The organism is Desulfoplanes sp. PS50, from assembly GCF_053851535.1.
Window position 1 is genome coordinate 1 of sequence record NZ_JBSPZA010000017.1, and the last position, 57,470, is coordinate 57,470.

General features: G+C 55.8%; 55 protein-coding genes, 3 tRNA genes and 1 other RNA gene (1 of these 59 running past the window's edge). 47 read left to right on the forward strand and 12 right to left on the reverse strand.

What is annotated here, in order from left to right; genetic code table 11:
- Positions 1-141: 141 nt before the first annotated feature.
- Entirely contained in the window at positions 142-1,986 is a 1,845-nt protein-coding gene (locus ACTVJH_RS08815) for a type I restriction enzyme subunit R domain-containing protein (protein ID WP_455989500.1), read from the forward strand.
- 77 nt (positions 1,987-2,063) lie between these two features.
- Entirely contained in the window at positions 2,064-2,981 is a 918-nt protein-coding gene (locus tag ACTVJH_RS08820; protein WP_455989502.1) for a restriction endonuclease, read from the forward strand.
- Positions 2,982-3,264: 283 nt separating this feature from the next.
- Here the strand turns inward: ACTVJH_RS08820 and ACTVJH_RS08825 are convergent, their stop codons facing one another.
- From ACTVJH_RS08825 to ACTVJH_RS08835, 3 genes are all read right to left on the reverse strand, one after another.
- Positions 3,265-4,101, reverse strand: coding sequence for a nitroreductase family protein (locus tag ACTVJH_RS08825; RefSeq protein ID WP_455989504.1), 837 nt, complete (start codon positions 4,099-4,101; stop codon positions 3,265-3,267).
- A gap of 102 nt (positions 4,102-4,203) precedes the next feature.
- Positions 4,204-4,704 carry an FKBP-type peptidyl-prolyl cis-trans isomerase gene (locus ACTVJH_RS08830; RefSeq protein WP_455989506.1) on the reverse strand — a complete coding sequence of 167 codons (501 nt, stop codon included), beginning with the start codon at positions 4,702-4,704 and terminating at the stop codon, positions 4,204-4,206.
- 670 nt (positions 4,705-5,374) lie between these two features.
- Positions 5,375-6,661, reverse strand: a complete 1,287-nt coding sequence (locus ACTVJH_RS08835) for a 4Fe-4S dicluster domain-containing protein (RefSeq protein WP_455989508.1) — start codon at positions 6,659-6,661, stop codon at positions 5,375-5,377.
- Between the two features lie 110 nt (positions 6,662-6,771).
- On the opposite strand from ACTVJH_RS08835, the gene ACTVJH_RS08840 reads away from it, so the two are divergent.
- Positions 6,772-7,293 (forward strand): hypothetical protein, encoded by a 522-nt coding sequence (locus tag ACTVJH_RS08840; protein WP_455989510.1) that lies wholly within the window; start codon positions 6,772-6,774, stop codon positions 7,291-7,293.
- 107 nt (positions 7,294-7,400) lie between these two features.
- On the opposite strand, the gene ACTVJH_RS08845 is transcribed toward ACTVJH_RS08840, so the two are convergent.
- The gene (locus tag ACTVJH_RS08845; RefSeq protein WP_455989512.1) at positions 7,401-7,682 is read right to left on the reverse strand and encodes a peptidylprolyl isomerase; all 282 of its coding nucleotides are present in this window, start codon (positions 7,680-7,682) and stop codon (positions 7,401-7,403) included.
- Positions 7,683-7,686: 4 nt separating this feature from the next.
- Positions 7,687-9,231: a DEAD/DEAH box helicase gene (locus tag ACTVJH_RS08850; RefSeq protein WP_455989514.1), complete on the reverse strand. Its 1,545-nt coding sequence runs from the start codon at positions 9,229-9,231 to the stop codon at positions 7,687-7,689.
- Between the two features lie 85 nt (positions 9,232-9,316).
- On the opposite strand from ACTVJH_RS08850, the gene ACTVJH_RS08855 reads away from it, so the two are divergent.
- Positions 9,317-10,225 (forward strand): DMT family transporter, encoded by a 909-nt coding sequence (locus ACTVJH_RS08855; protein WP_455989516.1) that lies wholly within the window; start codon positions 9,317-9,319, stop codon positions 10,223-10,225.
- A gap of 24 nt (positions 10,226-10,249) precedes the next feature.
- On the opposite strand, the gene gpmI is transcribed toward ACTVJH_RS08855, so the two are convergent.
- Positions 10,250-11,800 carry a 2,3-bisphosphoglycerate-independent phosphoglycerate mutase gene (gene gpmI, locus ACTVJH_RS08860; RefSeq protein ID WP_455989518.1) on the reverse strand — a complete coding sequence of 517 codons (1,551 nt, stop codon included), beginning with the start codon at positions 11,798-11,800 and terminating at the stop codon, positions 10,250-10,252.
- A complete protein-coding gene (rsfS, locus tag ACTVJH_RS08865; RefSeq protein WP_455989520.1) occupies positions 11,793-12,170 on the reverse strand; it encodes a ribosome silencing factor in 378 nt (125 codons plus the stop codon). Before rsfS ends, gpmI begins: the two co-directional genes overlap by 8 nt.
- 733 nt (positions 12,171-12,903) lie before the next feature.
- Here rsfS and ACTVJH_RS08870 point away from each other — a divergent pair.
- The 22 genes from ACTVJH_RS08870 to ACTVJH_RS08975 all read left to right on the forward strand — a co-directional run bounded on the left by ACTVJH_RS08870 (position 12,904) and on the right by ACTVJH_RS08975 (position 31,538).
- Positions 12,904-14,202, forward strand: coding sequence for a phenylacetate--CoA ligase family protein (locus ACTVJH_RS08870; RefSeq protein WP_455989644.1), 1,299 nt, complete (start codon positions 12,904-12,906; stop codon positions 14,200-14,202).
- Between the two features lie 62 nt (positions 14,203-14,264).
- Positions 14,265-14,696, forward strand: a complete 432-nt coding sequence (locus tag ACTVJH_RS08875; RefSeq protein WP_455989522.1) for an ACT domain-containing protein — start codon at positions 14,265-14,267, stop codon at positions 14,694-14,696.
- A 249-nt stretch (positions 14,697-14,945) separates the two neighbouring features.
- The gene (locus tag ACTVJH_RS08880) at positions 14,946-16,115 is read left to right on the forward strand and encodes an ABC transporter substrate-binding protein (RefSeq protein ID WP_455989524.1); all 1,170 of its coding nucleotides are present in this window, start codon (positions 14,946-14,948) and stop codon (positions 16,113-16,115) included.
- Between the two features lie 206 nt (positions 16,116-16,321).
- Positions 16,322-17,185 carry a branched-chain amino acid ABC transporter permease gene (locus ACTVJH_RS08885; protein WP_455989526.1) on the forward strand — a complete coding sequence of 288 codons (864 nt, stop codon included), beginning with the start codon at positions 16,322-16,324 and terminating at the stop codon, positions 17,183-17,185.
- Positions 17,186-17,513: 328 nt separating this feature from the next.
- Entirely contained in the window at positions 17,514-18,038 is a 525-nt protein-coding gene (locus tag ACTVJH_RS08890; protein ID WP_455989528.1) for a DUF721 domain-containing protein, read from the forward strand.
- Between the two features lie 17 nt (positions 18,039-18,055).
- A complete protein-coding gene (locus tag ACTVJH_RS08895; protein ID WP_455989530.1) occupies positions 18,056-18,409 on the forward strand; it encodes a hypothetical protein in 354 nt (117 codons plus the stop codon).
- Between the two features lie 70 nt (positions 18,410-18,479).
- Positions 18,480-18,553, forward strand: a tRNA-Gln gene (locus ACTVJH_RS08900).
- Between the two features lie 6 nt (positions 18,554-18,559).
- A tRNA-Glu gene (locus ACTVJH_RS08905) sits at positions 18,560-18,637 on the forward strand.
- 259 nt (positions 18,638-18,896) lie between these two features.
- Positions 18,897-19,709 carry a phosphate ABC transporter substrate-binding protein gene (locus tag ACTVJH_RS08910; RefSeq protein ID WP_455989532.1) on the forward strand — a complete coding sequence of 271 codons (813 nt, stop codon included), beginning with the start codon at positions 18,897-18,899 and terminating at the stop codon, positions 19,707-19,709.
- Between the two features lie 92 nt (positions 19,710-19,801).
- On the forward strand, positions 19,802-20,695 hold the full coding sequence (pstC, locus tag ACTVJH_RS08915; RefSeq protein ID WP_455989534.1) for a phosphate ABC transporter permease subunit PstC: 894 nt from the start codon (positions 19,802-19,804) through the stop codon (positions 20,693-20,695).
- 17 nt (positions 20,696-20,712) lie between these two features.
- Positions 20,713-21,573 (forward strand): phosphate ABC transporter permease PstA, encoded by an 861-nt coding sequence (gene pstA / locus ACTVJH_RS08920; RefSeq protein ID WP_455989536.1) that lies wholly within the window; start codon positions 20,713-20,715, stop codon positions 21,571-21,573.
- Between the two features lie 33 nt (positions 21,574-21,606).
- A complete protein-coding gene (locus ACTVJH_RS08925; RefSeq protein ID WP_455989538.1) occupies positions 21,607-22,278 on the forward strand; it encodes a response regulator transcription factor in 672 nt (223 codons plus the stop codon).
- Between the two features lie 165 nt (positions 22,279-22,443).
- A complete protein-coding gene (locus ACTVJH_RS08930) occupies positions 22,444-24,231 on the forward strand; it encodes a HAMP domain-containing sensor histidine kinase (RefSeq protein ID WP_455989540.1) in 1,788 nt (595 codons plus the stop codon).
- An 84-nt stretch (positions 24,232-24,315) separates the two neighbouring features.
- A complete protein-coding gene (gene pstB, locus ACTVJH_RS08935) occupies positions 24,316-25,077 on the forward strand; it encodes a phosphate ABC transporter ATP-binding protein PstB (protein WP_455989542.1) in 762 nt (253 codons plus the stop codon).
- A gap of 132 nt (positions 25,078-25,209) precedes the next feature.
- Positions 25,210-25,899, forward strand: a complete 690-nt coding sequence (gene phoU, locus ACTVJH_RS08940; protein WP_455989544.1) for a phosphate signaling complex protein PhoU — start codon at positions 25,210-25,212, stop codon at positions 25,897-25,899.
- 528 nt (positions 25,900-26,427) lie between these two features.
- The gene (map, locus tag ACTVJH_RS08945) at positions 26,428-27,315 is read left to right on the forward strand and encodes a type I methionyl aminopeptidase (RefSeq protein ID WP_455989546.1); all 888 of its coding nucleotides are present in this window, start codon (positions 26,428-26,430) and stop codon (positions 27,313-27,315) included.
- Between the two features lie 10 nt (positions 27,316-27,325).
- Positions 27,326-28,234, forward strand: a complete 909-nt coding sequence (locus ACTVJH_RS08950; RefSeq protein WP_455989548.1) for a zinc dependent phospholipase C family protein — start codon at positions 27,326-27,328, stop codon at positions 28,232-28,234.
- A 21-nt stretch (positions 28,235-28,255) separates the two neighbouring features.
- Entirely contained in the window at positions 28,256-29,131 is an 876-nt protein-coding gene (locus ACTVJH_RS08955; protein ID WP_455989550.1) for a pyridoxamine kinase, read from the forward strand.
- A 13-nt stretch (positions 29,132-29,144) separates the two neighbouring features.
- The gene (locus ACTVJH_RS08960) at positions 29,145-29,912 is read left to right on the forward strand and encodes an HAD-IIA family hydrolase (protein WP_455989646.1); all 768 of its coding nucleotides are present in this window, start codon (positions 29,145-29,147) and stop codon (positions 29,910-29,912) included.
- Positions 29,913-30,127: 215 nt separating this feature from the next.
- Entirely contained in the window at positions 30,128-30,667 is a 540-nt protein-coding gene (locus tag ACTVJH_RS08965) for a bacterioferritin (RefSeq protein WP_455989552.1), read from the forward strand.
- Positions 30,668-30,924: 257 nt separating this feature from the next.
- Positions 30,925-31,239: a quaternary ammonium compound efflux SMR transporter SugE gene (sugE, locus tag ACTVJH_RS08970; RefSeq protein WP_455989554.1), complete on the forward strand. Its 315-nt coding sequence runs from the start codon at positions 30,925-30,927 to the stop codon at positions 31,237-31,239.
- Between the two features lie 11 nt (positions 31,240-31,250).
- The gene (locus ACTVJH_RS08975) at positions 31,251-31,538 is read left to right on the forward strand and encodes a helix-hairpin-helix domain-containing protein (protein ID WP_455989556.1); all 288 of its coding nucleotides are present in this window, start codon (positions 31,251-31,253) and stop codon (positions 31,536-31,538) included.
- A 302-nt stretch (positions 31,539-31,840) separates the two neighbouring features.
- On the opposite strand, the gene ACTVJH_RS08980 is transcribed toward ACTVJH_RS08975, so the two are convergent.
- The 3 genes from ACTVJH_RS08980 to ugpB all read right to left on the reverse strand — a co-directional run bounded on the left by ACTVJH_RS08980 (position 31,841) and on the right by ugpB (position 35,072).
- Entirely contained in the window at positions 31,841-32,761 is a 921-nt protein-coding gene (locus tag ACTVJH_RS08980) for an ABC transporter permease subunit (protein ID WP_455989558.1), read from the reverse strand.
- Positions 32,762-32,764: 3 nt separating this feature from the next.
- Positions 32,765-33,655, reverse strand: coding sequence for a sn-glycerol-3-phosphate ABC transporter permease UgpA (ugpA, locus tag ACTVJH_RS08985; protein ID WP_455989560.1), 891 nt, complete (start codon positions 33,653-33,655; stop codon positions 32,765-32,767).
- A gap of 88 nt (positions 33,656-33,743) precedes the next feature.
- A complete protein-coding gene (ugpB, locus tag ACTVJH_RS08990) occupies positions 33,744-35,072 on the reverse strand; it encodes a sn-glycerol-3-phosphate ABC transporter substrate-binding protein UgpB (RefSeq protein ID WP_455989562.1) in 1,329 nt (442 codons plus the stop codon).
- A gap of 294 nt (positions 35,073-35,366) precedes the next feature.
- Here ugpB and glpD point away from each other — a divergent pair, with 294 nt between their 5' ends.
- From glpD to ACTVJH_RS09050, 12 genes are all read left to right on the forward strand, one after another.
- Positions 35,367-36,875 (forward strand): glycerol-3-phosphate dehydrogenase, encoded by a 1,509-nt coding sequence (gene glpD / locus ACTVJH_RS08995; RefSeq protein ID WP_455989564.1) that lies wholly within the window; start codon positions 35,367-35,369, stop codon positions 36,873-36,875.
- A 96-nt stretch (positions 36,876-36,971) separates the two neighbouring features.
- On the forward strand, positions 36,972-38,078 hold the full coding sequence (locus ACTVJH_RS09000; RefSeq protein WP_455989566.1) for an ABC transporter ATP-binding protein: 1,107 nt from the start codon (positions 36,972-36,974) through the stop codon (positions 38,076-38,078).
- Between the two features lie 459 nt (positions 38,079-38,537).
- Positions 38,538-39,710, forward strand: a complete 1,173-nt coding sequence (locus tag ACTVJH_RS09005; RefSeq protein WP_455989568.1) for a molybdopterin-binding protein — start codon at positions 38,538-38,540, stop codon at positions 39,708-39,710.
- 140 nt (positions 39,711-39,850) lie between these two features.
- The gene (locus ACTVJH_RS09010; protein WP_455989570.1) at positions 39,851-40,762 is read left to right on the forward strand and encodes an HAD family hydrolase; all 912 of its coding nucleotides are present in this window, start codon (positions 39,851-39,853) and stop codon (positions 40,760-40,762) included.
- Between the two features lie 63 nt (positions 40,763-40,825).
- The gene (locus tag ACTVJH_RS09015) at positions 40,826-41,188 is read left to right on the forward strand and encodes a diacylglycerol kinase (protein WP_455989572.1); all 363 of its coding nucleotides are present in this window, start codon (positions 40,826-40,828) and stop codon (positions 41,186-41,188) included.
- Positions 41,189-41,418: 230 nt separating this feature from the next.
- Positions 41,419-41,556: a hypothetical protein gene (locus ACTVJH_RS09020; protein WP_455989574.1), complete on the forward strand. Its 138-nt coding sequence runs from the start codon at positions 41,419-41,421 to the stop codon at positions 41,554-41,556.
- Positions 41,557-41,565: 9 nt separating this feature from the next.
- Entirely contained in the window at positions 41,566-42,879 is a 1,314-nt protein-coding gene (gene hisD / locus ACTVJH_RS09025) for a histidinol dehydrogenase (protein WP_455989576.1), read from the forward strand.
- A 258-nt stretch (positions 42,880-43,137) separates the two neighbouring features.
- Complete coding sequence (locus ACTVJH_RS09030) at positions 43,138-44,040, forward strand: phosphoribosylaminoimidazolesuccinocarboxamide synthase (RefSeq protein ID WP_455989578.1); 903 nt, start codon at positions 43,138-43,140, stop codon at positions 44,038-44,040.
- A 144-nt stretch (positions 44,041-44,184) separates the two neighbouring features.
- Positions 44,185-44,949: an enoyl-ACP reductase FabI gene (locus ACTVJH_RS09035; protein ID WP_455989580.1), complete on the forward strand. Its 765-nt coding sequence runs from the start codon at positions 44,185-44,187 to the stop codon at positions 44,947-44,949.
- Between the two features lie 282 nt (positions 44,950-45,231).
- Positions 45,232-45,324, forward strand: a tRNA-Ser gene (locus ACTVJH_RS09040).
- A 42-nt stretch (positions 45,325-45,366) separates the two neighbouring features.
- Positions 45,367-45,462: signal recognition particle sRNA small type (gene ffs / locus ACTVJH_RS09045), an RNA gene on the forward strand.
- Positions 45,463-45,700: 238 nt separating this feature from the next.
- Positions 45,701-46,582 carry a Tim44 domain-containing protein gene (locus tag ACTVJH_RS09050; RefSeq protein ID WP_455989582.1) on the forward strand — a complete coding sequence of 294 codons (882 nt, stop codon included), beginning with the start codon at positions 45,701-45,703 and terminating at the stop codon, positions 46,580-46,582.
- Positions 46,583-46,933: 351 nt separating this feature from the next.
- Here ACTVJH_RS09050 and ACTVJH_RS09055 read toward each other — a convergent pair whose 3' ends face one another.
- Both ACTVJH_RS09055 and ACTVJH_RS09060 read right to left on the reverse strand, forming a co-directional pair.
- Positions 46,934-47,161 carry a hypothetical protein gene (locus ACTVJH_RS09055; RefSeq protein ID WP_455989584.1) on the reverse strand — a complete coding sequence of 76 codons (228 nt, stop codon included), beginning with the start codon at positions 47,159-47,161 and terminating at the stop codon, positions 46,934-46,936.
- 37 nt (positions 47,162-47,198) lie between these two features.
- Entirely contained in the window at positions 47,199-47,813 is a 615-nt protein-coding gene (locus tag ACTVJH_RS09060) for a DUF445 domain-containing protein (protein WP_455989586.1), read from the reverse strand.
- Between the two features lie 358 nt (positions 47,814-48,171).
- Between ACTVJH_RS09060 and lysS the strand changes: the two genes are divergently transcribed.
- From lysS to ACTVJH_RS09105, 9 genes are all read left to right on the forward strand, one after another.
- The gene (gene lysS, locus ACTVJH_RS09065) at positions 48,172-49,689 is read left to right on the forward strand and encodes a lysine--tRNA ligase (protein ID WP_455989588.1); all 1,518 of its coding nucleotides are present in this window, start codon (positions 48,172-48,174) and stop codon (positions 49,687-49,689) included.
- Positions 49,690-49,737: 48 nt separating this feature from the next.
- The gene (locus tag ACTVJH_RS09070; RefSeq protein WP_455989590.1) at positions 49,738-50,967 is read left to right on the forward strand and encodes a lipoprotein-releasing ABC transporter permease subunit; all 1,230 of its coding nucleotides are present in this window, start codon (positions 49,738-49,740) and stop codon (positions 50,965-50,967) included.
- Positions 50,960-51,640 (forward strand): ABC transporter ATP-binding protein, encoded by a 681-nt coding sequence (locus ACTVJH_RS09075; protein ID WP_455989592.1) that lies wholly within the window; start codon positions 50,960-50,962, stop codon positions 51,638-51,640. The genes ACTVJH_RS09070 and ACTVJH_RS09075 overlap by 8 nt, the downstream gene beginning before the upstream one ends.
- Complete coding sequence (bamA, locus tag ACTVJH_RS09080) at positions 51,630-54,317, forward strand: outer membrane protein assembly factor BamA (RefSeq protein ID WP_455989594.1); 2,688 nt, start codon at positions 51,630-51,632, stop codon at positions 54,315-54,317. Before ACTVJH_RS09075 ends, bamA begins: the two co-directional genes overlap by 11 nt.
- 63 nt (positions 54,318-54,380) lie before the next feature.
- The gene (locus tag ACTVJH_RS09085) at positions 54,381-54,914 is read left to right on the forward strand and encodes an OmpH family outer membrane protein (RefSeq protein ID WP_455989596.1); all 534 of its coding nucleotides are present in this window, start codon (positions 54,381-54,383) and stop codon (positions 54,912-54,914) included.
- Positions 54,914-55,951 (forward strand): UDP-3-O-(3-hydroxymyristoyl)glucosamine N-acyltransferase, encoded by a 1,038-nt coding sequence (lpxD, locus tag ACTVJH_RS09090; protein WP_455989598.1) that lies wholly within the window; start codon positions 54,914-54,916, stop codon positions 55,949-55,951. Before ACTVJH_RS09085 ends, lpxD begins: the two co-directional genes overlap by 1 nt.
- Before the next feature lie 50 nt (positions 55,952-56,001).
- Positions 56,002-56,466: a 3-hydroxyacyl-ACP dehydratase FabZ gene (fabZ, locus tag ACTVJH_RS09095; protein WP_455989600.1), complete on the forward strand. Its 465-nt coding sequence runs from the start codon at positions 56,002-56,004 to the stop codon at positions 56,464-56,466.
- The gene (gene lpxA, locus ACTVJH_RS09100; RefSeq protein WP_455989602.1) at positions 56,466-57,251 is read left to right on the forward strand and encodes an acyl-ACP--UDP-N-acetylglucosamine O-acyltransferase; all 786 of its coding nucleotides are present in this window, start codon (positions 56,466-56,468) and stop codon (positions 57,249-57,251) included. Before fabZ ends, lpxA begins: the two co-directional genes overlap by 1 nt.
- An 83-nt stretch (positions 57,252-57,334) precedes the next feature.
- Positions 57,335-57,470 carry the start of an LpxI family protein gene (locus tag ACTVJH_RS09105; protein WP_455989604.1) on the forward strand. The gene runs 704 nt beyond the window's last position, so only the first 136 of its 840 coding nucleotides appear in the window; its start codon is at positions 57,335-57,337; its stop codon lies off the right edge, out of view.

A 57,470-nucleotide genomic window follows, 5' to 3' on the forward strand; every position in this document is an offset into this window, starting at 1 on the left:
CTCATTCAAGCAGCAAAAGCTAAAGCCCGTGGATACCGTTCAACTCGTAATCTCATCACCATGATTTACCTCCTCGGGGGCAAGCTCGAATTTCCCCCTACCCACACGAAATAGCGAGGAGCCAAAATCATCATCACCACGGTGCAGAAGTTCCCGTTCATCCTCGATGAGATCGGCGACAAACACCGCCAGAGCAAGTTCGCCATCATCATCGACGAGGCCCATTCCAGCCAGGGCGGCAAGACCACTGCCGCCATGAATCGTGTACTGGAAGAGACCACACCCTACGGCGGCTCTGATGACGAGGGGGAAGAGACGGTCGAGGACAAGATCAATAAGATTATGGAAGGTCGGAAGATGGTGACCAACGCCAGCTACTTTGCCTTCACCGCGACTCCCAAAAACAAGACCCTGGAGATCTTCGGCGAGCCGGACCCGCAGCCGGACGGCACTGTGAAGCACCACCCGTTCCACAGCTACACCATGAAACAGGCCATCCAGGAGGGCTTCATCCTCGATGTGCTGAAGAACTACACCCCGGTGGAGAGTTATTATCGCCTGGCCAAGACCGTGGAGGACGACCCGCTCTTCGACGCCAACAAGGCCCAGAAAAAGCTGCGCCGCTATGTGGAGTCCCATGAGCACGCCATCCGCGAGAAGGCGGAGATCATGGTGGACCACTTCCACGCCCAGGTGATCGGCCACCGCAAGATCGGCGGCCATGCCCGGGCCATGGTCATCACCAACGGTATCAAGCGGGCCATTCAGTATTTCCACGCCTTCAGGGACTACCTCAAGGAGCGCAAAAGCCCTTACGCACCCATCGTAGCCTTTTCCGGGGAGCACGAGTATGGCGGGAAGAAGGTCACCGAAGCGACGCTGAACGGCTTCCCCAGCAGCCAGATCCCGGACAAGGTGCAACAGGACCCGTACCGCTTCCTGATCGTCGCCGACAAGTTCCAGACCGGCTACGACGAACCGCTGCTGCACACCATGTACGTGGACAAGGCGCTCTCCGGCATCAAGGCGGTGCAGCCCCTCTCGCGACTCAATCGCGCCCATCCGCAGAAACACGACACCTTTGTGCTCGATTTCTACAACGACTCGGAGACCATCCAGAAGTCGTTCGAACCCTATTACCGCACCACCATCCTCAGTGACGAGACCGACCCCAACAAGCTGCACGACCTGAAGTCGGATCTGGACGGCTACCAGGTCTATTCGCAGGCGCAAATCGACGATCTGGTGGGGCTCTACCTAAACGGTGCGGACCGCGACAAGCTCGATCCGATTCTGGACGCCTGCGTGGGCACCTATAACGCCGATCTCGATGAGGGCGGCCAGGTGGACTTCAAAGGCAAGGCAAAGGCCTTCGTGCGTACCTACGGTTTTCTGGCCTCAATCCTGCCTTACTCGAATGCCGACTGGGAAAAGCTGTCGATCTTTCTGAATTTCCTGATCCCGAAACTCCCCGCACCCAAGGAAGAGGATCTCTCCCGGGGCATTCTGGAGGCCATCGACATGGACAGCTACCGTGTCGAGGTGAAAACCAGCCTGAAGATCGGCCTTGCCGATCAGGATGCCGAAGTCGGCCCCGTGCCGACCAGCGGCGGCGGCCGAAAACCGGAACCGGAGCTGGACCAACTGAGCAACATCATCAAGGCGTTCAACGACCAGTTCGGCAACATCGATTGGAAGGACGGCGACAAGATCCGCACGGTCATCGCCGAGGAGATCCCGGCCAAGGTCGCTGCGGACGCGGCCTACCAGAACGCCATGAAGAACAACGATAAGAAAACCGCCCGAATCGAACACGACGCCGCGCTGCAACGCGTCATGATCGATCTCTTGTCCGACCACACCGAGCTGTTCAAACAGTTCAGCGACAACCCGTCGTTCAAGAAATGGCTGGGCGACACCATCTTCGGGGTGACCTATCAGCAACAGGCCGAACAATCCGCAACGGAAACAAATCATGGACGTTAAAACAACCGCCATTCAGATTTTGCAGCAGATCACTACGTTCGAAAGATTAGACCCATAGACAAAAACAGGAGCTCACCTTGGCCGTACCTGATTTTCAATCATTGATGTTGCCATTGCTCAAGCTCTCCGCTGGTGGCGAAGAATACACCATGCAAGAGGCTCGTGAAGGGCTGGCAAAAGTACTGAAACTTTCCGAGGAAGACCTTCAGGAACGACTGCCAAGTGGTCGACAAACCACGTTTGCAAACCGTGTGGCATGGGCAAAAGTGTATCTCACACAGGCCCGAGTCTTGGAATCACCAAAACGAGGGGTATTTCATATTACCGAGCGTGGGCGAAAAATTCTTGCTGAATCCCCTGCTCAAATCGACATCAAGTATTTGGCGCGGTTTGCAGAATTTCAGGAATTCCGGCAGGCAAGCAGCAAGAACAAAACCGAGAAGGTTACCCATACCAACGATAATGAAGCATCGCCAACGACCCCTGAAGAAACTCTCGAACAAGCCTATCAGCAATTGAGAGACGAGGTCGCAAACGAGTTACTTCATTTAATCAAGGGTAATACACCGGAGTTTTTCGAGAAATTGGTCGTTAACCTCATTGTTGCCATGGGATACGGAGGCTCAGTAAAGGAAGCTGGCAAGGCCACGAGAAAAACAGCAGATGAAGGCATCGACGGGGTTATCAAAGAAGATCGCCTGGGTCTGGATGCAATCTATTTGCAGGCCAAACGATGGGAGGCCGTTGTAGGCAGGCCAGAGATTCAAAAATTCGTAGGTGCGCTTCACGGACAACGGGCCAAGAAAGGCGTGTTCATTACAACCAGCCATTTCTCAAAAGAAGCACTGGACTATGTGCAGAAAATCGATCCAAAGGTTGTTTTGATTGACGGCTCCGATCTGGTTCAGCTCATGATTGATCACGGGGTCGGCGTAAGTTCTGCGGCAGTGTACGAAGTTAAAAAGGTGGACACGGATTTCTTCATTGAAGATTGATACGCTCGAAAGCTAAGAATCTGCCATTCCATATCAAGAGGCTCCTCGCTGCCATTGGCTACCCGTCATAGGGTCTTACAGACATCTCAAGCATATCTACCTGACATCTAAAGTTTTTTGTCGATTTTTAGCTACGTACCCCTGAAACTCGATTCTAATAAGAGGCCGTGGCAGTGCGGCATGGGGGTATACCGTACCCGCCAGCGAATCGCTTTTAACGCAGAAACGCCCCGGATCAATGTGATCCGGGGCGTTTCTGCGTTAAAATATGTCTGGCTGATTCTCAAAAGGCTTCAACCAGATTCACTTTGGCAGGGCCTCGCTGCACGGTGCGGTGGTAGCGTACTGCGGGCCGTCCGAAGGCCATGCAGTAGCCGATGGTATGGGCCTTGGGCACACCGAGGCGACCGGCCAGGTCGGGGAAGAATTCGGTCAGCGCCCAGGTGAGCATGCCGTCCCATACCGTACCAATGCCCATTGTCTGGGCCATGAGCTCGAAATTGGTCAGGGCGATGACGCAGTCCACCTGGGGAACCGCGACCTTGCCCGGGGCGCTGGCAATGAGGATATGCGGGGCACCACGCAGGATGACGTCATTACCATGCTCGGTGTACGCCGTATGGGCCATGCGCAGGTATTTGTGGGCCAGGGTGTCTGCTTCCGGGTCCAGCTTGGGGAGCATCTCTCCCAGTCGGGCATAGATCTCCCGGCCCAGGGATTCGGTGATCTCCCGGGTCATGGTCACGGTAAAGAGTACGCCCTGGGAATTGGTTCCGGTAGGGGCATGCCAGGCTGTTTCAACAAGCCTGTTGATGGTCGCCCGATCCAGGGACTTTTGTGCGTATTGGCGTACGGAACGGCGGCCCTTGATGAGCGTTTCCATGGAATGCACCGGGGGCAGCTCATGCTCCAGGGGAAGACTTGCGTCGGGATCGACCCCGAGAATGGAAATGGCGCCCGTGGGGCAGACGGCCAGACAATGCTGGCAGCGGATGCACCGCTTGGCGTCGGAGATCTTTGGCAATTCCCCCTTTTCCATGACAATACATCGGGCCGGGCAATCCTTAACGCACTGGCCGCATGCAATGCACCGGTCCTGGTTGACTCGAAAATTCAGCATGATCCTTTCCTGCACATGTTATGGGTCCAAAAACCCTCCAGCGCCTTGTACACGGCAAGATGCTGGAGGGTTATATACATTACCGGCGAGAACCTACCGATCTCACCCGCAACCGCCGCCGCAGCTCGAGCAGCTGCCGCCGGCACAGGATGGGGCTTCCTGAGAGGCAGATTCCTTGTTAATACCGACTACTTCGATATCAAAGGTCAGGGATTTGCCTGCCAGGGGGTGGTTGAGATCCAGGGTGACCTTTTCCTCGTCCACATGGGTGATAATGGCCGGCATCTGCTGGCCTTCGGAGGTGGACACGCCAATGGTCTGTCCCACCTGCGGATCCATGTCATCGGGGATCTGCTCGGTCGGGAAATCCATGATCCTTTCGGCCATGTGATCGCCATAGGCCTCGTCCGGGGAGAGGGTGAAGGTCTTTTTCTCGCCCAATTCCATATCCATGAGGGCGGCCTCAAAGCCCGGGATCATCTGTCCCGCGCCCATGGGGATCTCAAGGGGTGCTTTTCCTTCGCTGGTATCGAATACCTGCCCGTCTTCGAGCTTTCCTGTGTAGGCTACCTGAACGAACAGACCGTTTTCTACCTTTTGCATACGTTTCCTTCCTGACTGCTTGCGATGATCCGAACCTATCGACCCGCTGCTGGGAAAGAGGGCAGTTCGGGAACACCGTGTTCATAAATGCGGGTTCCCTATCCCCAATTTTTCGGCACACCTGCCGTCCAAAAGAGATAACAAACCAAAAACTCCGCCACCAAAGGGGTCTGCGAAGCGCCGAATACAAAACCTACGAACGATTCACCAAGTGTCAACCGGATCGCGTAAAAAAGATTTTCCCGGGTCCTGAAAAAAAATTGCCAACCTGCAAACCGATCCTCTCAACCTGCCGACATCAGACGTTCGGCCTCAGACCTCGTTCCTTTCCCATTTTGTCGAGTCCTGAAACAAAGTTGTCATTTTGGAGCTGAATTTTCGCCCCTTGTCGTCATCCCGGCGAAAGCCGGGATCTCAAACGACATGAAGCCTGCCCCGGTCGCCAACCTATCGACCACATCCACCAAGATCCCGGATCAAGTCCGGGATGACGGATCTAGTCCGGGGTTTTTCCCCGTCTCCCGCCTCCATTTCTCCCTCCTCCCTGTCTCCCGCCTTTTCTGCGCCCTGCGCACTTTTTTTCCCGTCTCCGTTCCTCCCGTCTCCCGTCTCCCTATCTTCCGCCTTCCCTGCGCACTGCGCCCTGCGTACTGCGCACTTTTGTCCCTCATCATCCTTTGTAAACATTCGTGATCACATACTCCAAATACCTGGACTTGACCTGCTTGAGGGCCAGGGTCTGTTTGATCCCGGGCAATTTGAGCACCACGCCCAGAACCGCGGCCAGGGCCCGGTGGCTCCAGAGGACCTGATTGTCAAAAATCAGGTTCTGCAACTGGCCCCGTTCAATGGCCATGACCACGCACCGGTGGGTGGAATTAAGGGGCGTGATGACCCGTTCTTCCCTCGGCTGCATGGTTATGGCCCCTTCCGGACAATTCCTGGCGCAGACGCCGCAGCCCAGACAGATGTCGGCGTGCACGTGGGCCTTCTTGCGTTTGGGCTCAGAGGAATCATTGGCAGAAACCAGGCCCATGGCCTCCACCGGACAGGCGTTTACGCATTTCCCGCAGGTGGTGCATCGGTCGTAATCGATTTCAGGCAGAAAATTGGTCGTGTGGATGGGATGAAGCAGACCGAACCGTTTGGCCGCCAGCATGGCCTCGCAGCAACATCCGCAGCAATTGCAGATGAAGTTGACCCCCTGCCTGCAGTTTTCCCCGAATTGGACCAGGTTGTGCTCATAGGCCTGATTGAGCAGATCGAGGCCCTCGGAGACATCCACGGACCGGGCGAATCCGTGTTTGATAAGGGATCCCGCCGAGGCATTGAAGGTCATGCAGATATCCTGGGGGGCATCACAGGCCCGGCCCATGTGCTCCATTTTGGACCGGCAATAACAGGTCGAGACCCCCATCTGCGGTGATGTTTTGATGACCTCCGAAGCCCGTTCGTAATCAAGAACCCGGCTGTCCCCCTCTTTGGCCAGCACGGACTCGTTCACAAAGACCCGGCCAAGCTGGGTCTCTCCCTTGACAAAGAGATTCTTGATGAAATCCTCTTCCTCATTGCAGTACTGATAAAACAATTGCGCAAGCAGATGCTGATCGATATCCCCCCGGGTGCGCATCATGGAGAATTCGAAAAATCCGGCCATGGGCGGAGGAAGCACATACACGGATCGGCCATCCTCTTCCTCGATATCCACCAAAAGGGCCCGCCCGGAAAGCTCGTCCAGAATCCTCTGGGTTGCATCCAGGGGTTTGTCCCAGACCCGGGCCGCCGTATGGACGTCAAAAGGTTTGATAGGCAATTTGGCCACCAATTCGGCCTCTTTTTCAGAAAACAGGATGTTCAGAATTTTGTATAACACAGGTGAAGGAGGCGCCCCCTGGGGAAAGCGATTGATACGGTCCACAAGGCTATCGAACCCAGGGCGTATTACTTGATATGTCATCAGACAATCCTCCTTTTGTATGACAAATTTTTCATAAAATACGTTGACTTATATATTTTTTTTACTATGTTTTCAAGCGTAACTGCCAACCTTTTTCCAGAAACAACCTCATGACCACCATTTGCATCAACAGTCCGTTACACATTTCTGTCCCACGTGTCGAAGGATCCTGGCTGCAGGCCGATGCGAACGGCTTGAATCTGAACCTCAATTTTCCCGGAACCACCCTGGAAGAGATGCATGCCTTCACCCAGGGAGTCACGTCCATGGGATTGTTCGCTGCCGATACCTTCCCGCCGATCCCCTTTCTGATTCTCTCCTTCAACGACCAAACCTTTGGACCCGTTGAGGGAAGTTTCGATGCCCGATCCCAGTATGGGGAATATCTCGATCATTTCATGAACCTGCCCCTGCCCATCCGCATGGGCATCTTTCTCTCCGACATGGGGAAAATCAGGGGGATCTCCCATGTAACCCTTCCCCGCAAGGTCACCCTGGCCCTCAAAGAGATGATCCGACGGCAGATGGAAACCGAGTACACAGCCGAGGACTTCGCACTGGCCAGACTCAGGGTGCAGACAGCCTACACCACCAGAGAACTCCTCGAGACGGCCTACTATGTGGACGAATGACCGATCTTTCCATCCAGACGCACAAGGGCCGGACCACCCTTCCTCTCGGAGGGTGGTCCGGCCCTTGTGAATCTCTGGCACATGCCTGGATCTTGATCCGTTCGTGCCTAGTCTGTTCGTTCGGTCACCTCGATGAGGTGAAATCCGAATTGCGTCTGCACGGGGCCGTGAACCACGCCCACTTCCTCGGCAAAGACGACATTCTCGAATTCCGGGACCATTTCCCCCCGGCCGAATTCTCCCAGATCACCGCCCCTTCGGCCTGAAGGGCACGAGGAATGGGCTGCCGCCACTTCGGCAAAATCCTGTCCGTTCAAAATATCCTGCTTCAACGCTTCACAGCGTTCACGTGTGGGCACAAGTATGTGCCGGGCCCTTGCTCGGGTCATGGAATTACTCCTTGTTGTTGGTAGATGAATGCCGGTTCTGTCTGCCCTGGTTCTTACCGGTCCTGGGACCGCCTTTGCCCCTGGGCGGACGTTTTCTCTTGCCCTGTGGTTTGGACCGATTGCGGGGTGTTGGACCCGGGGCCTCTTTGCCCTGCTGCTGATCCCCGGCAGGTATTTCCACGGGTTTGGTCACGGTGCTCTGATAGAATTCATCCAGGAGCATGGCCATGAGGGGACGCATCTCCTCATCCTCGCCAAGCATTTTGGCCAGAGGCAGAAACCGTTCCATGCGCTCCTTTTCGAGCAGATCCATGGTCCGCATCCTGGCCTCGAGCAGGGCAATGGCCCGTTCGGACATAAGCTCCTGAACATCCCCGTCACCGGGCAGCTCCCGCTCCTGGATGGGCACACGGAACTGGTTGGCGATGGATTTCATCTTGAGTTCTTCGATCACATCGACAAGAATGATCGCCTGACCGCTGGCTCCGGCCCGCCCGGTCCGGCCGGCTCTGTGGATATAGACCTCGGGATCTTCGGGCGGTTCATACTGGATGACATGGGAGAGTTCAGGAATATCGATCCCCCGGGCCGCCACATCCGTGGCCACCAGAAAACGGAGATCACCCGTACGGACCCGGCCCAGAACCCGGTCCCGGGCACCCTGGGAAAGGTCGGAGCTGAGCTCGTCCGCATCATAACCGAATCGCTTCAGGACAACGGCGACGTAATGCACATTCGCCTTGGTGTTGCAGAAGATGATCGCCGAGGTTGGATTCTCCATCTCCAGAATGCGGATAAGGGCCCGATCGCGCTTCATGCCCGGCACCTTGTAATAGACGTGCTCCACTTCGGTGACGTGCATGTGGTCGCTGCTCAGACTGAGCACCTGGGGATTGTTCAGAAATTCTCCGGCCAGCCGTTTGACATGCGGGGGGTAGGTAGCGGAAAAAAGCGCGGTAACGATTTTTTTCCCGGGGAGATACCCCTGCACGGCTTTCATGTCCGGATAAAAACCCATGGAGAGCATCCGGTCGGCCTCGTCCAGGACCAGAAAGGAAATATTGTCCAGATTCAGGGTTCCCTTGAGCAGATGATCCAGAACCCTCCCCGGGGTACCGACCACAAAATGCGCTCCGTCGCGCAGATCCGTGAGCTGGGCAGTGTACGAGGCCCCGCCGTATAAAACTGCGGTCCTGACATTACCGCCCGTGTTGATGGCCTGGGCCTCGGCAATGACCTGCCGCGCGAGCTCCCTGGTCGGGACAAGGATCAGGGCCTGACATACGGGCCGCTGCGCATCGATCTTCTCGAACAGAGGCAGCACGTAGGCGCCTGTCTTGCCGGTTCCGGTCCGGGACTGGACCATGACATCCCGCCCTGTAGTCAGATAAGGAATAGTCCGCGACTGGACCGGGGTCAGTGATGTCCAGCCCATGCTGGCGCAGGCCTCCTGCAAAAATTCCGGAAGCCCGCTCAATGCGGTTTCCAGAATTTCTGTCTTCTCGGAATCGTTCATGTCTGGTTCGCTGGTCGTTGAATCGTGTTCCACGTTGTTCTTCCTCGTATAATGCTGACATCCCCGGATAATCTCCGAGGTATGGTTGGGTTCTCATTTCTCTTATGAATGGATGATCATGTCCCTTTCCCGCCAATCCAAGGCCTATGCGTTCGGCCTGACTTCGGTTCTCATCTGGTCCACCGTGGCCTCGGCCTTCAAGCTCACCCTGCGGCACATGGATCATGTCCAGCTTCTGGCCTATGCCACCATGGCCTCCACATGCGTGCTGTTTTTCATCCTTGTCTTCCAGAAAAAGCTTGGCCTGCTGCGTTCCCTCGGCCCACGTGACATCCTGACATCCATGGGCATGGGATTGCTCAATCCGCTGCTCTACTACCTGATCCTCTTCAAGGCCTATACCCTGCTCCCTGCCCAGGAGGCCCAGGCCCTCAACTATACATGGGCCATCACCATGACCATCCTGTCCATCCCGCTTCTGGGCCAGCGGGTGGGCAGACGCCAGTTTGCGGCCATCATGATCAGCTATCTCGGAGTGCTGGTCATCGCCACCCACGGCCATGTTTTGAGCCTTGAATTCTCCGATCCCCTGGGTACGGGGCTGGCACTGGGAAGCACACTCATCTGGGCCTTCTACTGGATCCTGAACACCCGGGACAAACTCGATCCCTGCGTACGTCTGTTTGTGAATTTCTGTTTCGGAACCATCTATATCAGTATCTATACACCATTGGTATCGAGCTTTTCCTTCAGCTCTTGGGCCGGACTTGCGGGTGCTGTCTATGTCGGCGTCTTTGAGATGGGGGTCACCTTCGTCTTCTGGCTCATGGCCCTCAAGTATGCCACGAGCGCCGGCAGGATCAGCCATCTCATCTATCTTTCCCCGATCGTTTCCCTGGGACTGATCAACATGCTGGTCGGTGAGCCCATTCTTGGCTCCACCGTGGTCGGGCTCATCCTGATCCTTGGAGGTGTGGCGCTGCAGGGGAAGATGGCTGCGGGACAAGAGGTACAGGATGCCGGCTAGGTGACAGCGGACGACCGGCTCCCTTTATCCGGCGTTCTTTTGCAGAAGCGACGTGCCGGTCATCTCTTCGGGCTGAGCCAGGCCCATCATCTCCAAAAGGGTCGGGGCCACATCGCACAGGGCACCCTGGGGGCGCAGACACATCTCCCCTGTCTTTCGACCCACCAGAAGGCAGGGAACCGGGTTGAGACTGTGGGAGGTCTTGGCCCCGCCCGACTCGTCGAGCATCTCCTCGGCATTGCCGTGATCCGCCGTAACCAACCCCCTGCCCCCGACCTCTTCCAGGGCCTGCATGACCTGGCCCACACATCCGTCCACGGCCTCGCAGGCCGTGATAACCGCGGGGATGACTCCGGTATGGCCCACCATGTCCAGATTGGCGAAATTACAGATAATCAGCCGGTGTTCACGGTTGCGAAGCGTCTCGCAGAGAATTCGTGCCACCTCATGCACGCTCATCTCGGGCTTGAGATCGTAGGTGGCCACCTCACGGGGTGAGGGCACCAGATGCCGATCCTCCCCGTCAAAGGGTTCTTCGCGGCCACCATTGAAAAAATAGGTCACATGGGCGTACTTTTCGGTTTCCGCGATCCGAAACTGCCTGGCACCCGCCTCTGCAACCACCTCACCCAGAATCTGGCGCATTCGGACAGGGGGGAAAGCCACCGGCAGGCCGAAATGCTTGTCGTACTGGGTCATGGTGACCATGGAACAGAGTCGGGGAAATTTTTTGCGCTCGAACGCCGTAAACTCCGGATCATACAGAGCCCGGGTCATCTGCCGGGCCCGATCTGCCCGGAAATTGAAGAAAAAGACCGCGTCCCCGTCTTCGATGCATCCCACAGGACAGCCATTGTCCATGATCACTCGAGGCTTGACGAATTCGTCATTTTCCCCCTGGGCATAGGACGCCTCAATGGCCTCGAGGGGGTCGGAACAGGCAATGCCCTTTCCCAGGGTCAGGGCGTCATAGGCCAGTTCAATACGTTCCCACCGCTTGTCCCGGTCCATGGCGTAAAAACGCCCGCTGACCGTGGCGATCCGTCCCACGCCGATGGTGTCCATGCCCGCCTGCAGTCGCTGAACGTAGTCAAACCCGCTTGCAGGAGGCGTATCCCGACCATCCAAAAAGGCATGAACAACAACGTCCGTAAGCCCTTTTTCCTTGCAGACCGCCAAAAGGGCCAGAAGGTGGGCCTGGTCGCTGTGTACTCCGCCATCGGAGATCAGCCCCATGAAATGCAGACGGCCTCCCTGTGCCCGGGTCGTGTCGATCAGATCCCCGACAACCTCGTTGGTCCGCAGGGATCCGTCCTCGACAGCCATGTTGATGCGCATGATATCCTGGTACACGATCCGCCCGGCCCCGAGATTGAGGTGGCCGACCTCGGAATTGCCCATCTGCCCGGGGGGCAGACCCACAGCCGGCCCCATGCACTGCAGGGTCGTACCTGGGCAGGAGGCCATGAGCCGGTCCAGGTTCGGGGTATGGGCCTGGGAAATGGCATTCCCCGGACCGGGTGCGGCCTTGCCCCACCCGTCCAGAATCAACAAGAGCACCGGATGCTCAACCATCTTTTGCCTCCTCTGTTGTGACAATCCGGGGAACATCCGTGAACAATCCTTCTATATTGTAGAGCTCCCTGACCTCTTTCTGGAAGATATGGACCACCACATCGTTGAAATCCACCAGAATCCATTGCCCTGATTCCAGGCCTTCGACTCCCATGGCAGGGGTGCCGTGCTTCTTGCCCTGTTCCAGAAGAAGCGACCCAAGCGATTTGGCCTGCCGGGCACTGGAGGCCGTGGCAATGATCATCCCCTCGGTCACCGAGGAATAGCCCCGAACGTCCAGGGCAACGATATCCCTGGCCTTTTTGTCTTTAAGCCATGCGCTTATCTGCGCCAATCGTTTGTGTATATATGCTTTGTTTTCTTCAGACATGTTCTCTCCTTGCGTGAAGGCCTTTTCGACCCCACATGAAATCATCATGGAAACGGCCTCTGGATGCGGTTTTCCCCGTTCAGATCGATGCCGTCAACCCACTGTTCATACGGGAAAGTTACCAACAGAGCAAATCATTCTCCCGCCAGGCACCCGTACTCCGCCCGACATTTTCCCCAGCCCCCAAACGACAAGGCACTTGTGTTCATATCCAGCCGTCACCCCAGGACACATGTGTTTACATGCACCTACCGGAACTATGATGGCCGGCTTGCTCCCCTCAGGACGGTTTGACTGTCTGAGCGAGCCAGGCATCGTTCATCAAGCCGTTGCCTGACATCGTGCCCGTACGGCTTGTTTTCATGGAGCAACCCCTTGATGGTACGAGGCCGGCGAGGGAGTTTCAAACCGTCCTAAGGGGACAAGCCGGCCATGAGAACACATCAGCCCTGGCCGTGACCCAAAAAATCCTTGACACCACAAACGGTCTTTGCCAGAGAACTACTCATCATGAGCCAGAATTGCACCGCTTTTTCCTTTTTTTATTTGTATTTTTTTACCTTTGCGAACAAAAGGGAATCCGTGGTGTCGGCCTAGGCACATACCAGTTTCACATCAAGTAACCAAGCCGCGGACAGCACGATCTGACCGCGGCTTTTTTTATCCGTAGCATCAATTATTTGGACGGCATATGCCAGCCGCCCTTCATCCAAGCCACCAGGGAGACGGGATCATGATGTACGATGTCGAACGCGAAACCATGCCGCGGGAAGAGCTTGAGGCCCTGCAGACGAGTCGCCTCACCTATCTTGTGGACAAGTTGTACCACAACGTTCCTTTTTACCGGGAAAAATTCAAGGAACAGGGGATAAAGCCCGAACAGATCAAATCCATCAAGGATTTGAAGTACCTTCCCTTCACAGAAAAGCAGGACCTGCGCAACAACTACCCCTATGGCCTTTTTGCCACACCCAAGGAAAACATCGTCCGCATCCACGCCTCCTCCGGCACCACAGGCAAGGCCACGGTGGTCGGATACACCCAGCGCGACGTGGATACCTGGGCCACCCTCATGGCCCGATGCCTCGTGGCCACCGGGGGATGCCGCCGGGACATGGTCCACAACGCCTATGGGTACGGCCTGTTCACCGGCGGACTGGGCATGCACTACGGCGCTGAAAAACTCGGGGCCACGATCATGCCCTTTTCCGGAGGGGGAACCCGGCGTCAGGCCATGCTGATGAAGGATTTTGGCTCGACCATCTTGTGCAGCACCCCTTCCTACGCCGTAAAACTGTACGAAACCGTTCTCGCAGCGGGCATGACCCCCGACGATCTCAAGCTCAAAATCGGCGTCTTTGGCGCAGAACCCTGGAGCGAGGGCATGCGCCAGGACATCGAGTCCAAACTCGGGATCAAGGCCTACGACATCTACGGACTCTCAGAAATCATGGGTCCGGGCGTGGCCATCGAGTGCGACGCGGCCCAGGACGGACTGCACATCTGGGAAGACCATTTCATCCCGGAGATCATCGATCCCGATACCGGCGAGGTCCTGCCCCATGGAGAAACCGGGGAACTGGTCATCACCACCATCACCAAGGAGGGCATCCCCCTGATCCGCTACAGAACCAGGGACATCACCGCCCTCAATCCGATTCCCTGCAAATGCGGCCGGACCCATGTGCGCATGAGCCGAATCAAGGGCCGCAGCGATGACATGCTCATCATCCGCGGGGTCAACGTCTTCCCGACCCAGATCGAAGCCATCCTCATGGAGACCCACGGGCTGACCTCCCACTACCAGCTGCTCATCCGCCGTGAGGGAGCCATGGACACCCTGGAGGCCCGGGTGGAGATCGACGAAAAACTCTTCTCTGACGAAATCAAACATTTACAGAAAATTGAAGCCAAGATACAACGCGACATCAAGGAATTTCTGGGTGTCACCGCCAAGGTATCGCTGGTCGAACCGCAATCCATCGAACGGTCCCAGGGCAAGGCCAAACGAATCGTGGATCTGCGCTCCTAGTCCAGACAGGCGACAGACGTCAGCCCCTTTGCTCCAAACCGAACAACCAACGAGGGAGAGTCATGAAAGTCGAACAAATATCCGTATTCCTGGAAAACAGAGCCGGAAGGCTGGGCGAGGTAACCCGTGTTCTCGCCGAGGCAGGCATCAACATCAGGGCCTTGTCTTTGGCCGACACCTCGGACTTCGGCATCCTGCGGCTCATTGTCACGGACCATGAAAAGGCCAAACAGGTGCTCAAGGAAAACGGTTTCACCGTGGGCCGGACCAATGTGGTGGCCGCCGAGATGGAAGACAAGCCGGGCGGACTCCATCATATCCTGGACATCCTGGGCAAGGAAGGCGTCAACGTGGAATACATGTATGCCTTTGTCCAGCAGAGCGGCAAAAACGCCGTGCTCATTTTCCGCTTCGACCGCACGGACCAGGCCATAGAGATCCTTCAGAAAAATGGCATCCGCATCCTCCCCGGCAGTGAAGTGTATACCATCTAAGAACCCTATCAGGCCGCAGTGTTCCATCTCCGGAAACTGCGGCCTGCTGGTTCGAACCTGTCTGTGAACCGACAAACAGGAAAGCGGACACCAACAATCACCCTCCCAGGGCCACGGCCAGGCACCTTTTTTCCTTGATCGGTCATTGAAGAGCTCGTCTTCTTCGTGACACTCTCCCTGCCCGCTGCCCATGCGAACCTCTTTGTACAACAATCAGAATGATTGTGTACCCAAACCCAGGAGATTTTCATGAGCCACATACTGCGCATCCTGTGTTGCTGCCTTCTGCTCGTCGTGACAACGGCCTGCGGAAACAATGACCAGCAAACCACCAATGAGACAAAGGACACCTCCTCCAACGATACGCCCATCAAGATCGGTGCCGTCCTGCGCCTTTCCCGTGGAGCCTCTGACGGAATTCCCGCCCGTCACGGCATGGAGATCGCCGTGGATCAGATCAACGCGGCCGGTGGTATTGACGGCAGGAAACTGGAAATCGTTTTCTACGACAGCAAGGACGATTCAACCACTGCGGTCAATGCCGTGCAGAAACTCATCTCCGTGGACAAGGTCCAGGCCATCGTCGGTCCGATGATGAGCGGCAACGTCCTCGCCTCGGCCCCCCTGTGCAACCGGGACAACGTGGTCATGCTCACCCCTTCGGGCACCTCGCCCAAGATTTCCCAGGCAGGGCCCTATGTCTTTCGCCTGTGCACCCCCATTCACGCACAGGCTCAGGCCCTGGTGGCCAAGGCCCTGGAATTGAGCGGCAAGGAAACACCCAGCGCGGCCATCGTCTACAGCAATGATCCCTACGGCAAGGGATGCAAGGAATTGTTCAGCAAATATCTCGGGGAACAGGGAATCACCCCTGTGGGTGTCGAAGCCTTCCAGATAGGAGACAAGGATTTTCAGGCCCAGCTGACAAACATCGCCGGCACGGATCCCGACATCCTCTTTTTTCCCGGCTATCTCCAGGAAACCGCTCCGCTCATGAGCCAGGCCAGACAGATGGGACTCACAGGGTTGAGCGTCGGGGTGTTCGGGGATATGGCCCCCCTGTATATCGAGCTTGCGGGCAAGGCCGCAGAAAACCACCTGAACGCCAGTGAATATGATCAGGCCAATCCTTCGGAACTGAACCAGAAATTCGTGGCCGCGTACAAGGATGTGCTGGCTGCAAACCCCCAGGCTTCGGACAACATCATGTTTGCCTCCCTGACCTATGACGCGATCCAGCTGCTGGCAGGGGCCTTTTCCCAGGGCGCCCTCACGGGCGAGGCCATCAAGACCTACCTCGACAACCTGGACGCCTTTCCCGGGGTGACCGGCAACCTCTCCTTCGATGCCAACGGGGACGTGCAAAAGGGAGATGTCTATCTCTTTCAGGTCACGAACGGAAAATATGAAAGGATTTAACGGATGGGAGACAGGAGACGGGAGGCGGGAGACAGGAGAAAGGATAGAGGATAATCTCGGGGCCTTTGGGATGATGTTGTTCGTGATCGCGGACCTCCGATCTCCGACCTCATTCTTCTCCCTTCTCCTGTCTCCTGCCTCCCGTCTCCCTTTCTTCCCTTCCTTCCCTGCGCCTCTGCGCAAAAATCCTCTATCCTTAAAAACCAATGCTCACCCAACAAATCATAAACGGCCTTGTCTCCGGCTCGGCCTATGCCCTGGTGGCCCTGGGATATACGTTGATCTACGGGGTTCTCGGACTGATTAATCTGGCCCAGGGGGAACTCTACATGGCCGGTGCCTTTGGCCTGTGGGCCGGAATGGCCTGGCTCGGGCTGCCCTTTCCCGTGGCCGTCCTCTTTGGATTGCTCATGGCCGGCGTCGTGGGGTTGTCCATGGACCGGCTCGTATTCCGCCCCTTGCGCTCCCGGCATCCGCTCATTCCCATGCTCGCGGCCATTGGACTGTCCATCATGCTCCAATCCCTGGCCCTGCTTTTTTTCGGGTCAGAGACCAAAGCCTTTGCCCTGGAACTTCCTCCAGCCCACCTGACCATCGGCAATGTCCGCATCTCCCTCATCCAGCTCATGCTCATGGGGGGCGCGGTGGTCGTCATGACCGGGCTGATCTGGTTCATGCACTTTTCCCGGCACGGCAAGGCATTGCAGGCCGTGGCCCTGGACCCGGAAGCGGCCCGGGTTGTGGGGATCAAACCCGATCGGTGTATCGGAGTGGCCTTTTTCGCCAGTGCTCTGATGAGCGGGGCCGCCGGGATGATGATGGCCGCCTATTACAACGCCACCTACCCATACATGGGGGTCCTTCCAGGCCTGAAAGGCTTTTGTGCGGCCGTACTCGGCGGTGCCGGGTCCATTCCCGGGGCGATCATGGGCGGGCTGCTTCTCGGCCTGGCCGAAAATCTCGGCACTGCCTATATTTCCTCAGGCTTCAAGGACGCCTTTGCCTTTGGCATTCTGATCATCATTCTGCTTGTCCGGCCATCGGGCATTCTGGGGAAGCCACGGAAATGACCCTGTGGTAGAGATGTTCTCATGCAAGTACCTGAAAGATGATGGCCGGCTTGCCCCCCTTAGGGCGGTTTGACTGTCTGAGCGAGCCAGGCATCGTTCATCAAGCCGTTGCCTGACATCTTGCCCGTACGGCTTGTTTTCATTGAGCAACGGCTTGGTGGTACGAGGCCGGCGAGAGAGTTTCAAACCGTCCTAAGGGGGGCAAGCCGGCCATGAGCACAAATTTGACATGTCACGGTCTTGCACTTTGGGCGGGAGATCCGTATGGAAATCGTTTCAGGTTCATTCTTCCATGAACCGTGGACTACGACGAAGCCTTGGTGAATCCATGCACCGGAAACCATCTTCAACCCCCATTGCCACGGCCTTGAAACATTTCTTCAAGGACCAGAAGGGTACGGACAACCTCGGCCTGGCCCAGCTTTGGGAACAATGGGATACGCTTTTCGGTCCGGACATCACCGATCTGATCAGCCCCCTGGGGCACAGGGGGGACACCCTGCTCCTCGGCGCCGAGGATGCCATCGTCATCCAGGAATTCACCTATTTTTCGGACCAGATCCTGGAACGGGTCAACGGATTTCTGGGCGAACAGGTCTTCAGGCACATTCATATCGAGCTGCTCAGAGGGCGCTCTCCCCTGAACAGAAAATTGTTGCCTGCGTCCTTTTCGCGCCTGGCCCCAGCCAAACCCCAAGGCCTGGGCAATCCCGAAACCCTGCCGGACGATGACTCGCCCGTTGCCAAGGCCTACAGGTCCTATGTCCGGTTCTTTCAGCAGTCCGCTGATGAAGAAGCAGGTGCAGAACAAACAGACGAACCAACCAGTCCAATCTCAAACACCCTTACCTAGACGAGGAGGATCTTTTCATGAGCAACACATTCAATCCCGAAGAAATACTCTCCGCTCTCAAGAAACCCCTGAACAAGATGACCGTCAAGGAGCTCAAGGACCTAGCCATAACCAGCTTTCCGCAGATTGTCGGCGCCTCCGGCATGCAGAAGGACGAACTTTTGGCCACGATCAAGCAGGAGTTGGGCATGTCCGAGGAAGAGGGGGGCGCGTCTCCCTATGCGCAGCAGATCGCCACGCTGAAGAAAACCATTGCCGAACTCAAGGTGCAGAAAAACCAGATCCCCAAGGCCCAGCGCTCGGCCCGGGAAAAAGTGCGCCGTCAGATCCATGATCTGAAGAAAAAAACCCGGCGTCTGGCCGCCGTGTAAAAAAATCGTTCTCAGACAAAAAATCCATTGACAACAAAATACTGTTTCCCTAAATAGGGCTCTCTCTTGCTGGGCGATCGTTCAACGGCAGGACAGCGGACTCTGACTCCGTCAATCAAGGTTCGAATCCTTGTCGCCCAGCCACAGGTTGTCCCCATCGTCTAGCCCGGTCCAGGACACCAGATTTTCATTCTGGGTACAGGGGTTCAAATCCCCTTGGGGACGCCAATCGGCACCAAACCCCGTTCATCAATATGATGAACGGGGTTTTTTTGTGCGCTGCTGAAAAATTCGAATCCTTCCCTCCTGCGAACAATTCTTCGTTATCCTTGCATCACCCTGAAAATACATCAAAAAACAGAAGATGGTTTGCAAATCGTCATTTGTCACCAAAAATTATCCTCCTTGTCACAAACCCGTAACAAAGAGTACATAGACAGTACCCATCAACCATTTGGATATCTCTTCTAACTTTTTGGAGGTCATCATGAAATCGGGTTTCAAGGCTCTTGTTGCCGCTCTCTGTCTCTTTGTCGCCCTGCCCGCCTGGGCCGGTTCCATTCAGATCAAGGGTTCCACCACGGTTCTGCCCATCGCCCAGAAATGTGCCGAGGCATTCATGAAAGTCAATCCGGACATCGCCATTTCCATCTCCGGCGGCGGTTCCGGCAATGGGATCAAGGCCCTCATTGACGGGACCACGGACATTGCCGATGCCTCGCGGTTCATCAAGGACAAGGAGGTCAAGCGTGCCGTGGAAAATGGTCGCTACCCCGTGCCCTTCTCCGTTGCCTACGACTGCATCGTTCCCGTGGTTCACCCCTCCAACACCGTTTCCAACCTGACCCTGGATCAGCTCAAGGGCATCTACATGGGGACCATCACCAACTGGAAGGAAGTCGGCGGTCCTGACCAGAACATCGTGGTCATCTCCCGTGACACATCCTCAGGCACCTATGAGGTCTGGGAAAAGAAGGTCATGAACAAGGAACGTGTTTACAACCGCGCTCAGCTCCAGGCCTCCAACGGCGCTGTTGCCCAGACCGTGGCCAAGAACAAGCGGGCCATCGGCTATGTCGGTTTCGGCTACCTGAACAACGAGATCAAGGGACTCACCGTCAACGGCGTCGAAGGCAATCCCTCCACGACCCTGAGCGGTACCTACCCTGTCTCCCGTGCCCTGTTCATGTTCACCCAGGGCTGGCCCAAGGGCGACACCGCCAAGTTCATCAACTTCGTACTCAATCCCAAAACCGGACAGCCTCTGGTCAAGGAAGCCGGTTTTGTCCCCCTGTACTAACAGAGGCTTCCACGCATCGAACACCGGGCAGGTTACCCAGACTGCCCGGTGTCTGATCTGAATTTCCTGCCAGCCGCAACCCGAGAACGATCATGCACACCAAAAGAGCTTTCCGCGAAAAATGCATCAAGACGTTTTTCCTGGTCAGTGCCTGTGCCTCCATCCTGGTCCTGACCCTGATCATGGTCTTTTTGTTCATGGAAGGGATTCCCATTTTCAAGACAGTCTCTGTGACCGATTTTCTGTTCGGGAGGGATTGGTATCCCACCTCCGACCCACCTGATTTCGGCATCCTTCCGCTTATCGTGGCCTCCTTGAGCGTGACGCTTGTCTCCTCACTCATGGCCATTCCCCTCGGGGTCATGACGGCCATCTACCTGGCGGAAATCTGTTCCCGGCGCATGAGAAATATTCTCAAGCCCATTGTGGAATTATTGGCCGCCCTGCCGTCGGTGGTCATCGGTTTTTTCGGCATGGTCGTTGTTGCCCCGTTTTTGCAGAACTTTTTCGATCTCGATACGGGCCTCAACCTGTTCAACGCATCGGTCATGCTCGCGTTCATGTCCATTCCGACCATCTGTTCGGTTTCCGAAGATGCCATTTACTCGGTCCCCAGCGAACTCAAGGAGGCCTCCCTGGGACTGGGGGCCACCCACTGGCAAACCATCGCCAGGGTCATTCTGCCCGCATCGCTTTCCGGCATCAGCACGGCCGTTATCCTGGGCATGTCCCGGGCCATTGGCGAAACCATGGTTGTTTTGATGATAGCCGGTGGTGCCGCCTTGATCCCGATCTCCATCTTCGATCCCGTTCGGCCCATGCCCGCATCCATTGCCGCGGAAATGGCCGAAGCCCCCTTTCAGAGTGATCACTATCACGCACTCTTTGCCACGGGCATGGTCCTGTTCGTTTTCACCCTGTTCTTCAACATGATCGCCGAACACATCGCGCACAAGCACAAACAGACCGGCGCGGCAACGCTTTAAATGGTGCGGAAGAAAGCATGAATCAATCGACACAGCGCAATATGATCCAGGCCGGCATTTTCTCCCTGCTGCGGCTTTCAGTGTTCATCAACGGGCTGGCATTGGCCATCATCGTCTATTTTCTGGTCATCAACGGCGCCCATGTGATCACCTGGGAGTTTCTGTCCCAAAGGCCCTTTGGCTCCATGACCCAGGGCGGGATCATGCCCTGTATCGTCGGGACCATCCTTTTGAGCTTCGGGGCCATGGTCATAGCCTTTCCCCTGGGGGTCTGCTCGGCCATCTACCTCTTTGAATACGCCCGGCCCGGCAGGCTGCTCCGGTTCATCCGCTTCGCCATCAACAACCTGGCCGGGGTCCCGTCGGTGGTCTTCGGACTCTTCGGGCTCGCCTTTTTCGTTACCTGGATGGGATTCGGGGTGAGCATCCTTTCAGGCATCCTGACCCTGGGGTTCCTGGTTCTCCCGGTAATCATCGGGACTGCGGAAGAGGCCCTGCGCTCGGTACCCCAGACCTACAGAGAGGCCTCTCTCGGACTGGGCGCTACCAAGTGGCAGACCATCCGACACGTCGTTCTCCCGGCAGCCCTTCCGGGGATGCTGACCGGATCGATCCTGGGGCTGAGCCGGGCTGCGGGTGAGACAGCCGCGATCATGTTCACGGCTGCGGTCTATTTTTCCCCCAAGATGCCCACGTCCATTTTTCACGATGTCATGGCCCTCCCGTATCACGTCTATGTCCTGGCAACCGCGGGCACGGCCATCGACAAGACCCGACCCCTCCAGTATGGAACATCCCTTGTCCTGATCATCCTTGTTTTCGGGATGAACCTCATTGCCATCTGGTACAGGGCCAGGATCCAGAAAAAGGCCAGGTAACACCGTTCCCAACCGAAACCGGAATCTCTTGTCATGCGTATACTGATCGTCGAGGACGAACCCGATATCCTGAACCTGCTCGCATTCAATCTGGAAAACTCCGGATTCGAGACGACCAAGGCCATGGACGGCTACGAAGCCCTTGAAAAAGTCCGCAAGGACGCCCCCGACCTGATCCTTCTCGATCTGATGCTCCCGAAACTGAACGGATTCGAGGTCTGCCGGAAGATTCGGGAACATCCCGGTCTCAAACACATTCCCATCATCATGCTCACGGCCAAGGGGGAGGAAGGAGATACCATCACCGGGCTGGAACTGGGAGCCGACGACTATGTGACCAAGCCCTTCAGCCCCAAGGAATTGACCCTGCGAATCAAGGCGATCCTCAGGAGGATCAAACCGGCCCCCAAAGAAATGACCGAATGGAAGAGCAAGGGGCTCTACGTCAATTTCGAGACCTATGAATTCCGGATCGATGGTGAGGCAGAAGAGCTCACGGCCACGGAATTCAAACTGATCAGGGAACTCATTCTCAATCAGGGTCGACCCCTGACCAGAGAACACCTCCTTTCCAGGGTCTGGGGGTATGAATTCGACGGATACGCCCGGACAGTGGACACGCACATTCGACGGTTGCGCAAGAAGATGGGAGCCCACTCCCATCTTCTGGAAACCGTCCGCGGTATTGGCTACAGGATGAAATAATGCATTGTTCTGTGTTTTTCCTACATCACAACCTCATGGCCCGGTCCGTTAGTACCTCACTCGCGAAAGTCTGCCATAAAAAACACGAAAATTTTATAACCGCTTGAACTTAAAACTTAAAACCTAAAACCTAAAACTGCGGCTTGACCGCATTAGGTAGACAGCATGCAAAACTTTTCGTTCAAGACTAAAATTTTATTCGTCTTTGTGGCCATTCTCGTCTGTGCCTTGATCATTCCGTCCCTGATCTACCGACACAAGATGGTCTCGACCATCAGACAGGATGTCATGACAACAGCCGGCAGACAGCTGCAAACGGTTTCCTGGCTCTTGGAAGACACGGATGGTCCCTATTCACCCTCCTCCCTGACCCGCCGGGTCCAAGAGATTGGAGAACATGTCGGGGTCCGAATCACTGTCGTGGACATCAGCGGCCACGTGGTCGCTGACTCCGATGTCGACCGGGATCATATCCTGAGCCTGGACAACCATGCATCGCGCCCGGAAATTGTCGAGGCCCAGACCAAACCGGTGGGCATCAGTGTCCGTTTCAGCAGCACCATCGGTCATGACCTCATCTATATGGCCCAGAAGCAGACCCTTCCCGGAATCGGTCCGGGTATCGTCCGCATTTCCCTGCCCTATTCCGAGATGCAGGAACTTCTCGACGGGATGACCGGACACTTCCTCGGCATCCTGGCCCTGACCATGCTCATTTTTGCCGCCTTGACCTCCCTGTTTGCCAGACAATTGACCCACTCCATCACCCATTTGGTCTCCGTGGCGGTTTCCATTGGAGAGGGCGAATACGCCAAACGGGTTCGGGTGGCTCCGAGCAAGGAATTTACCCCCTTGCTCAAGGCCATCAACCACATGGCTGAAAAAATCCAGACCAATATCGGGATCATCACCTCCCAGAAAAGGGAACTCGAGGCCATCCTAAACGGCATGAAGGAGGGGGTGGTCACCCTGGATGGCGAGGGCAACATTCTTGAATGGAATCAAAGTATGGAGTCCATCTTTCCCGACATCGTGGACAAACGAGGCCATCGCCCCATCGAGGCCATCCGCATTCCCGAACTCGAAACCACCTGCCAGAGCGTCATCCAGGGTGAAGAACAACATCAGAAAACGGTTTCCCTACAGCTCAAAACCAATGACGACAAATACTACGACGTCAACATCGTTCCCACGGGCAAGGAAGACATCAAGGCCATCGTTGTCCTTCACAACATTACCGAAATCAAACGCCTTGAAATGATTCGCAAGGATTTTGTGGCCAATGTGTCCCACGAATTACGGACCCCGCTGACATCCATCAAGGGATATGCCGAGACCTTGATGTCCATGGACGCATGCCGGGGTGAGAATGTTTCGGAATTTTTGAAAATCATCCTCAAACACACCGACGCCATGGCCAAGATTTTAAACGACCTCCTCAATCTGGCCCGGCTGGAAAGCAACGCCGGAACAAGCGAGATTTCGAGCCAGCCGGTCCAGGCAAAAGCGGCTTTGGCCATGGCCAAAAAAAGCATCGCCCATATGATCGAGCCCAAACAGATCACCCTCGAGGAAGACCTTCTCACCGAAGAATGCACAGTCCTGGCCAACCCCGCCCATCTGGAACAGGTTTTCAAGAACCTCCTCGAGAATGCTGTCAAGTACGCTCCCGAACAAACCGGCTCCATCATGGTGCGGATCACGGACAGCGGCGAGGAGTGTCTCTTCGAGGTGGAAGACAACGGTCCCGGCATCCCCGCACAGGACCGGGAACGGATTTTCGAACGGTTCTACCGAGTGGAAAAGGATCGGAACAGCAAGATAGCCGGGACCGGTCTCGGTCTGGCCATCTGCAAGCACATCATTCTCCAGCATGGGGGCAGGATATGGGTGACCAGTCCAACAGACCATGGATCCGGATCACGATTCTCCTTTACCCTCAGGAAAGTCTAGACATTCAGGTGGCTTTGAGCATCATCCAACACTCTCGTGCCACGACCCTCCATCTACCTTCAACATCAAAGGTGAAGTAACGGTATGCAGCCTCTTGTCAAATGCACTTCAGAAAACCTGGACTTTTTTTACGGTGACTTCCACGCCCTCCACGCCATTGATCTCGAATTCTATGAAAACGAGGTCACTGCCCTGATCGGGCCGTCCGGATGCGGCAAGAGCACGTTTTTACGATGCATCAACCGCATGAACGACCTGATCCCCGGAACCCGGGTGAAGGGCAGGATAACCCTGGACGGCGAGGACATCTATGCCAGCAATCTCGATGTAGTCACCTTGAGACGCCGCGTGGGCATGGTTTTCCAGAAACCCAACCCCTTTCCCAAGACCATTTTCGAAAACGTGGCCTATGGACTGCGTGTCAACATGATCAAGGACAGGGAATTCATCGCCGAACGGGTCGAGGAAAGCCTCAAGCTGGCCGCCCTGTTCGAGGAGGTCAAGGACCGCATCCATGAAAGTGCCCTGGGACTCTCGGGTGGTCAGCAACAGCGGCTGTGCATAGCCCGGGCCCTGGCCGTGGAGCCTGAGGTCCTGCTCATGGACGAACCCGCATCGGCTCTCGACCCCATTGCCACACAAAAGATCGAAGAACTCATCCATGAACTCAAACAGCGGTTCACCATCATCATTGTCACCCACAACATGCAGCAGGCGGCTCGGGTATCGGATAGAACCGCATTCTTTTACATGGGCAAACTCATCGAGGTGAACAACACCGGGAAAATATTTACCAAGCCCGATCAAAAACAGACCGAGGAATACATAACCGGTCGTTTCGGCTGATCAAATACCCCTGGATCGACAGCAGCCCCTTTTCGCTCTCATGCTGTTCAGGCCGAAGCGGAAAATCTCTGATCGCGGCTTGATCGCTTACCAGTAATCATATTCTCAACCGTTCAACACACCGAGTAGATCATGAAACCAACGACGCATCTGCATAAAGAACTGGACGTCCTGAAGGCAAAACTTCTCGAAATGGTCGCTCTTGCCGAAAGGGCCGTGCATAACAGCATCACCGCCTATGTGGAACGCGACCAGGATCTCGCCGAAGAGGTCATTGACAAGGACGCCGAGATCAACGCCCTTGACGTGGAAATAGACAAATCCTGTCTCGAACTTCTGGCCCGGGAATGCCCTGTGGCCCAGGATCTCCGCTTTCTGCTCGGGTGCATCCGGATCAGTATCGAGATCGAACGCATAGCCGACGAGGCCGTCAACATTGCCGAACATTCCCTGACACTCAGCAACAGGCCGGCCCTCCCCTTTCAGGGAGAGATCACCTTTATGGCCCGCAAGGCGTCTGAAATGCTTGAACTGGCGGTTCAATCCCTGACCGCCGAAGATCCTGAAGCAGCCATCAGGGTCAGAAATATGGACGACGAGGTCGATGCCCTGCACCACGCAACGATCAAAAAGGTCATCAAGTTGATGATCAGCGACACCCCGGCCATTGAGCGCTCCGTGTATACCATCAATATCGTCAAACGGATCGAGCGGATCGGTGATCTGGCAACCAATGTGGCCGAAAGCGTGGTCTTTATCTTCAAGGGGATCAATATCCGCCACCATACCCGATTCGACGGGTTCGACGAATATTACACGTAGGCTTCCTGTCATCAGCTGAAAAACGGCCCGGGCATACATGATATGCCCGGGCCGTTTGCATTATGTCGGGATCGCGTTGCAGGAATAGGGGAAGTGCGCAGGGCGCAGGGCGCAGAAAAGACAGAGACGGGAAGAAAAGTAAGCACTCTTGTTGAGGACTCGACAGGCAGCACGCAGGCCCCTCCCAAAAAAAGTGAATTTTTTTAGTATGTTACTCAGAAAACTCTGTAACCAGTTGAACTTAAAACCTAAAACCTAAAACTTAAAACTGCGGCTTGGCCGCATCAGGGCTGGACTGCTCCACGGAAACGAATGCTGAACGATACGCAGGGCATTTTCCGAAACCGGACCCAGCCAACCATTTGACATTGTCCAAGGAGCGTAGCAAAAAGTCATCGCGTCACAGCGATGCCCGATGATCCTTCCCCTTCGCCCCATCCCCTGACACGACGCAGGTTGCCCCTCTTTCTCCAAGCCCCTTTTCATACGACAAGGGCTTCTTCGTCCATTTTTTGCAAGGAAGTTTTCATGGCAAGAAACAGCAAGAAAATCGGCCGCAACGATCCCTGTCCCTGCGGGAGCGGCCTCAAATACAAACAGTGCTGCATGAACAAGAAGAACGACTCGGCGGAATCACTGGCCGAGCTCTATCTGCGCAAGCACAAGATCCGGCTCAAATCCCCCAAGGATATCGACGGAATCCGTACCTGCGGCGAACTGGTCATGGCCACCTTTGAGGAGGTCAGGAAGATTCTGGTTCCGGGGACAACCACCGAGGAAATCAATACGGTTGTTCACGAGTTCACGGTCAAACATGGGGCCATCCCGGCTCCCCTGAACTACAATGGATTTCCCAAAAGCGTGTGCACCTCGGTCAACGATGTCGTGTGCCACGGAATCCCCGGCAGCTATGTTCTCAAGGACGGAGACATCCTCGATGTGGATATCACATCCATCCTGAATGGCTATTATGCCGACTGCAATCAGACCTTTTTTATCGGCACCCCCTCTCCCGAGGCCAGGCAGCTTGTGGACATTACCCGGGAATCTTTGAAACGCGGTATGGAAATGGCCCGGCCCGGCAACCATATCGGCGATATCGGCTGGGCCATCCAGACCTATGCCGAAGCCCAGGGATGTTCGGTCGTACGAGAACTTGTGGGCCACGGAGTGGGTTTCTCCTTTCACGAGGCACCTGAGGTTCCCCATTTCGGCAGACAAGGGTACGGGGTCAAGATCGTACCGGGCATGGTCTTCACCATCGAGCCAATGATCAATCAGGGGGCTCGCCACGTGCGCACCCTTGACGACCACTGGACAGTGGTTACAAAGGATGGTTCCCTTTCAGCTCAATTCGAACAAACCTTTGCCATCACGGAAGACGGCTGCGAGAGCCTGACGCCCTTTGACCTCTAGGAACCCCATCATGCGACAGATAGGACGGATTTTTTTTCTGGGAACGCTCATCCTGCTGGTATCAGCCCCGGCGGCTTACGCCTGGGGTGCCGGGGTTCATATGGCCATTGGCAATCACATCCTGAGCCATCTGGGTCTGATCGCTCCAGCTGTTGCCGACATCCTGGCCAAACATCCCCAATCCTTTCTCTACGGGTGCCTGAGCGCAGACATCTTTATCGGCAAGGGCTGCCGGGTGACGCCCACCCACAGCCACAACTGGGCGGTGGGCCGGCGTCTTCTGGAGCTCGCCCCGTCCGACAGGCTCATGGCCTATGCCTATGGCTATCTGAGTCACCTGGCCGCTGATACCGTGGCCCATAACTTCTACGTCCCGAACATGCTCGCCCTGACCCCGGGAAGCGGCAAGTTCAACCATGTATACATCGAAATGCAGGCAGACATGCACGTTGCCTGGAATCCGGCCGAGGCCATTGAGCTTTTCCGACGCAAATACAAAGGTGCCGACAAATCCCTCCTTGCGGCCACGGAAAAGAAACCTTTTTCCTTTTACCTGAAAAAGCAGCTCTTCAGGGGAAGTGTTCTCGCCTCGGGCCAGAAATCCTGGAATGTTTCCCTCGGATTCATGGGACAGATCATTCCCAAAGCAACGGATCCCGCCTATCTGGATCAGATGATTCTTCTGAGCCGAAATATTGTCCGCGACGTCCTGACCAACCCCCAGGGTTCCGTTGCCCTCAATCTCGATCCCGTGGGGACCAGAAATCTCCGCTACGCCCATCTGGCCCGCAAGGGACGCCGGCGAGCCCTCAGACAGGGAAGAGCCCTGCCGGTCTTTCCGATCCCCCTCAAACTCAGGGATCTTGCCCCGGGTAAGCCCTCACAGGAAACCTGGCTTCGGGCCGCCAATGGCAGCTAACGCTTCAACCTCCCCTTCTCGATGAAAAATCCCGTACCCCGCGCCGCAGCCATTCATGACCTTTCCGGATTTGGGCGAACATCCCTTTCGGTGGTCATTCCCATTCTCTCCTCCATGGGCGTACAGCCCTGTTCGTTGCCCACGGCCGTGCTCTCCACCCACACCGGCGGGTTCCAGAACTACCGGTTCATTGACCTGACCGAACAGATGCAGGCCATGATCTCCCATTGGAAGGAACTCGGCATCCATTTCGACGCCGTGTACAGCGGATTTTTGGGGTCCTTTCGACAGATCGACATTGTCCAGGACTTCATCCGGGATTTTTCCCAGGAAAATCAGCTTGTCCTGGTTGACCCGGTACTCGGCGACAACGGCAGACTCTATTCGACCATGGACGCCTCCATGATCCCCAAAATGCGCGGGCTTGTGGAGCATGCCGACGTGATCACTCCCAATTTCACCGAGGCCGCCTTCCTGTTGGACGAACCCGTTGATCCCTCCATCAGCCTCGACAAGCTCAAGATCTGGACCAAACGGTTAGCCGAAAAGGGGCCGAACAAGGTAATCATCACCAGCATTCCCGTGCCCGAGGGCAAAAACGTCTCCTCGGTCCTGGCCTACAATGCCCGGGACGATCGCCTCTGGAAGGTCGATTGCAGTTATATTCCGGCCCATTATCCCGGCACCGGGGACATCTTCGCCAGCGTCATTGTCGGCTCCCTGCTCCAGGGGGACAGCCTGCCCATCGCCCTGGACCGGGCCGTACAATTCGTCTCCCTGGCCATCCGGTCCACCTTTGGCTATGCGTTTCCGGCCCGTGAGGGCGTACTCCTGGAACGGGTCCTCCCCAGCCTGAACGGCCCGGTCATGGCCTCCAGCTATCAGATCCTGGAATAATTCCGTGCATCCCATTCTTCACAAACAGTGCTTCATCTTTGATCTGGACGGCACCGTCTATCTGGGCGCCAATCCCATCCCCGGAACGGTCACCTTCATCCGGGATCACTGGGAGACCCGGGATTTCTTCTTTCTGACCAACAACACCTCAAAAAATCTGCGCACCTACCTGGACAAACTCCAGGGGCTAGGTATTCCCGCGACCATCGATCAGATCCTCTCGCCCCTGATTCCCCTTGTGGATTACCTGCGTACGGAAAAACTGACCAGCGTCTATCCCGTGGGCAACACCGAGTTCCAGGCCTATATCCGGGAGCATCTGCCCGAATCCCGGTTCACGGACGATCCTGCCCGCTGTCAGGCGGTGCTTCTCGGATACGATACCGAACTGACCTACGCCAAGCTGCGCACCTCCTGTCTGTTGCTCCAGGACCCCGGGATCATCTTTCTGGCAACCCATCCGGACAAGGTCTGTCCCTCCCCCGAGGGTCCGCTTCCGGATACCGGCAGCTTCCTCGCTCTGTACGAGGCGGCCACGGGCAGAAAACCCGAGATTATCTTTGGCAAACCCAACACCATTGTCCTTCAAAGGCTTCTGAATGCCTACGCCCCGGACGAGATGATCATGATCGGTGATCGACTGTACACGGACATGGTCCTGGCCCAACATGCCGGGATCGACAGCATCCTCGTCTTGAGCGGCGAATCCTCCCAAAAGGATGTGGACACCTGTCCTGACCAACCCACCTGGGTCCTGCCGGACCTGGGGGAGATCAAATAAAACCTTTCTTTGTGTAAACCGCTCAAGAGACATTCGCATCCAGGTGTCTGAAACAGCATGGATGGTTTGCCCTGCTTGGGCGGTATGACTGTCTCACCGAGCCAGGCAAGCATATGTACCCAGAGAGAACCACCTTTCCAGGTGGCATGTGCGATCAAAAATTGCTATCATTTTCCAACTCGAGCAATAACCCGTTAATCACGATGGAGGAATCTATGGCTGACAGTGCACGCGAACAGAAACGCAAAAAAGTGATCGATGTCCTGAATACGGCCCGGGAAATGGAACTGCACGCCATCTCCCAGTATATGAACCAGCACTACGGGCTGGACGATATGGACTATGGCGAGCTGGCCAAAAACGTCAAACTCGTGGCCATCGACGAGATGCGCCACGCCGAGATGTTTGCCGAACGGATCAAGGAACTGGGTGGAGAACCCGTGGGTTCCTCGAATGAAAAGGTCTCCCGCGGGCAGGAAGTGGGAACCATCTTCTCCCATGACTCCAAGCTGGAAGACGACACCATCGACGCCTATAACCAATTTCTCCAGGTCTGCCGGGAAAACGGCGACAGCATCACGGCCAAGCTCTTCGAGCAGATCATCGAGGAGGAGCAGGACCATCTGAATTATTTCGACGATGTGGGCGACCATATCGAGAATCTCGGTTCCACCTACCTTGCCCGGATCGCCGGAACCTCGGCCAGCACCGGCGGATTCTCCAAGGGATTTATCACCGGAAGCGGGGAAGAATAGCCACCTGCAAGGACTCGCTGCAACTACAATGTGGACAGGCCCCGAAGCTGCACTGCAGATCGCAGATTCCTGTTTGTTGTAAGAGCAGCCGGTCCGCAGATTTCATAATCAAAATGCCCGGATGGCCTCGGCCAGCCGGGCATTTGATATTGAATGCCATATCCCGACAGTATGACGCCGCACCCTGCGGGATCAAAAGATATCGTAACGCCATCAGGCTCAAGGGACGACCCTTTGACCAGTCAAGGAGCGGATATATGGATTGGGTGATTCTCGTGATAGCGGGACTTTTTGAAACAGGATGGGCCATCGGCCTGAAATACACCCACGGATTCACCAGACTATGGCCCTCGGTGTGGACGGTTCTGGCCATGGGTGTCAGTCTCTGGCTCTTGGGGATTGCCATCAGATCGCTGCCCGTGGGCACGGCCTACAGCGTATGGGTCGGGATCGGCGCCATCGGCACGGTGATCCTCGGCATCGTGCTTTTTGGAGAACCCGCCAACAGCGGACGGCTGATCAGCATCGCCCTGATCGTGGCCGGAATCGTCGGGCTCAAACTGGCCGCATAAGGAAACAGACGATGCAACACCCTGACAGAGAAAACGTCTCCCGGCTGGAGGAGCTTCCAAATATCGGCAAGGCCATGGCCGCGGATCTTCGGCTCATCGGCATCGAGCACCCCAAACAGCTGATCGGACAAAATGCGTTCACCATGTATGAGCAGCTCTGCGCCACAACCGGTCAATCGCAGGACCCGTGCGTGATCGACGTGTTCATGGCGGTCGTCCACTTCATGGAGACCGGCGACCCGCTTCCCTGGTGGGCCTTCACCCAAAAACGCAAGATCATGAGCGGGCAGGGGAAATGACTTCAGAAAACGAAAAAATACAAGCCCCTGCAGCCGGATTGAAGTTGACTCCGAATGGGCTTCCCTCGGATCTGCAGAATAAAAAATCCCCGGTCTGGATATCTCCAAACCGGGGATTTTGACAATCCAGGTAGAGCGCGGGCTTTTTGTTTGCCCCCGCCTTCGGGGTCTTGGTCCAACGACCACGGCACGCCGTTTAGTCGAGTCCTGAAAAAAAGTTATCACTTCCCTACGTTTTTCCTGCGCACTGCGCACTGCGCACTGTGTACTGCGTACTGCGCACTTGCCCTGCGCACTCTCCCCTATTTTTCCGGATCGACGAGTCCCTTCACGAACCAGCGTTGCATGAGCAGCACCACAAGCACCGGCGGAAGCATGACGATGAGCGATCCGGCCATGGCCACGTTCCAGAAGGGAAGGTCGTCGGCCTGGGGGATGATGTTCTGCAGACCGATGACCGCAGTCATCATCTTGGGGTTGGTGGTGATCAGAAGGGGCCAGAGATACTGGTTCCAGCCATACACGAACTCGATGACCACCAGGGCGGCGATATTGGTCTTGGACAGAGGGAGCAGGATCTTCCGAAAAAAAGTCATGGCCGAGGCTCCATCCATCTTGGCGGCTTCACAGAGTTCCTCGGGAATGGTCAGAAAAAACTGCCTGAAGAGAAAGGTACAGGTTGCCGAGGCCACCAGGGGAAGAATCAGTCCGGGATAGCTGTCCAAGAGACTCAATTCCAGGCTGATTTCAATGTCATGGGTGGTAAACCAGTGAATCAGCCCGTCCAGATGGAGCAGATTGACCAGGCCCTGGATGGGTCCCAGCAGATTGGCTGCCATTTCATAGGTCGGAAGAATACGGACCTCCACCGGAAGCATCAGGGTACAGAATACCGAAACAAAGGCGATCGAACGCAGCCGGTAATCAAAATACACGATGGAAAAGGCCCCGAACAGGGAGACAATAATTTTGCCGAAGGTGATCCCCGTGGCCATGATAAACGAGTTGGTCAGCTGGGTTCCCAGATCGCCCTTGATCCAGGCCGCCTTCATGTTGGTCAGGAATTGATCCCCGGGGATGAGGGGCATGGGGACCTTGGAGACCTCTTCAATGGGCAGGGTTGCGGCGATGAGCGCGTAAATGATCGGAAAACCGACGATCAGGATGCCCAGAACAAGAAACACGTAGGTCATCGCGTCGAGAAAAGGGGTTTTTTCTACCATGATCTATCCCGTGTATTGAACTTTTTTCTCCACATACCTGAACTGGAGAAAGGTGACGACAATGATGATACTCATGAGTACGACGGACTGGGCCGAGGAGGATCCGAGGTTGAGCCCGATGAACCCGTCCTGATAGACCTTGTAGACCAGCGTGTTCGTGGACCCGCCCGGACCGCCCTGGGTCATGGTATGAATAACCCCGAAGGTCTCGAAAAAGGCATAGATGATGTTCATGACCATGAGAAAAAAGAGGGTCGGCGAAAGCAGGGGCAGGACAATGTTCCAGAATCGTCGAAAGGGGCCGGCCCCGTCCATGGCTGCCGCCTCGATGAGGGAGGTGGGGATGGCCTGCATTCCGGCGATGAAAAAGACGAAATTATAGCTGATCTCCTTCCAGGCACTGGCCATGATGACCATGATCATGGCGTCGGAACCATGGAGTACCGGGTTCCAATCCACCCCGAAGGTCTTTTTGATGCCCAGGGCGACCACTCCATACGAGGGATGGAGCAGAAAGAGCCACAAGATTCCGGAGATCGCCGGGGCCACGGCATAGGGCCAGATAAGCATGGTCCTGATGACCGCCTTGGCCTTGAAGGCCCGGTTGGCCAGGGTGGCGATGAAAAGCCCCAGGGAGATGGATGTCACGGCCGTGGCCAATGAAAAAACCGCGGTGATTCCGACGGATCTGAGATACAGAGGATCGGTAAACAGAGCGATGAAGTTGTCGAACCAGACAAAGGTAACATGCAGGCCAAAAGGATCGCTCAGAAGCATGGAGTTGATCAGCCCGTTTAAAGCCGGCCAGTAAAAAAAGGTCAGGGTGACCAGCAATTGGGGGAGGATCAACAGATACGGCAAATATTTGTTGGAAAAGATGGATCGTTTGATCATGGCAGACTCATGGTCGTAATGCGGAAAAAGATATACCGCCCCGTGCTATCCGGGGCGGTATGCTATGGATATTCATGAACAACCGGTTTTACTTGTAGATCTTTTCAAAGGAGCGCAGTTCCTTGTTCCCCCGGGCCACGGCATCATCCAAAGCCTGCTGGGGAGTCTTGGAATCGTTCCAGACCTTTTCAAGTTCTTCGTTGATGATGTTTCTGATCTGGACAAAGTAACCCAGCCGCAGGCCACGGGAATTCTTGGTCGGGATGGCCCGGTTGAGCTGCTTGACGCCAACTTCCTGGTAGGGCTGCTCATCGTAGTAGCCCTGCTTCTTGAGTTTTTCGTAGGCCGTCAGGGTGATGGGGAAGTACCCGGTCTCTTTGTGCCAGTAGATCTGCTGGTCAGGCTGGGCCAAGAAGGCCAGGAAGGCTGCCACGCCCTTGTATTCTTCAGGTGAGTGACCGGCCAGGACCCAGTTGGAGGCACCACCGATGATTGAGTTCTGGGGCTTTTCCATCCAGGATTCAACAGGAAGAGGGGCCACGTCCCACTTGAAATCCTTGACCGCCTGCTGCAGCTTGGCGATCCCGCTGATGGAATCGATGTACACGGCTGCATTCTGGGCGATGAATTCGGCCTTGGGGCCTTGGTACTTCTGACCACCGTAGAGGAACCGATTGTCCTTCATCCAATTCTTGAGCCGGGTGACATGACCGAGAACCTGGGGAGAATTGAATTCCAGAACACAATCCAGTCCTTCATAGCCATTGGCCCTGGAGGCAAAGGGAATATTGTGCATGGCGCAATAGTTTTCGATCTGGGTCCAGGACTGCCAGGCAGCAACAAGACCGGCAGGGGCGATCTTTTTGTCGATCATGGTCTTGAGCATGGTACCGAGCTCATCCCAGCTCAAGGGTTCGGATTTGGAAGGCAGAGGAATACCGGCCTTCTTGAACATGTCCGCGTTGTAATACATGACGGCGGTGGAAGAGTTGAACGGCATGGACATGAGCTTGCCGTCCTGGTTCATGTAATAGGAGAGTACGGCCTGGAGGTAGTCGTCCCAATTGATGGTGTATCCGGCCTCTTCCATGAGCTGATACACGGGATAGATGGCACCGGAGAGCATCATGGTCTGGGTGCCGACCTCGAAACTCTGGAGAATGTGCGGATGTTTGTGGGCCCTGATGGCTGCGATGCCCGCATTGAGGACCTCGTCGTAGTTTCCCTTGTTGGTCCCGATGACCACATACGTGTCCTGGGATTTGTTGAAATCATCGATCAATTTCTGACAGACCTCACCTCGGGCGCTGCGCATGGCGTGCCACCAATTGATTTCGATTTTCTCGGCCATGACACTGGTTCCGAGAAAAAGCATGAGTCCGGCCAAAATCCCCGCAACAACGTGTTTACCGCGCATCGTTTCTACCTCCATTATAAGGTATCGGATTGGTTGAATACAAATCGTAGCGAGAGTAAGGTGCCAACAATTTTTGGTCAAGACACTTTTTCATTGAGAGACCTTGAATTTAATAGATAACATTTTGTTTTTCATGATATTATTCACGACAACTTCTATTCTTGTCGTTTCTCAATCCTTGCACTATGAACCCCGTGGTACAATGCGTGGTTTAAACAACCTCGCACAGGAAATCCAATGTGCCTTCCCACAAGGGATTGCATTCTTAACACATCGCAATAATGGACTAAACATATGTTACGTAATGAGTATCAGATCGCTGTTATCGGCGGCGGCATCAACGGGGCCGGGATAGCCCGAGAGGCAGCCTCTCGGGGTTATTCCACCCTTTTGGTGGAAAAAAAGGATTTCGGACACGCCACTTCCGGACAGAGTTCCAAACTGGTTCACGGGGGAATCCGATACCTTGAAAATTACGACTTCAAACTTGTCCGTGAGGCCCTCAAGGAACGGCGGGTTCTCCTGGAAACGGCTCCCCACCTGGTCCACCCGTTGCGCTTCAACATCCCTGTGTACAAGGATGACAAGCGCCCTGCCTGGATGGTTCAGGCAGGCTGCAAGCTCTACGATATATTTGCAGGGCGTAAAAACCTCGCACCCTCCAGCCGCTTGTCCACCCACGAGATGAAGGGACTCTCCATGCTCCGCCAGGAGAATCTTTCGGCGGTGCTCCAGTATTCCGACGCCCAGACCGACGACTCCCGCTTGTGTCTGGCCACGGCTTTGACCGCAGAAATCTATGGGGCAGATGTGCATAATTACATGACAGCCCGGGATGTTCGGGCAAAGTGCACCCACTACGAACTCGAGCTCCAGGACGGTCGATCCGGCAAAGAACATCTGGTCAGGTGCAGATACCTGGTCAATGCTGCCGGACCGTGGGTTCCGGGACTGGACAAGGAACTCTCCCCCCAGGCAGGACATCCCGATCTCAGATATGTCCGGGGTATCCATTTCGTGGTCCCGAAGATGTTCGATCAAACCGGCTTTTTGGTCATGCCGGCAGACGGCCGGATCGTCTTTGTTCTTCCCTGGAAGGACGACTATACCCTGATCGGAACCACGGAATCCGAGTTTTCCGGAGATGAATTCGACACCATCCCGCCCAGTGACGAAGAGATCGGCTATCTGATCGATGTGACCAACCAGTATTTCCCCTCGAGCAGACTGACTCTGGACGATGTTCTGCACATCTATTCCGGTGTCCGCAGCCTGGTCTCCCACGGGGAATCAAATATGACCACCATGTCCCGGGAATATTCCATTGTCGACGACCACCAGTCTCTGGGTTCCGGCTATCTGGGCGTGTTCGGGGGTAAGCTGACCACCTATCGCTCTTTGGGGGAAAAGGTCGTTGACCGGATCGCCGGAGATCTGGTCCCGGCAGCACCGCGCAACCACCACACGGACCGGGACCCGATTTTCGGGGCGGGCACGGTTCCCGAGGGATTGGCCCACGCATGGACCAAACGGCTTCAGGACCGGGGGGTGAATCTGGAACATATCATACAATGGGAAAAACGCCATGGCACGCAATGGCTCGAGGTGGCCAGATACGTGCTCGAGGAAAAAGGCTTCGAACGGGAGATCCTGCCCGGCCTGTGCCGGGGTGAACTGGCCTACATGAAGGATGTTGAAAAGGCGGTCTCCCTGAACGATATCATTGTCCGGAGGACCAAACTCGTTTACAAGGCCACGCAGACGGAAAAGAACATCCTGCAGAGCGAACTGGAAAAACTATAGCTGATACGCCGGACACATCCCGGATACGGCCGAACCATTTTACCGAGCCCTATCCGGGATGCACGCCCTTCAGGGAACCGGCAGGGAGAGAGAACAATGGCAGAAGTCGTCATTTCCGACGTATACAAGATGTACGGCAAGGTGGAAGCGATCCACGGGATCAATCTGGAGATCAAGGACAAGGAGTTCATCGTTTTTGTCGGCCCTTCAGGATGCGGCAAATCGACCACTCTGCGGATGATCGCCGGGCTGGAGACCATATCCTCGGGAACCATGCGCATCGGCGACCGGATCATCAACGATCTGGCCCCCAAGGACCGCAGCGTGGCCATGGTCTTCCAGAATTATGCCCTGTATCCGCATATGAACGTGTACGACAACATGTCCTTTGGTCTCAAACTCAAGAAGCATCCCAAGGAAGTCATTCAAAGTCGGGTTCAGGAAGCTGCGGAAATCCTCGGACTGACCGAACTGCTCAAGCGAAAACCCTTTGAGCTTTCCGGCGGCCAGCGCCAGCGCGTGGCCATGGGCAGGGCCATTGTCCGCAAACCCGCAGTCTTCTTGTTCGACGAACCCCTTTCCAATCTTGACGCCAAACTGCGCACGCAGATGCGGGCGGAAATCAAACGACTGCATCAGAAAGTCCAGTCCACCATCGTCTATGTAACCCACGACCAGGTCGAGGCCATGACCCTGGCCGACCGGATCGTGGTCATGCGGGATGGGTACATTGAACAGGTCGGCAGCCCGGTGGATTTATTTCAGAACCCGAGTAATACCTTTGTAGCCGGATTCATCGGCAACCCACCCATGAATCTTGTACATTGTGCCCTGAAAGGCGACGGAAAAACCATTTCCTGTCAGGAAAAATTCTCCCTCCCCGTACCCGAATCCAAGGCGGAATCCCTGCACGCCAACGGTCATGGGGGCAAGGAGGTCATCCTGGGCATCCGACCGGAAAACCTGAGCGTGAACACCGGCAACCATGATCACCTGCCCGATGCCTGCAAGGTGAACGCCCTGGTCGATTTCGTGGAACCCCTAGGAAGCGAAACCTATCTGCATGTCAAGATCGAGGACATCGCCTTTCTGGCCCGAACCAAGGGAACGACCTCCATCACCGAAGGGGATACCGTCCCTCTGGTTTTCGACCTCGAACGGATGCACCTTTTTGATGGTACATCAAAGCAGCGCCTCGCATAAACCCTCCCCGATCCGGCCCCGCATCCCTTTTCCCGGGATGCGGGGCCGGTCTTTTCCAGCCGCCGTTCCCAACCTCTTGCAGATCCGCAGGGCCCCCGACAGGGACCTCCTGCCCGATCCATGTGCCCCGTTGAGCCGTACCTTGCCCATCTTCCCTGTGAATGACCCAGACCTTGACCGATTTGCAATGGTTTACAGCTCTATCTCTCCGTACCCACTGACGTGTTCGTTGACAGGTCCCGTCATTTGAGTATGTCATTTGACACATAAAAAATGACGGCAATCTCTGATGAATGCGACAAGAACCGACGACCCCCCTGTCGCACAAACCCTCTGCGTATGGATTTTCCGTGCGAACGAACATGACGTGTTCGGATCCGGACGCCTGCCCCCGATCGTTCGGGCTCATCGGATTGCCCGTCCAGGCCCATGCTCACCATCCACCATGGAGAATCGCCCATGAACTCCTTCAACTCCCTGTCCCAGGACCCGATCGAGTCCGAAACGAACGAGTCTTCCCGCGCGAAGAAACCCAAATCCGCCCCCCAAAGCGATCGACCAGTCCCGATCCCGGAAGAGACCATCCTCTATCCCCTGCCCCAGGAAATACAGACCATTGCCACGGAAAAGGCCGACGGTCACACCATCGTCCACGACATGACCCGCATCGAACCGGGAAAAAGCAAGGGACCGGCCTTTCACATGGGTGGACACTTCGCCGTGGGCGATCTCTGCCGGCTGCAACAGATGGGACGCAATCAGGTCTATGTGAGCGAAAAAGAGATCAGCGACAACTGGGTCCATGAAAACGATTGCGCCCGGGCCTTTGCCGGGGCCATGGCCGGGACCGGAGTTGTGGCCGACGGCATGCCGAGCGAGGGCAAGGTCACTCTGCGGGCTGCCCATGACGGCCTCTTGCGCGTCTGGGGAGAGAGGCTCTACGCCTTCAACTCCTGTCCCGGTGTCATGGCGGCCAGCCGCAGGGGATGGACACGGGTCAAAAAAAATGACGAAATCGCGGGAACGCGGGCCATCCCCCTGTATCTGGAACGCCAGCTCTTCGACCAGGCCTGCCGGGCCCTGGACGTTGGTCCGGTCTTTGAGGTTCTGCCTCTGCGCAAGGCCCAGACCGGGGTGCTCATCACCGGGGACGAGGTCTTTTACGGCACCATCGAGGATCGATTCGAGGAAATCATCCGCTCGAAACTCGCTGAACTGGATTGCGTCCTCCACAAAACCATTTTTGTTCCGGACAAGCGAGAGGCTATCCGTGACGGTGCCCTGACCCTGCTGGACGAAGGATGCGATTTGATCATCACCACGGCGGGTCTTTCCGTTGATCCGGGAGACGTGACCCGGCACGGTCTGGTGGATGCGGGTGCCAGGGATCTGGTATACGGTATGCCCATTCTGCCGGGGGCCATGACCCTGATCGGCAAGATCGGCCCGGCGCAGCTTTTGGGGGTCCCCGCCTGTGCGCTCTTCTTCAAGAGGACCAGCCTGGACCGTCTCCTGCCCAGACTGCTCACCTCGGTGGAAATCACCAGAGACGATCTGGCCCGCATGGGCGAAGGCGGTCTCTGTCTCAATTGTCCCACCTGTCATTTTCCCGATTGTCCGTTCGGAGGATGATTATCCTGGAAAGACAAAAAGATCCGGCACCGGTGGTCTGAACGGTTTTCCCGCCCGGCAAACCAGCCATGAAAACATCAGCCCTGTTCCGGACGGCCCGGTGCTGGACCTTTTTGTCTTCAGACCGTAAGGATCTTGCTATGACAACGACTCTCAACAGCCAGACCATGGCTTTGCATATTCCTCGATCCTTTCCTTCCTCCATGTCCCCTCAAGGCATCGTGTTCACCGATCTGGACGGGACCCTGTTCCGCTCGGACCGAACCCTTTCTGCGCACAGCAGGGGAGTTCTTGGGGAACTGCCCGCCCAGGGGATCGTCAGGGTCGTTGCCACAGGCCGGTCCCTTGCCTCCTTTCTCGAGGTCGCCGGGGACAACTTTCCTGCGGACTATGTCATCTTTTCCACGGGAGCGGGTGTGGTATCCTTGAACAACCTGGAGATTCTCAAAACGGCCGCCCTGGAACGGACAGCGATCTCGCAAACGCTGGATGTCCTTCGCCGGGCGGAACTCGACTTCATGCTCCACCATCCCATTCCGGAGAATCACCGCTTTGCCTACGAGTCCAGAGGGGAGCACAATCCCGACTTCACGACCCGGATCGAGGCCCTCGGAACATGGGGAAATCCCTTTGCAGCCGACGAAATCTGGGAACGTGCCAGTCAGTTCGTGGCCATCACCCCGCCATGGCGGGGACTCGAGCCGTTACACGCTGTGCGCGCCGCCCTTCCCGAACTGAGCGTCATCCGGGCAACCTCTCCCTTTGATCATCAGTCCACCTGGATAGAGATATTCCCGGCCCACGTCTCCAAGTCCCATGCCGCCCGATGGCTCTGTGCCTTTCTCGGTATCTCCCTTGAACAAACCATGGCCGTTGGAAACGATTACAATGACCTGGATCTCTTGGAGATGAGCCCACATCCCTTTGTGGTCGCCAACGCCCCCGAGGACCTTGTGAAGAGATTTCCCTCGGTCCCGGACAACGACCATGATGGCGCGGCCCTGGCCATAACCGCCTGGAGTGACCGGGGCGCGACTGACCTGAACCTCTGAAGCCCTGAAGCCACTTTTTCTAACCATCCGGCTTCCGTCTGAAAACAGCTGGAGACCCTGCACATGCCCAAACCCGACACGCATCCTTTGACCCATCTCCTGGCGGCCTGCCGCTATTCCTGGAAAGGCCTGAAGGCGGCCGTGCGCCACGAACATGCCTTCAGGCAGGAACTGGTCGTTGCCCTTCTAGTCATCCCTCTGGGCCTGTATCTGGGCGATGGAGGGGTTGAAAAACTCCTTCTGGCCGGTTCCTGGGTCCTGGTCATGATCGTCGAGCTTCTCAATTCAGCCGTCGAGGCGGTTGTGGACCTGGTCAGTCCCGACTATACGCCGCTGGCCGGACGGGCCAAGGATCTGGGATCAGCGGCCGTCTTTCTCGCCCTTGTCCTTGTCGCCTTCGTCTGGATCATGATCCTGATTCACTAGGGAATCTTTCCCTGCCGCTTCCCCGGCGGGTCGCCGCATGAGGACATCCCGTCAGAACCGATCTGCACGCATGGTTGGCTCACCCCGTTTCGGACGGATTGACTGTCTGACCGAGCCAGGCATCGTTCATCAAGCCGTTGTCTGATATTTTTTTAGAATTTCAACATGTTATTAAACAACGGTTTGATGGTACGAGGCCGGCGAAGGAGTTACAAGCCGCCCGAAACGGGGTGAGCCAACCATGTGATTTCAAACGCGCCCACCCCTCCGCATTGACATCCCTGGCCGCCCCGCTTATTTTTTTTGTTTCCGTTGCCGGGAATCATCTTCTGCCTGTTCCCCTTCTCCATGATCCCATCGACCCTTAAGGAGCTTCCATGCCCTGCCGCGAGATCACCTATACCGACGCATCCGATTGGCCGGCCATCCACGAATGGCTTGCGGGCCGCAAGGGACCCAAACAATCCGTAGAAAAACCGGTCCTCGACATCCTCGAGGCGATCAGGACCCGCGGTGACATGGCCCTGGCCGAATATACATCCCGGTTCGACTGTCCCGATTTCACCCCGTCAGCCATCGCACTCACTCGTCAGGAGATGGCAGACGGATGCGCCCAGGTGGCTGAACACGACCGGGCCATCATCCAGGAGGCAGCGGACAATATCCGCTCTTTTCACGAGAACCAGAAACAGAAGTCATGGATGGTCACCCAGGAAAACGGAACCATTCTCGGGCAGATGGTTTCTGCCGTGGATCGTGCCGGACTCTATGTCCCCGGAGGTCAGGGCGGAGAAACCCCCCTCATCTCCAGCCTGCTCATGAACGCCATTCCCGCGCAGGTGGCAGGAGTCAAAGAGATCGTGGTCGTTTCACCGCCGCGCAAGGACGGTTCTTTGAACCCGTCCCTCCTGGCAGCTGCCGACATTCTGGGGATCACCGCCGTCTTCCGCGCCGGGAGCGCCTGGGCCATAGCCGCCCTGGCCTATGGAACCGAGACCATTCCTCCCGTGGATGTGATTGCCGGACCGGGCAACATCTTCGTGACCACGGCCAAACGGATCCTGGTTGGCGAGGTGGGCATCGACATGATCGCCGGGCCGAGCGAGATCGCTATCCTGGCCGATACAACCGCCAATCCGGAATGGCTGGCAGCCGATCTGCTCTCCCAGGCGGAACACGATCCCCTGGCCTCGGCCCTGCTCATCTCCACGGACAGAACGGTTCTGGAAAAAACCAGAGAGGCCTTGTCCCGTCAGGTAATCCAGCTGCCGCGTCACGAGATCGCAGCCGCCTGCCTGAAGGAATGGAGCGGGTGCATCCAGGTTCCGGACATGGACACGGGCCTGGATCTGGTCAACAAAATCGCCCCGGAACATTTCGAGCTCTGCGTCAGCGATCCCTGGTCACTGATCGGCAAGGTCCGCAATGCAGGTGCAGTATTCATGGGTCATCACACCCCGGAGCCTGTTGGCGACTATTTTGCCGGGCCCAACCATGTACTGCCCACCCTGTCCACGGCACGTTTCTCCTCGGCCCTTTCCGTGGAAACCTTTTGCAAAAAAACGAGTATCATCGCTGCCAGCGACAGCTATATCCGGGAACACGGCGAAAAAATCGCCCGCCTCGCCCGCATGGAACAGCTCGAAGCCCATGCGAGGAGTATGGAACGAAGAATGAAAAAAAACGAATAAAAGAACGGAGACGGGAGGCAGGAGACGGGAGAACGAGATTGGAAGCCGGAGGTTTGAGGTCGGAGGTCCGTGACAACAACCCCGCCATTACGGAATTGATCAGGGATGACAGCAAAGGACAAAAATGCTGCACGAAAACTGACACCATTTTCTCAAGACCCGACACATTTCCAACCATCCCTTACCCGCTATCCATCATCCTGCCTTTCCCTGCAACGTAAAACCTAAAACTTAAAACCTCTTCCCCCCGAGGTCCCCATGCAGATCGTTACCCAGACCCACATCAAGGAATATCCCCTGATCTCCCGCGGCAAGGTGCGGGATATCTATGAAATCGACGACGCCACCCTGCTCATCGTGACCACCGACCGCATGAGCGCCTTTGACGTGATCATGAAGGAACCTATCCCCTTCAAGGGGGTTATCCTCAACCAGATCACCATCTTCTGGATGGAAAAATTCAAAAAGATCATTGCCAATCACATCCTGGCAACCGAGGTGAAGGACTTTCCCGCCCCTCTGGCAGCCTATGCCGACCAGCTCGAAGGACGGGCCGTACTGGTCAAAAAGGCCAAACCCCTGCCCATTGAATGCATTGTCCGCGGCTACATCACCGGCTCGGGATGGAAGGATTATCTGCAATCCGGCAAGGTCTGCGGATACGAACTTCCAGCTGATCTTAAAGAATCCCAGCAGCTTCCCTCGCCCTTGTTCACTCCGTCGACCAAAGCTGAGCTTGGCGAACACGATGAAAACATCAACATGGGCAAGGCCAGGGAACTGGCCGGTGAAGGATTGGTCAAAAAAGTCGAGGAGGTTGCCTTGTCCATCTACGAACAGGCATCATCCTATGCCCGCGAGCGGGACATCATCATTGCGGACACCAAGTTCGAATTCGGTCTGCAGGGCAAGGAATTGTTGCTCATCGACGAGGTTCTGACCCCCGACTCCTCCCGGTTCTGGCCGGTTCAGGGGTATGAACCCGGCAAGGGACAGCCCAGTTTCGACAAGCAGTATCTCAGGGATTGGCTCTCTGGAACCGGATGGGACAAGACACCTCCGCCGCCGACACTGCCGGATGATGTTATCGCCAGAACCCGGGAGAAATATCTTGAAGCCTTCCGTCTGCTGACTGGACAAGATCTTGACCTTACGAACTAAGCGTGTTGAAACTTGTTTTTAACGTACCAGCCTCCAACCCGACGGAACCACGCAATCCGGGGATGACACACCTTCCCCGGGTTTTCTCGGCACCAAGGACTGAGCACGCACTCAACCCACCATTCGAATTCACGAGGAATGACTATGCTTTTACAAGGAAAAAAAGCCCTTATCTTTGGAATCGCCAATGAGCGAAGCATTGCCTACGGAATAGCATCCCAGCTGAAAGAGCAGGGGGCCAAGCTGGCCTTCAGCTATGCAGGAGAAGCCATCAAAAAACGCATTGATCCCATAGCCGAGGAACTCGGTGCGGAATTCATGGTCCAATGCGATGTGACCAGCGACGAGGACGTTGTCCAATGCGCTGAAACCGTCAAAGAAAACTGGGACGAGATCGACATCCTGGTCCACTCGGTGGCCTTTGCCAATCGGGACGACCTCAAGGGCAGATTCATCGACACATCCAGAGAAGGCTTTCTCCTGGCCCTGAACATCTCCTCCTATTCCCTGGTCAGCATGTGCAAGGCCTTTGAGCCAATGATGAAGCCCGGCAGTTCGGTCATGGCCATGACGTACTATGGCTCGGAAAAGGTCATCACCAACTACAACGTCATGGGTGTGGCCAAGGCATCTCTTGAGGCCTGTGTCCGCTACCTGGCTGCGGATCTTGGAGAAAAGGGTATCCGGATCAACGGGTTGAGCGCCGGTCCTATCAAAACGCTTGCCTCCTCCGGGATTTCGGGATTCAAGACCATTCTGCACACGATTGAGGAGCGGGCTCCCCTGCACCGCAACGTAACGCAGGAAGACGTCGGCAAGGCGGCCCTCTATCTGGCCTCGGACCTTTCTACCGGGACCACGGGCGAGATCATCCACGTGGATTCAGGCTACAACATCATGGGAATATAAAAAAAAGTGCGCAGGGCACAGGGCGCAGTGCGCAGGACAAACCCGGTTTTTTTGGGTATTGAAATGACGTATCCCCGGGGGAACGGGTGTGTCGCCCGTGCTCCCGGGATCTTTATTCCATGTCTCCGACCACGAGGCTGATTGAAAACTCCCTTTTTGAATCGGGCCTTGGCTCAGTACACCCTGTCATGCTGATGCGAAAAACGGGAGAAAAAAATTCATTTCTCCCGTTTTTTCCCTTGCCAAGCAACCCGGTTTTGGATAGTTCCTCATTTCCGTTGCGGAGAGGTGGCCGAGTCTGGCTGAAGGCGCACGCCTGGAAAGTGTGTGTACCCTAACCGGGTACCGGAGGTTCGAATCCTCTCCTCTCCGCCATTTTTTTTCGATGTTTCCCATCCTCATCGAATCCCCAGACACAGAGTGAAGCCGGGCGGCAGGGGTGCTGCCAACCCCGTCAGGCCCGAGAGGGAGCAGCGGTAACAGTTACTTCTGGGTGCCCGGCTTCTCTAACAGGGGCGTCTTCATTGACGTCCCTGTTCGTGTATGGAGCGATTTTTCTTGACGTCCTCTGATTCCTCCTTATCTGCTATTTCTGTTGTATTCCGTTTGCTGCAACCTCTCCTCCGGCATGTTGAAAATTCGCAGGATTTGGGACTGCCGCACCGTGGATACTGCCGAACAGATACGACGTCATCTCTACCACATCTTCTATCATATATCCCCTGCCCTTTATCATACACAAGGAGTTATCATGCGTCTCAAACATCTTCTCATCCTGTTGCCAATTCTGATTGCCACCCTGGTCATAATGGCCATGGTACAGACGGCCGAGGCCAAACGATTTGGCGGAGGCAGATCCTTTGGCGGCAGATCCTCCTATTCCAACAACTATTCCAGATCCACCCCCTCCAAGAGTACCCAGGCCGGCCGGACCGGGCAGACACCTCGCCGGAGTCCGATGGGCGGCATGTTCGGCGGGGTTCTCGGCGGCATGCTCATGGGCGGCCTGCTCGGCTCCATGCTCGGCGGCGGCCATTTCATGGGTCCCAACTTCCTGGACATACTGCTTATCGGGGGAGGCATCTTCCTTTTGATGCGCTTTCTTCGCAGACGCCGGGAGGCCGCAGCAACGCAGGGGGGTCTCTCTGCCGACGGAACGCCCTATACCATGCACCGTTCGGATCACCGCGCGGCATGGGACAACCTGCAGACAGGAAGCGGTGCTGCCACAGGCGCCTCCCAAGCACCGACCGTCCCTCCGGGTTTTGACCAGGACGATTTCATGAAAGGGGCCAAGGCCGTGTACCAGCGTCTTCAAAACTCCTGGGACAAAAGGGATCTGAACGACATCCGCACCTTTACCTCCCCGGAAGTCTACAGCTTCATTGAAGAGCAGTACAAAAACGATCCCACTCCGAGCACCACAGAGATCCTGCTCATCAACGGGGAACTCCTTGAGGTGAAAACCACGGGCAATCAGACCGTGGCCACGGTCTATTTCGACGTGCTCATGCGCGAGGATTCTTCCAGTCAGGACACTGAACAGGTTCGCGAGGTCTGGCATTTCAGCAAATATGAAAACCAATCCGGAGACAATTGGGTCCTGGAAGGCATCCAGCAGCTCGAGAAATAAGATGGCTGAACTCACGTGCATCTTCTGCGGCGGCCCCGCCGAGATCCAGGGGACCTGAGCCAAGGGCCGCGTTGTGTGCAGGTCCTGCCACATGGATGTTCCCCTGGCGATGTACAGGGACGAAATCGAGGCTTACAAAGAGGCTATGTGCTGCGAATTCGCGTCCCAGTCTGAGGAGGACAACGAAACGGACTCACATTGAGACGCTCTCGTGGTCGAAAAAAACAACAAAAAGGCCTGCAATATTAATATTGCAGGCCTTTTTGCGTGGGTTACCTCTCTTCTGGCGTCTTTACCGCCTCTGCGCGGAAAAAAGGAAACATCTTCCGCTGGACCACCAGGTCGCAGAGTCTATCTCTCCTCCACCTTGCCGGCCAGCTCACTGATTTTTCTCAGACACTGCCCCCGTTCCTGGGCCAGGCGCTGCCATTTTTTCTTTTCCTTCTTGATGGATTCAACGGTCTGCAGGAGGTCCTGAATGGTGTGCGCGGGATAGCCGTACTTGGCATACTTTCCTTTACGCAATTCTTCATCGTTGCGCTGTCTGAGGGCACTGAGTTGGCTGGCGTTCAGGATCATGGAGACGGACTACCTCATGCTCATTGATGACGACCGGTTAGACACTGCCACCTAGCAGAAAAAACAAGGATTGGAAAATCCCGATCACAAAGCCCAGAACCGCACCAACCAGTTCAATGAACTTGAATTCCCTGCTCATGATGGAGAAAAGCAGCAGTTCGAGCTGGTCCATGGAAAATCCCTCGATCTTTTCCCTGACCAAGCGGGCCACATCGAAACGATCCTCCACCTCCCGGGCTCCTTGTTCCAAAAATCCGGGAACGACTTCCTCCAGCTGGTTGTCCAGCATGCCCAGGACCTTCTCCATGGTCTGATCGTTTAACAACATCCCGACCATGGGATGGAGCTTGATTAGTTTCTCCCGGATAAATGTTTCCAGCCCCTGACGGATCATCTCCTTGAACCTTGCGGTAAATTCAGGAGAGACAATCACCTTGGAGACATCTTTTTCCGAAATGAGATTATCCTGGATCATCATGGCCAGGTTGGCGGCAAGAACCTTCTGACGCTTGGGAAAGATCCCCTGGATGGTCAGTGAAAAAATCCTGATCGGTTTTCTGGGGTGAAACAACATCTTCACGGCCAGATAATTGGTCAACCACCCGATAAATGCACAGATAACAGGTGCTGCGACAAACATGATCCAACTCATGGGCTCATCTATCTCCTTTTTTGATCCACGCGATGATTTCCGAAACCCTTCCGGGTATCCGGGAGCGAATCCCTTTCCGCACGAAGTGGATTTTCTTTGCCGATGGACCCGGCAAAGTCAAGACACAGGGTCGCACCGGGCACCAGTTTTCTTGACGCCCCCGGGGATTTGCAATACGCAGTTTCTCTTGTGTTGCGGGCGGTCAGCCTCCCCCAGACATGTGCGCCTCACCGGGAAGACAGCCTGACCCGGCACCCCCCAACTATCACGAACGCATTCCTTTCAGGCCCTTGAACCGCGGCAGGACCGCGGCAAGAGGCTCTTTTTCATTGTATCTAGTCATTATGGAGAACGAGCGTTGAGCAAGAACACCACGACTGCTCCCAACGAAAATCAGGTCCTTCGCCATCGCAAGGAAAAAGCCGCTTTTCTCGAAGAAGCAGGAATACCCCTTTATTCAAACACGTTTTGCAGAACCACCCAGGTTTCCACCATCTTCGACCAGTACGGCGATGTGGAAGATGAGGAGAGTCTGAACCAGGCTGGCGAAGATTTCGCCCTTGCCGGACGCATCGTCAGTCTCCGATCCTTTGGAAAAATCGCTTTTTTCCACCTGGTGGATCGCTCCGGTTCCATTCAGGTCTGCGCCCAAAGAGACGCCCTTGGGGTGGATGACTACAAAATTTTCAAAAAATTCGACATAGGTGATATTGTCGGAGTCCGGGGAAGTATCTTCCGCACCAAAACGGGAGAGCTGACCATCAAGGCCTCCTCCATCACCCTGATCACCAAATCCATGCGCCCCCTTCCGGAAAAATTTCACGGGCTCAAGGATGTGGAAACCCGATACAGACAGCGTTATGTGGATCTGATCGTCAATCCCAGGGCCAAGGACATCTTTTTGAAACGGACCGCCATTGTCCGCTCCTTGCGCAACTTTTTCGACTCCCGCGGTTTTCTGGAGGTCGAGACCCCGATGATGCAGGCAATTCCGGGAGGCGCAACGGCCAAGCCGTTCGAGACCTTTCATAACGCCCTGGACATGAAGCTGTACATGCGCATCGCCCCTGAACTCTATTTGAAGCGCTTGCTGGTCGGTGGGTTTGAGAAGGTCTACGAAATCAACCGGAATTTCCGTAACGAAGGCATCGATACCCAGCACAATCCTGAATTCACCATGATCGAATTCTACTGGGCCTATGCCGATTTCAACGACCTCATGGATCTGACCGAAGAGCTTTTTCAGACCCTGGCCCTGGAGGTCACCGGAGACACGACCGTGGAATACCAGGGAACGCCTATCGAGCTCGGCAAGCCATGGACCCGGATGACCTTTTACGAATCGCTCGAAAAGATCGGCGGGCTCACGCCCCATGAGTACCAGGACTATGACACGGCCAAGAACCTGGTGCGCAAACTGGGGGAAAATGCCCAGATCGGGGAAAAACTCGGCAAGCTGCAGGCCAAATTGTTTGATATTCTCGTGGAACCCAAGTTGATCCAGCCCCATTTCATCTATCACTATCCAACGGATATTTCGCCGCTGGCCCGACGTAACGAGGCAGATCCATCCATCACCGACCGGTACGAACTGTTTATCACGGGGCACGAGATGGCCAATGCCTTTTCCGAATTGAACAACCCCTATGACCAGCGGGATCGCTTTGCCGAACAGGTCAAGGAAAAGGAAGCGGGTGACGACGAGGCCCATCGCATGGACGAGGATTATGTTCGTGCCTTGGAATACGGCATGCCGTCCGCTGCGGGACAGGGAATAGGCATTGATCGCCTGGTCATGCTGCTCACTGATTCCTCATCCATTCGCGAGGTCATCCTGTTCCCATTATTGCGCCCGGAAGCCTCCGGCAAAGAGTAGGATCCATCTGACCACGTCGACCAGAAAAGGAAGATTTTCCTGTCACTCATGCACTTTGAACTTTCCATAGCCCTGCGCTATCTCATCGCCAAAAGACAGCAGGCCTTCATCTCCGTCATTTCCCTCATTTCCATCCTGGGGGTCGGACTCGGTGTGGCGGCATTGATCATTGTCCTCGGGGTGATGACCGGTTTCAGCGAAAACCTCCGAGACAAAATTCTGGGAATCAACGCCCATGTCATTGTCGGAAGCCTGGAAAAGGGCTTTGCCGACTATGACCGTTTGGTGGAAACAACCCGCTCCGTTTCCGGGGTCAAGAGCGCAACCCCTTTTATCTACAGCGAGGTCATTCTCAGCTCGCCAGGCGGAGCCAAAGGTGCCGTGCTGCGGGGAATTGATCCTCAATCTGCAGGTTCCGTCCTGAGTATCGGCGAGGATCTGAAAAAAGGAACCATTCAGGGGCTGGGGACGACCAAAGGCTTTCCCGGGGTCATCGTGGGCAAGGAACTCGCCCAGGGGCTCGGTCTGACCATGGGCAGCCAGGTGAATATCATGTCCCCGGCAGGCAAGAAGACCTCTGCCGGATTCAGTCCCAAGATCATGACCTTTCAGGTCTGCGGCATCTTTGCCACCGAGGTGTTCGAATACGATTCCTCGCTTGCCTATATTTCCATTCCAGCGGCCCAGAAACTTCTCGGGATGAATGAGGATCTGGTCACCGGCATTGAACTCAAGGTGTACGACGTCTACCAAGTACAAAAAATTGGCGATCAGGTTCTTGACGCGCTGGGGGGCTTTCCCCTGTATGTGCGCAACTGGATCGAGATGAACAAGAATCTCTTTTCCGCCCTGCAGCTTGAAAAAACGGCCATGGGAATCATCCTGATCATGATCGTCTTGGTCGGATCCTTCAGTATCGTGACCACCTTGATCATGATGGTCATGGAAAAAACCCGGGATATCGCTGTGCTCATGTCCCTGGGGGCCACCCGGAAACATATCCGGAACATCTTCATCCTTCAGGGAACCATCATCGGGTTTATCGGCACGGTCCTCGGGTATCTCCTCGGAATCGGGATCAGCCTCTTGCTCAAGAAATACCAATTCATCAAACTGCCCGCAGATGTCTATTATCTGGACCATATCCCCATCAGACTCGACTGGCTGGACATGACCCTTATCGGGGTTGCTGCCATGCTTTTGTGTTTTCTGGCCACCATCTATCCGGCACGTCAGGCTGCCCGCATGGAACCCGCCGAGGCGTTGCGCTATGAATGATCTCCTCTACCGGCTTACAGCCGTCGGCAAAACCTGCCAGGGGCCGGCCGAAGAGTTGACCGTGCTGAAGGATATCGACCTGGACATTCAGGCAGGTCAATCATTGGCCATTCTAGGGGCATCGGGCTCGGGAAAAAGTACCCTGTTGCATATCCTGGGAACCTTGGATACGCCCACCAGTGGCGAAATTTTTTTTCAGGGCCGAAATCTGAAAGAGCTTGACGAACAGGACCGGGCCCATACAAGGAACCGGGAAATCGGTTTTGTTTTCCAGTTCCACCATCTCCTTCCCGAGTTCAATACCCTGGAAAACGTGGCCATGCCGGGAATCATTGCGGGTCGACCCAGGAAGCAAACCCTCGATGCCGCCGCCAAGGCCCTGGAACTTGTGGGGCTCGACCATCGGCTCGACCACAAGGTGACCACCCTCTCCGGCGGCGAACGTCAGCGAACGAGCATCGCCCGGGCCCTGGTCATGCAACCGCGGGTCATCCTGGCCGACGAACCGACTGGAAACCTCGACGAAAAAACAGCGGACACCGTTGGATACCTTTTGCTCGAACTCAATAGCACGCTGCAAACCACCCTGGTCGTGGTGACGCACAACACCGGTCTTGCCCAGCACATGGACCGTCAACTGGTTTTACGCTCCGGAGAACTCTATGAACAATAGATACATGTCCCTGGCTACCATGCATATAGCATGCGCGATCCTGATTCTGGGAATCCTGATCGCGCCGCCTGCTTTTGCCCAGAAAACGGTCAAACTGGCGGTGCTGCCCTTTCAGATCAATGCCTCACCGGAACTCGCCTATCTCAACGAGAGTCTGCCGGAAATGCTTGGACAGAAACTCCGAGAACTGGAGATCCCCACTGTCGATCAACGCGAACTCGACCGGATCATCGAGGATCAACAGATCATGGAGCTCGATCTCCAGACAGCCCGGGACATTGCCCTGCTCAGCAGTGCCCAGTACGCAGTCTATGGAAGCTTCAGCCAGATCGGCGAAAGCCTGAGTCTTGATGTCCGTCTCGTGGAGGCCTTTGGTCTCAAGGAATCCAAGGCGTTGTTCGTGGTCAAGGAAGGGTTGATCAACCTTTTGCCGGCCATTGACGAACTCGCGGAAAAAATCGGTCAGGAACTTCAGAGTCAGGAAAAAATAGCGGCCATCAAGGTCGAGGGCACCCATATCCTGGAAAAAGATGTCGTTCTCATGCGGCTGCACATGCAAAAAGGGGACATCTACGATCCCAAAATGATCAACGAGGAGGTCAAGCGACTCTTCGAGTTGGGATATTTCGATGATGTCCGGGTCACGACCACGGATATCATGGAGGGCAAGGAAGTCACCTTCGAGGTCAAGGAAAAGCCCCTTATCCAGGCCATTGGGGTGGTCGGGGCCGAGGAACTCGACGAGGACGACATCATCGAGGTCATGAGCAGCAAGACCGGATCAGTACTCAACCCCAAGGTCCTTGTGGAAGACATGGACAAGATCAGGGACCTCTACCGCAAAAAGGGGTATTACAACGCCAAGATCAGCTATAACCTGGAATCTTCCGAACCCGGCAGGGCCCGGCTGAATATCACCATCGAGGAAGGCAAGGAGCTCTACATCGAGGGCATCACCATCGAAGGGGCCGAACAACTCGATCCCGATGATGTCGAGGACGAACTGGCCCTGGCCACCCGGGGCATGTTTTCCTGGCTGACCGGATCCGGCGTGCTCAAGGAAGAACTTTTGGATCGGGATGCTGCAGCCATCGAGGCCTATTACGGCAATCGGGGGTTCATGGATGCCAAAGTGGGCCAGCCCGAAGTCGATTACAGGGAAGACGGTATCTACATCACCTTCAAGATCAACGAAGGCAAACGCTACAGGGTGGGCAAGGTAACCTTTTCCGGCGACCTGATCGTCAGTCAGGATACCCTCCACAAGGTCTGCCAGTTGGATGATCTCACCGGTAAAGAAGACGGCTATTTCGACAGATCCAAATTACGGGCCGACATCCAGAATCTGGCGGATTTCTACACCAATTACGGCTATGCCTATGCCGAGGCCAACGCCGACATGACCCGAAACGAGGAAGACCTGACCTTTGACGTCAATTATGTTCTGACCAAAGGCAGAAAGGTCTACATCCGTCGGGTCAAGATTCAGGGAAACACCAAAACCCGTGACAATGTCATCCGCCGGGAAATGCGGCTGACCGATGGCAACCAGTTCAGCGGGGCCATGCTGAACCGATCCAATGTCCGCCTGACCAAGCTGGACTATTTCGAAACCGTGGCCATTGAAACCGTGCCCACCACCGAACCTGACCAGATGGACCTGGTGGTCAAGGTCAAGGAAAAATCCACCGGCATGATCAGTGCCGGAGCAGGTTACTCGACCCTGGACAAGGTCTTCATCACCGGCTCCATCCAGGAACGCAACCTGTTCGGCAAAGGCTACACCACCTCGCTGACAGGCAGTTTCGGGGCCAAGACCACTCGGTACGACGCCACCTTCTGGAACCCCCATTACAACGATACCAAACTCGGTCTCGGGGCCCAGGCCTACGTCACCAAGGTCGATTACGACGATTACGACAAAAAAGCCGTCGGCGGCAAAGCCCTGTTCGGCTACCCGCTTGGCGAATACACCCGGCTCAATTGGAACTACCGGCTGGAACGCTACACCATCTCGGAACTGGACGAGGACGAATTCGACCATGACGAGATCGAAGAGGGAACCTTCTGGGCCAGCACCCTCTATGGGGGGGTGACCCGCGACACTACCAACCGACGGATCAATCCCACCCGGGGAACCAAGAACACCGTATCCGTGGAATATTCCGGCGGCCTTCTCCAGGGTGACGACGAATTCATCAAGTACCTGGCAGACAGCAGCTGGTACCACCCCCTGTTCTGGAGCACGGTCTTCCATTGGCATGGGCAGGCAGGGTATATCATGAAGAACGGAAACGATGAGATCCCCCTGTTCGAACGGTTCTATCTCGGCGGGATCAATTCGGTACGCGGGTACAAGGGAAGAGACATCGCCCCCCGGTATGACGACGGCAGCGACGACAAGAAAGGCGGGGTCAAGGAGTTCTTCACCAATTTCGAATACATCTTTCCCATCAACAAGGAGATAGGCCTTTTGGGTGTCGCCTTTTTCGACGCTGGAAATGTCTGGGATGACGATGAATCCATTGATTTCGATCTGTACAAATCTGTGGGTGCGGGCATCCGCTGGTACTCGCCTCTGGGCCCCTTGCGCCTGGAATACGGATACGGCCTGGACGAAGACGACGATGTCTCCGGCGGCGGCCGGGTGGAATTTTCCGTTGGCCAATTTTTCTAACCGGGTATGCACAGCAACCAATCAAACCATCAATCCATGTATGGACATGTAAAGGAGAACCTCATGCGTCAAACCATCATGCTTACCTGCCTCATGCTGCTTTTCACAGCATCCGCCCTTGCTGCCGGTCCCAAGATCGGCGTGATCAACATGCAAAAGATCATCGCCCAATCCGAACCCGGACAGGATGCCATGAAATCACTTCAGGACCAGTTCAAGGACGTGAAGGTGAAAATGGACAAACAAAAAGAAGAGATCGAGAATATCCAGCAGGAACTCCAGAAGCAGGAGTTTGTCCTCAGCCAGGAGGCCAAGGAAGACAAGCAGCTGGCCTACAAGCGCAAGGTCAGAGACTTCCAGGACATGTACAGGAGCTACCAGCGGAAAATCCAGCAGGAAGAGCAGAAACTGAGCGAACCGGTCATCAAACTCGTGGTCGAGGTGATCACCGAGTACGGCAAGAAACAGGGATACACGACCATCACCGATGCCCAGGCCAGCGGACTGATCTATGCCGACGAAGAGGTCGACCTGACCGAAGAAATCATGGTCGAGGTCAATAAGGCATGGCGGGCCAAGAACAAAGGAAAAAAATAATGCTTCTCTCGGAAATTGCCCAGCGCCTCGGCCTGACCCTTGAGGGCGAGGACCGGGACATAACAGGAGTCAACACCCTGGCCGATGCCACCGCCGACGAGGTCAGCTTCCTGGCCAATCCCAAGTACATTGACCAGGTTGCCTCCTCCCGTGCCGGTGCGATCATCACCGATCAGGACCATGTGGATCAGGCGCCCTGTCCGGTTCTGATAAGCACCCAGCCCTATCTGGACTTTGCCCGACTGGTTCAGGTCATGGCCAAGCCCCTGGGTCGATTTTCAGGCCAGAGCGATCAGGCCTTTATCCATCCCGGTGCAACGGTTCACCCGTCCGCGGAAATAGCCCCTTTTGTATACATTGGAGAGGGAGCCGAAGTGGGGGCGGGAACCCGTCTGTTTCCCCACGTCCATGTGGGTGAAGATTGTCACATCGGCAAAGGGTGTACGATCTATCCCCGTGTGACCCTCATGGATGGCACCCGAATCGGGGACAAGGTCATCCTCCATGCCGGAGTGGTTCTTGGCAGTGACGGATTCGGATTTGCCCAGGCAGCCCAGGGGCTGGAGAAATTTCCACAGATCGGTCGGGTGGTCATCGAGGACAATGTGGAGGTCGGTGCGAACTCCACCATTGACAGGGCCGCTCTCGGAGAGACGAGAATCGGCCGGGGCACGAAAATCGATAACCTTGTTCAGATCGGCCATAATGTCCAGGTGGGTGAGAATTCCATCATCGTCGCCCAGGTGGGGATTGCCGGAAGCACCACACTTGGCAAGGGAGTTGTTCTTGCCGGACAGGTCGGTGTCGCCGGCCACCTGACTATTGGCGATGGGTGCCGTGTCGCGGCCAAGGGAGGCATCCACGCTTCGATTCCCCCCCAAACGGATCTGGGGGGCGGCATGCCGTCCTTCGAGTATAAAAAATACCTGCGAACCGTGACGACCCTCCCCAAGCTCCCCGAGATGTCCAAACGACTGCGACGGCTGGAGAAAGAGCTGGCCAGACTGCAGGAGCAATGTGGGCCCGAGAACGGCTGAATCCTGTGGACATCCTTATAGACTCTCAACCCCATTATCCGGAATAGATTATGAAACAACCAGAATTCGGCGAAATCGTGAGCAAAGACATCCTGGACCTTTTGCCTCACCGCTATCCTTTTCTCCTGGTGGACAGGGTCCTGGACTTTGCCCCCCTCGATCACATCAAGGCCATCAAGGGTGTCACCCTGAACGAGCCTTTTTTCCAGGGGCATTTCCCTGCCTATCCGGTCATGCCGGGCGTTCTCATTCTCGAGGCCTTGGCCCAGACCGGGGGGATCCTTGTTGTCAAATCCATTCCCGATCAAATGCAGGAGAAGATCTTTTTGTTCACCGGCATTGAAAAGGTCAGATTCAGGCAATCCGTATTTCCAGGAGATGTTCTCGAACTCGAAGTCACCTACCTCAAGCACAAACTCAATCTGTGGAAAATCCGGGGGATCGCCAAAGTAGACGGTAAAAAGGTGGCCGAAGGGCTTCTCACTGCAGCCGTTGTCAACAGAGAGGACGGGTAGTGGCCACCGAAATCCATCCTTCAGCCCTTGTTGCCGGCAGCGCGATCATCGGCCAGGACGTGACCATCGGGCCTTTTGCCATTGTGGAGGAGGATACCCGCATCGGTGATCGGTCAATCATCGAGGCATCGGTCCATATCAAGCAACTGACCTCGCTGGGCGAAGACTGCCATGTCCATTCCTTTGCCAGCATTGGTGGCCCGCCTCAGGATCTCAAGTATCATGGCGAACGGACCGTACTGGAAATGGGTGACAGGATCACCGTACGCGAGTTCGTGACCATCAACCGCGGAACCTCGGGCGGAGGCGGCATCACCCGCGTGGGCTCCGACTGCTTTGTCATGGCCTATTGCCACATTGCCCACGATTGTCAGCTCGAGGATCATGTGATCATGTCCAATGGCGCGACCCTGGCCGGACATGTGGAGGTGGCCCCCCATGCCATCATCGGCGGCCTCTCAGCCGTGCACCAATTCGTGCGCATCGGCACCCATGCCTTTATCGGGGGAAAGACCGGGGTCGCCCAGGACATCCCCCCGTACATGATGGCCGTGGGTGACAGGGCCCAGCTCAGGGGACCCAATCTCATCGGGCTCAGACGGGCCGGATTTACCCCCGAAGAGATCAAGGCCATCAAACATGCCTATAAACGCATCTGGCGAACCAAAGGCAATCTCAAGGCTGCCTGCAAAGAGGTCATGGATCAGTTTGGCGAGATCGAGCGTGTCCGGCACCTTGTGGAATTCATCAGGAATTCCCAACGCGGTGTGACGTCAGGGGCATGACGAGATGTATTTCTTTGCTTTTCGGCAAGACGATTCTTTCTTGCGAACCCGGTGAGAATAGTATTGCGGACATCGAGTCGCCCATGAACAAACCAGCACCCCGACTTGGACTCATTGCCGGAGGCGGAACCTTCCCCTCCCTGGTGGCCCAAAATGCCCACGAGCAGGGGTTCGAGGTCATCGGGGCGGGATTTGTTGGCGATACCGCGCAGGAAACCC

Excerpts from the sequence above, each read along its gene's own strand:
- ACTVJH_RS08825 (WP_455989504.1), bottom strand. The coding sequence starts at position 4,101 with ATGCTGAATTTTCGAGTCAACCAGGACCGGTGCATTGCATGCGGCCAG.
- ACTVJH_RS08830 (WP_455989506.1), bottom strand. The coding sequence starts at position 4,704 with ATGCAAAAGGTAGAAAACGGTCTGTTCGTTCAGGTAGCCTACACAGGA.
- ACTVJH_RS08835 (WP_455989508.1), bottom strand. The coding sequence starts at position 6,661 with ATGACATATCAAGTAATACGCCCTGGGTTCGATAGCCTTGTGGACCGT.
- ACTVJH_RS08840 (WP_455989510.1), top strand. The coding sequence starts at position 6,772 with ATGACCACCATTTGCATCAACAGTCCGTTACACATTTCTGTCCCACGT.
- ACTVJH_RS08845 (WP_455989512.1), bottom strand. The coding sequence starts at position 7,682 with ATGACCCGAGCAAGGGCCCGGCACATACTTGTGCCCACACGTGAACGC.
- ACTVJH_RS08855 (WP_455989516.1), top strand. The coding sequence starts at position 9,317 with ATGTCCCTTTCCCGCCAATCCAAGGCCTATGCGTTCGGCCTGACTTCG.
- gpmI (WP_455989518.1), bottom strand. The coding sequence starts at position 11,800 with ATGGTTGAGCATCCGGTGCTCTTGTTGATTCTGGACGGGTGGGGCAAG.
- rsfS (WP_455989520.1), bottom strand. The coding sequence starts at position 12,170 with ATGTCTGAAGAAAACAAAGCATATATACACAAACGATTGGCGCAGATA.
- ACTVJH_RS08870 (WP_455989644.1), top strand. The coding sequence starts at position 12,904 with ATGATGTACGATGTCGAACGCGAAACCATGCCGCGGGAAGAGCTTGAG.
- ACTVJH_RS08875 (WP_455989522.1), top strand. The coding sequence starts at position 14,265 with ATGAAAGTCGAACAAATATCCGTATTCCTGGAAAACAGAGCCGGAAGG.
- ACTVJH_RS08880 (WP_455989524.1), top strand. The coding sequence starts at position 14,946 with ATGAGCCACATACTGCGCATCCTGTGTTGCTGCCTTCTGCTCGTCGTG.
- ACTVJH_RS08885 (WP_455989526.1), top strand. The coding sequence starts at position 16,322 with ATGCTCACCCAACAAATCATAAACGGCCTTGTCTCCGGCTCGGCCTAT.
- ACTVJH_RS08890 (WP_455989528.1), top strand. The coding sequence starts at position 17,514 with ATGCACCGGAAACCATCTTCAACCCCCATTGCCACGGCCTTGAAACAT.
- ACTVJH_RS08895 (WP_455989530.1), top strand. The coding sequence starts at position 18,056 with ATGAGCAACACATTCAATCCCGAAGAAATACTCTCCGCTCTCAAGAAA.
- ACTVJH_RS08910 (WP_455989532.1), top strand. The coding sequence starts at position 18,897 with ATGAAATCGGGTTTCAAGGCTCTTGTTGCCGCTCTCTGTCTCTTTGTC.
- pstC (WP_455989534.1), top strand. The coding sequence starts at position 19,802 with ATGCACACCAAAAGAGCTTTCCGCGAAAAATGCATCAAGACGTTTTTC.
- pstA (WP_455989536.1), top strand. The coding sequence starts at position 20,713 with ATGAATCAATCGACACAGCGCAATATGATCCAGGCCGGCATTTTCTCC.
- ACTVJH_RS08925 (WP_455989538.1), top strand. The coding sequence starts at position 21,607 with ATGCGTATACTGATCGTCGAGGACGAACCCGATATCCTGAACCTGCTC.
- ACTVJH_RS08930 (WP_455989540.1), top strand. The coding sequence starts at position 22,444 with ATGCAAAACTTTTCGTTCAAGACTAAAATTTTATTCGTCTTTGTGGCC.
- pstB (WP_455989542.1), top strand. The coding sequence starts at position 24,316 with ATGCAGCCTCTTGTCAAATGCACTTCAGAAAACCTGGACTTTTTTTAC.
- phoU (WP_455989544.1), top strand. The coding sequence starts at position 25,210 with ATGAAACCAACGACGCATCTGCATAAAGAACTGGACGTCCTGAAGGCA.
- map (WP_455989546.1), top strand. The coding sequence starts at position 26,428 with ATGGCAAGAAACAGCAAGAAAATCGGCCGCAACGATCCCTGTCCCTGC.
- ACTVJH_RS08950 (WP_455989548.1), top strand. The coding sequence starts at position 27,326 with ATGCGACAGATAGGACGGATTTTTTTTCTGGGAACGCTCATCCTGCTG.
- ACTVJH_RS08955 (WP_455989550.1), top strand. The coding sequence starts at position 28,256 with ATGAAAAATCCCGTACCCCGCGCCGCAGCCATTCATGACCTTTCCGGA.
- ACTVJH_RS08965 (WP_455989552.1), top strand. The coding sequence starts at position 30,128 with ATGGCTGACAGTGCACGCGAACAGAAACGCAAAAAAGTGATCGATGTC.
- sugE (WP_455989554.1), top strand. The coding sequence starts at position 30,925 with ATGGATTGGGTGATTCTCGTGATAGCGGGACTTTTTGAAACAGGATGG.
- ACTVJH_RS08975 (WP_455989556.1), top strand. The coding sequence starts at position 31,251 with ATGCAACACCCTGACAGAGAAAACGTCTCCCGGCTGGAGGAGCTTCCA.
- ACTVJH_RS08980 (WP_455989558.1), bottom strand. The coding sequence starts at position 32,761 with ATGGTAGAAAAAACCCCTTTTCTCGACGCGATGACCTACGTGTTTCTT.
- ugpA (WP_455989560.1), bottom strand. The coding sequence starts at position 33,655 with ATGATCAAACGATCCATCTTTTCCAACAAATATTTGCCGTATCTGTTG.
- ugpB (WP_455989562.1), bottom strand. The coding sequence starts at position 35,072 with ATGCGCGGTAAACACGTTGTTGCGGGGATTTTGGCCGGACTCATGCTT.
- glpD (WP_455989564.1), top strand. The coding sequence starts at position 35,367 with ATGTTACGTAATGAGTATCAGATCGCTGTTATCGGCGGCGGCATCAAC.
- ACTVJH_RS09000 (WP_455989566.1), top strand. The coding sequence starts at position 36,972 with ATGGCAGAAGTCGTCATTTCCGACGTATACAAGATGTACGGCAAGGTG.
- ACTVJH_RS09005 (WP_455989568.1), top strand. The coding sequence starts at position 38,538 with ATGAACTCCTTCAACTCCCTGTCCCAGGACCCGATCGAGTCCGAAACG.
- ACTVJH_RS09010 (WP_455989570.1), top strand. The coding sequence starts at position 39,851 with ATGACAACGACTCTCAACAGCCAGACCATGGCTTTGCATATTCCTCGA.
- ACTVJH_RS09015 (WP_455989572.1), top strand. The coding sequence starts at position 40,826 with ATGCCCAAACCCGACACGCATCCTTTGACCCATCTCCTGGCGGCCTGC.
- hisD (WP_455989576.1), top strand. The coding sequence starts at position 41,566 with ATGCCCTGCCGCGAGATCACCTATACCGACGCATCCGATTGGCCGGCC.
- ACTVJH_RS09030 (WP_455989578.1), top strand. The coding sequence starts at position 43,138 with ATGCAGATCGTTACCCAGACCCACATCAAGGAATATCCCCTGATCTCC.
- ACTVJH_RS09035 (WP_455989580.1), top strand. The coding sequence starts at position 44,185 with ATGCTTTTACAAGGAAAAAAAGCCCTTATCTTTGGAATCGCCAATGAG.
- ACTVJH_RS09050 (WP_455989582.1), top strand. The coding sequence starts at position 45,701 with ATGCGTCTCAAACATCTTCTCATCCTGTTGCCAATTCTGATTGCCACC.
- ACTVJH_RS09055 (WP_455989584.1), bottom strand. The coding sequence starts at position 47,161 with ATGATCCTGAACGCCAGCCAACTCAGTGCCCTCAGACAGCGCAACGAT.
- ACTVJH_RS09060 (WP_455989586.1), bottom strand. The coding sequence starts at position 47,813 with ATGAGTTGGATCATGTTTGTCGCAGCACCTGTTATCTGTGCATTTATC.
- ACTVJH_RS09070 (WP_455989590.1), top strand. The coding sequence starts at position 49,738 with ATGCACTTTGAACTTTCCATAGCCCTGCGCTATCTCATCGCCAAAAGA.
- ACTVJH_RS09075 (WP_455989592.1), top strand. The coding sequence starts at position 50,960 with ATGAATGATCTCCTCTACCGGCTTACAGCCGTCGGCAAAACCTGCCAG.
- bamA (WP_455989594.1), top strand. The coding sequence starts at position 51,630 with ATGAACAATAGATACATGTCCCTGGCTACCATGCATATAGCATGCGCG.
- ACTVJH_RS09085 (WP_455989596.1), top strand. The coding sequence starts at position 54,381 with ATGCGTCAAACCATCATGCTTACCTGCCTCATGCTGCTTTTCACAGCA.
- lpxD (WP_455989598.1), top strand. The coding sequence starts at position 54,914 with ATGCTTCTCTCGGAAATTGCCCAGCGCCTCGGCCTGACCCTTGAGGGC.
- fabZ (WP_455989600.1), top strand. The coding sequence starts at position 56,002 with ATGAAACAACCAGAATTCGGCGAAATCGTGAGCAAAGACATCCTGGAC.